Annotated in this window: 35 protein-coding genes; 21 read left to right on the forward strand and 14 right to left on the reverse strand. The window is 45.5% G+C overall.

The genetic code is table 11. The features are described from left to right. Positions 1–72 precede the first annotated feature (72 nt). From C7Y66_RS13255 to C7Y66_RS13265, 3 genes are all read left to right on the forward strand, one after another. Positions 73–1,629 (forward strand): YcjF family protein, encoded by a 1,557-nt coding sequence (locus C7Y66_RS13255; RefSeq protein ID WP_106545940.1) that lies wholly within the window; start codon positions 73–75, stop codon positions 1,627–1,629. A gap of 204 nt (positions 1,630–1,833) precedes the next feature. After that, positions 1,834–2,733 carry a segregation/condensation protein A gene (locus tag C7Y66_RS13260; protein ID WP_106545941.1) on the forward strand — a complete coding sequence of 300 codons (900 nt, stop codon included), beginning with the start codon at positions 1,834–1,836 and terminating at the stop codon, positions 2,731–2,733. A gap of 200 nt (positions 2,734–2,933) precedes the next feature. Continuing rightward, entirely contained in the window at positions 2,934–4,100 is a 1,167-nt protein-coding gene (locus C7Y66_RS13265; RefSeq protein WP_106168333.1) for a sugar phosphate nucleotidyltransferase, read from the forward strand. 218 nt (positions 4,101–4,318) lie between these two features. On the opposite strand, the gene speA is transcribed toward C7Y66_RS13265, so the two are convergent. Next, a complete protein-coding gene (gene speA / locus C7Y66_RS13270; RefSeq protein WP_106168332.1) occupies positions 4,319–6,328 on the reverse strand; it encodes a biosynthetic arginine decarboxylase in 2,010 nt (669 codons plus the stop codon). A gap of 291 nt (positions 6,329–6,619) precedes the next feature. Between speA and ndk the strand changes: the two genes are divergently transcribed. Next, on the forward strand, positions 6,620–7,069 hold the full coding sequence (gene ndk / locus C7Y66_RS13275; RefSeq protein WP_039716236.1) for a nucleoside-diphosphate kinase: 450 nt from the start codon (positions 6,620–6,622) through the stop codon (positions 7,067–7,069). Between the two features lie 43 nt (positions 7,070–7,112). Here the strand turns inward: ndk and C7Y66_RS13280 are convergent, their stop codons facing one another. Then, positions 7,113–7,847, reverse strand: a complete 735-nt coding sequence (locus C7Y66_RS13280) for a TerC family protein (RefSeq protein WP_015154991.1) — start codon at positions 7,845–7,847, stop codon at positions 7,113–7,115. 315 nt (positions 7,848–8,162) lie between these two features. Here C7Y66_RS13280 and acs point away from each other — a divergent pair, with 315 nt between their 5' ends. After that, a complete protein-coding gene (gene acs, locus C7Y66_RS13285; RefSeq protein WP_106545942.1) occupies positions 8,163–10,133 on the forward strand; it encodes an acetate--CoA ligase in 1,971 nt (656 codons plus the stop codon). Positions 10,134–10,171: 38 nt separating this feature from the next. Here acs and C7Y66_RS13290 read toward each other — a convergent pair whose 3' ends face one another. From C7Y66_RS13290 to C7Y66_RS32930, 5 genes are all read right to left on the reverse strand, one after another. Beyond that, positions 10,172–10,912 (reverse strand): ATP-binding cassette domain-containing protein, encoded by a 741-nt coding sequence (locus C7Y66_RS13290; RefSeq protein ID WP_106545943.1) that lies wholly within the window; start codon positions 10,910–10,912, stop codon positions 10,172–10,174. A gap of 98 nt (positions 10,913–11,010) precedes the next feature. Beyond that, positions 11,011–12,183: an ABC transporter permease DevC gene (gene devC, locus C7Y66_RS13295; protein WP_106545944.1), complete on the reverse strand. Its 1,173-nt coding sequence runs from the start codon at positions 12,181–12,183 to the stop codon at positions 11,011–11,013. Between the two features lie 110 nt (positions 12,184–12,293). Next, positions 12,294–13,448: an ABC transporter permease DevC gene (gene devC, locus C7Y66_RS13300; protein WP_106545945.1), complete on the reverse strand. Its 1,155-nt coding sequence runs from the start codon at positions 13,446–13,448 to the stop codon at positions 12,294–12,296. A gap of 77 nt (positions 13,449–13,525) precedes the next feature. After that, positions 13,526–14,689 carry an HlyD family efflux transporter periplasmic adaptor subunit gene (locus C7Y66_RS13305; protein WP_106545946.1) on the reverse strand — a complete coding sequence of 388 codons (1,164 nt, stop codon included), beginning with the start codon at positions 14,687–14,689 and terminating at the stop codon, positions 13,526–13,528. Between the two features lie 72 nt (positions 14,690–14,761). Continuing rightward, positions 14,762–14,887, reverse strand: a complete 126-nt coding sequence (locus C7Y66_RS32930) for a hypothetical protein (protein ID WP_255409978.1) — start codon at positions 14,885–14,887, stop codon at positions 14,762–14,764. A 98-nt stretch (positions 14,888–14,985) separates the two neighbouring features. On the opposite strand from C7Y66_RS32930, the gene C7Y66_RS13310 reads away from it, so the two are divergent. From C7Y66_RS13310 to mnmE, 4 genes are all read left to right on the forward strand, one after another. Continuing rightward, positions 14,986–16,443 carry a cell wall metabolism sensor histidine kinase WalK gene (locus C7Y66_RS13310; protein ID WP_106169197.1) on the forward strand — a complete coding sequence of 486 codons (1,458 nt, stop codon included), beginning with the start codon at positions 14,986–14,988 and terminating at the stop codon, positions 16,441–16,443. A gap of 93 nt (positions 16,444–16,536) precedes the next feature. Then, on the forward strand, positions 16,537–16,713 hold the full coding sequence (locus C7Y66_RS31085; protein ID WP_158265919.1) for a hypothetical protein: 177 nt from the start codon (positions 16,537–16,539) through the stop codon (positions 16,711–16,713). Between the two features lie 784 nt (positions 16,714–17,497). Then, entirely contained in the window at positions 17,498–19,777 is a 2,280-nt protein-coding gene (locus C7Y66_RS13320; RefSeq protein ID WP_106545948.1) for an AAA family ATPase, read from the forward strand. Between the two features lie 306 nt (positions 19,778–20,083). Next, positions 20,084–21,463, forward strand: a complete 1,380-nt coding sequence (gene mnmE / locus C7Y66_RS13325; RefSeq protein WP_106545949.1) for a tRNA uridine-5-carboxymethylaminomethyl(34) synthesis GTPase MnmE — start codon at positions 20,084–20,086, stop codon at positions 21,461–21,463. A gap of 49 nt (positions 21,464–21,512) precedes the next feature. On the opposite strand, the gene C7Y66_RS13330 is transcribed toward mnmE, so the two are convergent. Further along, positions 21,513–23,048 (reverse strand): SagB/ThcOx family dehydrogenase, encoded by a 1,536-nt coding sequence (locus tag C7Y66_RS13330; RefSeq protein ID WP_106545961.1) that lies wholly within the window; start codon positions 23,046–23,048, stop codon positions 21,513–21,515. A 193-nt stretch (positions 23,049–23,241) separates the two neighbouring features. Here C7Y66_RS13330 and surE point away from each other — a divergent pair, with 193 nt between their 5' ends. The 3 genes from surE to cobT all read left to right on the forward strand — a co-directional run bounded on the left by surE (position 23,242) and on the right by cobT (position 25,848). Beyond that, entirely contained in the window at positions 23,242–23,922 is a 681-nt protein-coding gene (surE, locus tag C7Y66_RS13335; RefSeq protein ID WP_015154979.1) for a 5'/3'-nucleotidase SurE, read from the forward strand. A gap of 72 nt (positions 23,923–23,994) precedes the next feature. Beyond that, on the forward strand, positions 23,995–24,693 hold the full coding sequence (locus C7Y66_RS13340; RefSeq protein ID WP_015154978.1) for a DUF2232 domain-containing protein: 699 nt from the start codon (positions 23,995–23,997) through the stop codon (positions 24,691–24,693). A gap of 42 nt (positions 24,694–24,735) precedes the next feature. Further along, the gene (gene cobT / locus C7Y66_RS13345) at positions 24,736–25,848 is read left to right on the forward strand and encodes a nicotinate mononucleotide-dependent phosphoribosyltransferase CobT (protein WP_106545950.1); all 1,113 of its coding nucleotides are present in this window, start codon (positions 24,736–24,738) and stop codon (positions 25,846–25,848) included. 23 nt (positions 25,849–25,871) lie between these two features. Here the strand turns inward: cobT and C7Y66_RS13350 are convergent, their stop codons facing one another. Further along, positions 25,872–26,243, reverse strand: coding sequence for a hypothetical protein (locus tag C7Y66_RS13350; RefSeq protein ID WP_106167918.1), 372 nt, complete (start codon positions 26,241–26,243; stop codon positions 25,872–25,874). A gap of 628 nt (positions 26,244–26,871) precedes the next feature. On the opposite strand from C7Y66_RS13350, the gene C7Y66_RS13355 reads away from it, so the two are divergent. Both C7Y66_RS13355 and C7Y66_RS13360 read left to right on the forward strand, forming a co-directional pair. Then, positions 26,872–27,507, forward strand: coding sequence for a phycobiliprotein lyase (locus C7Y66_RS13355; protein ID WP_106545951.1), 636 nt, complete (start codon positions 26,872–26,874; stop codon positions 27,505–27,507). Positions 27,508–27,511: 4 nt separating this feature from the next. Further along, the gene (locus C7Y66_RS13360) at positions 27,512–28,735 is read left to right on the forward strand and encodes an extracellular solute-binding protein (protein ID WP_106545952.1); all 1,224 of its coding nucleotides are present in this window, start codon (positions 27,512–27,514) and stop codon (positions 28,733–28,735) included. A gap of 40 nt (positions 28,736–28,775) precedes the next feature. Here C7Y66_RS13360 and folP read toward each other — a convergent pair whose 3' ends face one another. The 5 genes from folP to C7Y66_RS13385 form a co-directional block, all read right to left on the reverse strand. After that, positions 28,776–29,630 carry a dihydropteroate synthase gene (gene folP, locus C7Y66_RS13365; protein ID WP_106545953.1) on the reverse strand — a complete coding sequence of 285 codons (855 nt, stop codon included), beginning with the start codon at positions 29,628–29,630 and terminating at the stop codon, positions 28,776–28,778. 238 nt (positions 29,631–29,868) lie between these two features. Then, complete coding sequence (gene tpiA, locus C7Y66_RS13370) at positions 29,869–30,594, reverse strand: triose-phosphate isomerase (RefSeq protein ID WP_071925438.1); 726 nt, start codon at positions 30,592–30,594, stop codon at positions 29,869–29,871. A 243-nt stretch (positions 30,595–30,837) separates the two neighbouring features. Continuing rightward, positions 30,838–32,211, reverse strand: coding sequence for a hypothetical protein (locus tag C7Y66_RS13375; RefSeq protein WP_106545954.1), 1,374 nt, complete (start codon positions 32,209–32,211; stop codon positions 30,838–30,840). Between the two features lie 54 nt (positions 32,212–32,265). Beyond that, positions 32,266–34,563: a glycosyltransferase family 2 protein gene (locus C7Y66_RS13380; protein ID WP_106545955.1), complete on the reverse strand. Its 2,298-nt coding sequence runs from the start codon at positions 34,561–34,563 to the stop codon at positions 32,266–32,268. Further along, positions 34,560–36,575, reverse strand: a complete 2,016-nt coding sequence (locus C7Y66_RS13385; protein ID WP_146149783.1) for a cellulose biosynthesis cyclic di-GMP-binding regulatory protein BcsB — start codon at positions 36,573–36,575, stop codon at positions 34,560–34,562. Before C7Y66_RS13385 ends, C7Y66_RS13380 begins: the two co-directional genes overlap by 4 nt. A 1,127-nt stretch (positions 36,576–37,702) precedes the next feature. Between C7Y66_RS13385 and C7Y66_RS13390 the strand changes: the two genes are divergently transcribed. The 7 genes from C7Y66_RS13390 to C7Y66_RS13425 form a co-directional block, all read left to right on the forward strand. Further along, the gene (locus tag C7Y66_RS13390; RefSeq protein ID WP_106545957.1) at positions 37,703–39,199 is read left to right on the forward strand and encodes a hypothetical protein; all 1,497 of its coding nucleotides are present in this window, start codon (positions 37,703–37,705) and stop codon (positions 39,197–39,199) included. Beyond that, positions 39,196–40,281: a hypothetical protein gene (locus C7Y66_RS13395; RefSeq protein WP_106545958.1), complete on the forward strand. Its 1,086-nt coding sequence runs from the start codon at positions 39,196–39,198 to the stop codon at positions 40,279–40,281. Before C7Y66_RS13390 ends, C7Y66_RS13395 begins: the two co-directional genes overlap by 4 nt. Beyond that, a complete protein-coding gene (locus C7Y66_RS13400; RefSeq protein ID WP_106545959.1) occupies positions 40,266–41,090 on the forward strand; it encodes a hypothetical protein in 825 nt (274 codons plus the stop codon). The genes C7Y66_RS13395 and C7Y66_RS13400 overlap by 16 nt, the downstream gene beginning before the upstream one ends. A gap of 163 nt (positions 41,091–41,253) precedes the next feature. After that, a complete protein-coding gene (locus C7Y66_RS13405) occupies positions 41,254–42,621 on the forward strand; it encodes a cellulase family glycosylhydrolase (RefSeq protein WP_106545960.1) in 1,368 nt (455 codons plus the stop codon). 137 nt (positions 42,622–42,758) lie between these two features. After that, positions 42,759–43,112: an MGMT family protein gene (locus C7Y66_RS13410; RefSeq protein ID WP_015154964.1), complete on the forward strand. Its 354-nt coding sequence runs from the start codon at positions 42,759–42,761 to the stop codon at positions 43,110–43,112. 222 nt (positions 43,113–43,334) lie between these two features. After that, on the forward strand, positions 43,335–44,069 hold the full coding sequence (locus tag C7Y66_RS13415) for a 2-phosphosulfolactate phosphatase family protein (protein ID WP_015154963.1): 735 nt from the start codon (positions 43,335–43,337) through the stop codon (positions 44,067–44,069). Positions 44,070–44,465: 396 nt separating this feature from the next. Then, the coding region (locus C7Y66_RS13425; protein WP_370143940.1) for a tol-pal system YbgF family protein at positions 44,466–44,984 on the forward strand (519 nt) is incomplete at its 3' end.

A 44,984-nucleotide genomic window follows, 5' to 3' on the forward strand; every position in this document is an offset into this window, starting at 1 on the left:
CAACTACCCATTACCCACTACCCATTACCAACAGATTAAGATCGGAGTAATTAATTTTTCTCATCCTAATTGATGAAACGACTGCGCCCGATCGCCATTATTGCTGGCATTGCTATTGCCTTGGGGTTAGTTCTGTGGTTGGTGAGTTCTGTGGCACAGATTGCCCAAGTATGTCAGTATTCTCCGTTTTTATGTAATTCTCTCATCGCCTTAATTATTGGGTTGGTGTTGGCGTTGATCGGGGCAATTGTCTATTACATACTCGTCATTCAACGGGGAGAAAGGCGATCGCAACGGAGAAAACAGCAAAGACAAGCGCAACAGACGCAGATTCCACCACAAAAGACGGAAGCTGCGGCTGAAAATCTCTCAGCAGTAAGACAGCAAGTTGCCCAAATTCAAGATGAGGTGACGCGACAGGCATTAATCGAGCGATCGCAGGAAATTGAAGCAAATCTAGCGCGGGGAAATCTTCAAGTTGTCGTCTTCGGTACGGGTTCGGCTGGTAAAACTTCGCTGGTAAATGCCATTTTCGGGCGCATTGTCGGACAAACCGCCGCACCGATGGGAACGACGACGGTAGGACAAACCTATACTTTGCGTTTAAAAGGCTTAGAACGCAAAATTCTGATTACCGATACTCCAGGGATTCAAGAGGCGGGAGTAGCGGGAACGGAACGAGAACAGGTAGCCCGTCAGTTAGCAACTGAGGCAAATTTATTGTTATTTGTGGTTGATAACGATCTACGACAATCGGAATACGTACCTTTACGGGCGTTGATTGAAATTGGTAAGCGATCGCTACTCGTCCTGAATAAAACAGATTTGTATGCCGATGAGGATCGAGAACAAATTCTTGCCCGGTTGCGCGAACGGGTTAAGGATTTAATTGCAGCCAATGATGTTGTGGCGATCGCGGCTAACCCTCAACCCGTGACATTGCCAGAAGGGGAAATCTTTCAGCCAGATATTGAAGTCACTCCTTTATTACGTCGCATGGCGGCGATTTTGCGGCAAGAGGGAGAAGAATTAATTGCCGATAATATTCTCTTACAATCTCATCGTCTGGGGGAAGAAGCGCGTCAGCTGATCGATACCCAACAGCGACAGCAAGCTGAGAAAGTTGTCGAAAGATATCAATGGATCGTGGCGGGTGTGGTGTTGGTTACGCCGATACCTGTAGCCGATTTACTGGCAACTGCGGCTGTTAACGCCCAAATGGTGGTAGAAATTGGCAGCGTTTACGGTTGTGAGTTAAATATCGAACGGGGAAAAGAACTAGCTTTATCTTTGGGTAAAATTTTGGCAAGTTTGGGTATTGTCAAAGGGGCATTTCAATTGCTCAGTGCTGCTTTACAACTCACCGTACCGACTTTTCTGATTGGCAGGGCAATTCAAGCCGTGACTGCGGCTTATTTAACTCGGATTGCTGGCAGAAGTTTTATTGAATATTTCCGCCGCGATCGCGATTGGGGTGATGGCGGAATTGCTGAAGTCGTACAGCAACAGTTTCAATTAAGTCGCCGCGATGAATTTATTCGCGAGTTCGTTCAGCAGGCGATCGCGCGGGTGATTCAACCTTTAACGAGTCGCTCTCAAGTTACAGAAAATGAGGAAGAGTGGCAATGAGAACTCATTAAGTGCCTAACTCCTTTAATTTTTGTTGAGTTATTTTCCCAATCTCGAATTTCCCCTTCAAGATCTTGCGGTAAGACTGAGGTAAAGTCAAAAGTCAAAAGTCAAAAGTTAAAACTGACTGTTTGTCACTACTCACTTATGACTAATGACCAATGACTAATGACCAACGACCAATGACGTTCTTTTAGGTCAAGCATGAATGCTGCTGAAATTTTTGAAGGAATTGCGCTGTTAATTGAGCTGGCACAGAGAGGAGAAATCGATCCTTGGGATGTCAGAGTCATTGAAGCGATCGATCGCTACTTGAATGCGTTGCTAGCTGCCCAAGAAATAACACCAGGCTCATACGAATCAAATTTATCTCAGTCGGGACAGGCTTTTTTACTGGCATCGCTGCTAGTCTTGTTTAAAGCCAACACCCTCACTGGACTAGATTCTCCCCCTGACGAGTTAGAACTGGATACAGAAGAGTTATTGCTGGTAGGGGAAGGGGAGTTTGCGACGCGGTTACGTTTGCCTCTAGAACAGCAATTACATCGTCGTCCGGTTGCCGTACCTCCCCAAAAACGCCCTGTAACCCTCCAAGATTTGATCGAGCATTTGCAGCTAATTGCGACTCAGTTGCAGTCTGAAGGCACTCTGACAGCCAAAACTAGCCGCAGCCGCCGTTCTGTATCTCAGTCACGCGCAGATGCTCGCAAGCCCTTAGAACTAGCTCACCAGGAAAATCTGACTCAAGTAGCGCGAGAACTGGAAGAGTTTTTATCTCGCTACTCGTCACAATTTTTTACTTTAGAACAAAATTGGCTAAATTTAGAACAGTTAGTAGATTTATGGACGCAAACGAAACAAGTTGCCACATCCATTGCAGCTACTATGTCTCATGGTGAATTACTGAGCGATCGCGGTTGCACCTCATCGCAAAAACACGAAAAAGTCAGCGTCTTTTGGGCGTTGCTGCTACTCTCAGCCCAATCTAAGGTGGAATTATCGCAGGAAGAGTTTTATCAAGAAATTAAAATTAAGACTTTGGGTGGTTCCGAACAATTGGCGATCGGCGATACTGACTCCAAAACCACTGTATGTTCTGTTTAAAAGGGGGGCAATCGCGCTTGGCAAAAAGTATTTAGTATGCTGTACTTGGCTGGCAACTACGCTGTGTAGTTTTCGGGATGATTTCGGTAGAGAATTAAACGAGGATCGAAAATGCAATCAAACGATCGCATTTGTTTTTAATCAAGAGTAGATTTTGCATCAATCGCTTACAGTTGTCTCATGTTGAGGAGTAGCTTCTAATGAAAGCCATGATTCTGGCAGCGGGTAAGGGTACGAGAGTCCGCCCCATTACCTACACCATCCCCAAACCGCTCATTCCCATCCTGCAAAAGCCAGTGATGGAGTTTCTCCTTGAACTATTGCGCCAACACGGTTTTGACCAAATCATGGTCAACGTCAGCCATCTAGCTAACGAAATCGAAAACTACTTCCGCGACGGACAGCGCTTTGGCGTACAGCTTGCCTATTCCTTTGAAGGAAAAATTGTTGATGGCGTTCTCGTTGGAGAAGCGGTAGGATCTGCGGGAGGAATGCGGCGGATTCAGGACTTCGCGCCGTTTTTTGACGATACCTTTGTTGTACTGTGCGGCGACGCGCTAATTGACTTAGACTTAACGGCAGCAGTGAAATGGCATAGAGAGAAAGGCTCTATTGCTACAGTCATCATGAAATCCGTTCCCCGCGAAGAAGTCCCTAGTTACGGGATTGTGGTGACAGACGAAGACGGACGAGTCAGAACCTTCCAAGAAAAGCCAAAAGTTGAAGAAGCTCTGAGTACCAACATTAGTACGGGAATTTATATATTTGAGCCAGAAATATTTAATTACATTCCACCTGGAGAAAATTTTGATATTGGTAGTCAATTATTTCCCAAACTTGTAGAAAAAAATGCACCTTTTTATGGCTTGGTGATGGATTTTGAATGGGTGGATATCGGTAAGGTTCCCGATTACTGGCAAGCCATTCGCGGCGTACTCCAAGGTGAAATTAAAAACGTCCAAATTCCAGGACATGAAGTTCGTCCTGGGATTTACACTGGTCTGAGCGTTGCTGTGAACTGGGACAAAGTAGATATTACGGGTCCCGTGTATATCGGTGGAATGACGCGGATTGAAGATGGGGCGAAAATAGTTGGTCCTACCATGATCGGTCCCAACTGCTATATCTGTGGCGGCGCTACAGTTGACAATAGCGTCATTTTCGAGTATTCGCGTTTAGGTCCGGGAGTCCGCCTCGTAGATAAGCTCGTCTACGGGCGCTATTGCGTCGATAAAACGGGAGCCATGATTGATGTCCAAGCTGCTGCCTTAGACTGGTTGATTACGGATACCCGCGTCGAAACGCCATCCCAGCCTGCAATTGAAAGACAGGCAATCGCTGAACTACTAGGAATTGAGGCTAGTTAATCATGCATGTAGGGGCGCACAGCTGTGCGCCCCTACAGATATTTTTGCGCCCCTACGGATATTTTTGCGCCCCTACGGATATTTTTGCGCCCCTACAGATATTTTTGCGCCCCTACAGATATTTTTGCGCCCCTACAGATATTTTTGCGCCCCTACAAATATTTTTGCGCCCCTACGGATGTTTTTGCGCCCCTACGGATGTTTTTTATCTCTACAACTTACGTTGGCGAAGACAAATACGTATATCGGCTGAGACTCTGTTCATAGGTTTGGAGGAGACGCTGGGATTCTTGCAAGGTAATTTGTTTTTCTAACATGGCTTGTTCGCTGCGCTGGCGGATACTTTCTACCAGATCTTCAGCATCGTACTGTACGTAGCCCAAAACTTCGGTCATGGTGTCGCCTTTAACAACATGTTCGATCTGATAGCCTTTGGGCGTTAGTTGAATGTGGACGGCGTTAGTATCTCCAAACAAGTTGTGTAAATTACCCATGATCTCTTGGTACGCACCATTGAGGAACATGCCCAGATAGTAGGGTTCTCCTGGTTTGTAGGAATGCATTTCTAGCACGGATTTCACATCTCGCAAGTCGATAAAGCGATCGATCTTGCCGTCGCTATCGCAGGTCAAATCTGCTAAGATGCCTCGGCGATCGGGTTCTTCGTCTAAACGGTGGATCGGCATGATCGGGAAAAGCTGATCGATCGCCCAGCAATCCGGCGCTGATTGGAATACGGAAAGATTGACGTAGTAGATGGAAGCCATGATCTTTTCTAACTCTTCCAAATCGTCGGGTACGTATTCCTCGTGGCGGGTTATAGCCATTAGCTTCTCGCAGCAAGCCCAGTAAATCCGCTCTACCCTAGCTCTTTCTGTCAGGCGCATAATTCCCAAGTTAAAGCGGCTGATGGCTTCATCTTTAAACTGCACCGCATCGTGATACGCCTCTTGATAATTTTCGTTAGTAATCGATTGGTAAGTTTCCCAAAGGTGGTGGACGATTGGCGGTTCGTCCTCCTTGGGTGGTTCTGGCGTACCGAAAGGAACATCGGAAGTACTGACGACATCAAAGATCAAAACCGACTGATGGGAAGCAACCGCTCGTCCGCTTTCACTGATCAGGGTCGGAACTGAAACTTGCCGTTCCGCACAGGCATATTTCAACTCTGCCACGATGTCATTGGCATAGTTTTGCATGTTGTAGTTTTTGGAGGCGTAGAAGTTAGTTTGGGAGCCGTCGTAGTCTACACCCAAGCCGCCACCTACATCCAAATACTTCATGTTTGCTCCCAGCATCGCCAACTCTACATAAATGCGGCTGGCTTCTTGAATCGCGTCTTTAATTACGTTGATGGCGGAGATTTGGGAACCGATATGGAAGTGGAGTAATTGCAGCGAACCGAGGAGATTGGCGGCGCGTAACTTTTCTACCGCTTGAATGATTTCGGGGATAGTCAAACCAAATTTAGCGCGATCGCCTGTAGAAGTTCCCCAGCGTCCCATTCCTTGGGTACTGAGTTTTGCCCGCACGCCCAAAATTGGCTGAATTCCCAACTGGCGACTTGCTTCAATTGCCAAATCGACTTCTTCAACTTGCTCTAGGACGACGATTGGTGTTTGTCCTAAACGACTGGCAAGCATGGCGATTTCGATATATTCCTTATCCTTGTAGCCATTACAAACAATCAGCGCCCCCGGAGTATCTAGCAACGCCAAAGCAATCATTAACTCTGGTTTAGAGCCAGCTTCCAAGCCGAACTGGTGCGGTTTGCCAAATCGCACCAAATCTTCAATTAGGTGGCGTTGTTGGTTGCATTTGACCGGAAATACGCCACGATAGACACCAGGATAGTTGTAACGGGCGATCGCCTTGGCAAAACAAGCATTCAACCGCTCGATCCGGTCTTCTAAAATATCGGAAAAGCGAATTAACAGAGGTAGTCCCAAATTTCGCTGTTTTAAAGCATTTACCAACTCGTACAAATCCAACGAACCACCGCGATCGCCTTTGGGAGAAACTGTAATATGACCAGCGGCATTAATCGAAAAATAAGGTTCGCCCCACCCTTGAATTCGGTAGAGCGCTTCGCTGTCCTCAATCGTCCACGAACGCGATAATTTCCCAGGAGCGATGTGTAACGACTTCTTCTTTTCGTTTTTTAGCTCGGTTGTGGTTTGCGCAACCGTTGCTGGCTCCATTTCTTCTACAGTTGGATCTGCTCCCATCTCTATTCTCACCTCGTCTTTCTAACCTCTGTACAGCCCCACGCATAGCCAGTGTAACTTATTCAAATTAAGGTCATTGGTCATTTGTGAGTGGATAGTGGCTGGTGGCTAGTGGCTCGACTCAATTCTTGTCACTAGCCGCTAGTCATTAAGTAACTGACAACTGATAACTGATAACCGATCGCCGATTTAAGATAATCTAATTTTGATATTTGTTACTTGTCACTAGTCATTAGTAAGTTACAAATGACAAATGACCAATGACCAATGACAACTCAAAGGAACATAGCTGTGGAACGCACATTTTTAGCAATTAAGCCTGATGGCGTACAACGAAGTTTAGTCGGTGAAATTATTCGTCGTTTTGAAGCTAAAGGCTTTACCCTGGTTGGGATGAAGTTTATGAAAGTCAGCCGCGAACTTGCCGAGCAGCATTATGGCGTTCACCGAGAAAGACCTTTTTTCCAAGGTTTAGTCGAGTTTATCACTTCGGGTCCCGTCGTAGCGATGGTTTGGGAAGGCGATGGAGTTATTGCTTCAGCGCGGAAGATGATCGGTGCTACTAACCCCCTAACAGCAGAACCAGGAACCATTCGGGGCGACTATGGCGTTAACATCGGGCGTAACATCATTCATGGCTCCGATGCACCGGAGACTGCCCAACAGGAAGTTAGCCTCTGGTTTAAGGAAGAAGAACTAGCGAGTTGGGAACCTAGCTTGACTCCGTGGATTAAGGAGTAGGGAGTTGTAGAGACGTTACATGTAACGTCTCTACATATAGCAACTACTTCGGTACTTCAGCCTTTTCTTTATTTTCTGTAGGTACGATCGCTTCAGGAGAGTCCTCAACATTGCGCTTGGAAAAGCCCCAGAGAAATAACAGCGCGATCGCGGTTATCATTAACCATTCTGGGGGTACTAAAGCATCGTTAGCTACCCGTAGCATCAGCCGCAATCCTACTAAGGCAACGGTAATGTATCCGGCATCTTCTAAGTGGGTGAATTCATCTAACCAGCGAATGAATAAACCTGCCATGAATCGGAGGGTGATAATACCAACAGTAGCCCCCGTCAGTACCAGCCAGCGTTCTTGAGAAACTGCGATCGCTGTAGTGACGCTATCGAGAGAAAATGCTAAATCCGTGAAGGCAATGATGGGGATAGCTTGCCAAAGCGCTTGAAATCGAGGTCCGTGGTGCAGGTGGTCTTCGTCTTCTGCTGAGGTAAAGTGTTGAAATACTAGCCACAGTAGATAAAGCGCACCTAATAGCTCGAACTGCCAGTATTGCTGTACCCAAGTTGCTGTCAAGATTAAGGCAATCCGCAGTACGAAGGCAACTACCAAGCCGAGATTGAGCGCTTGACGTTCGAGTTTTTTATTTTCTAGTCCTTGGGCGATCGCCGCGAGAGCGATCGCATTATCAGCCGAGAGTACCGCCTCTAAAAAGATCAAAATGGTTAAGACTGCGGCGGTTTCAATGCTGGCGTGATATGGGGAATTTAGTATTTCGTCTATCATTAACAGTTTTTAAACCTGAAGACCCTACAGATACAGCTTGTCAAAATATGACTCTTCCATTCAGCTTAACCTGTTGAGCGGGAGAGAGGGAGAGTAGGCTAGGCGTTGCGATTGCTTGAAATCGCGTTCTCAACCGGATAATTCACAGCCAGCTTTGTTCCAGCTACAACTTTCACGATCGCAAATAGTGATGGAGCTATCTGACTACAATTGTCGAATACGGGTAGTCGCCCATCTTAACGAAAATCAAAACAATTTCGGGTAAATCTGCATTCAGAATGGTTTTTAGTAGCAATAACGATTACAGCGATCGCTATGTCACAAATCACGATTGAATCCATCCTGCAAGAAAAGCGTTTATTTCAACCGCCAGCAGAATTTTCACAAAAAGCACACATCAAAAGTTTTGACGAATACGAAGAACTCTATAACAAAGCCAAAGCCAATCCACAGCAATTTTGGGCAGAACTAGCGGAAAAAGAATTGCATTGGTTCCAAAAATGGGACACGGTGTTAGATTGGCAACCGCCTTTTGCGAAATGGTTTGTCGGTGGCAAAATAAATATTTCTTACAATTGTCTCGATCGCCACCTTACCACTTGGCGTAAGAACAAAGCTGCTTTGATCTGGGAAGGCGAACCAGGCGATTCTCGCACCCTCACCTACGCGCAACTACATCGAGAAGTCTGTAAATTTGCCAACGCCCTCAAACAGTTAGGGGTAAAAAAAGGCGATCTTGTCGGAATATATATGCCGATGATACCCGAAGCCGCGATCGCCATGTTAGCCTGTGCCAGAATTGGCGCACCTCACAGCGTCGTGTTTGGCGGTTTTAGCGCCGAAGCCTTGCGCGATCGCCTGAATGACGCTCAAGCTAAGTTAGTCGTGACAGCCGATGGCGGTTGGCGTAAAGATGCGATCGTTCCCCTTAAAGATCAAGTTGATAAAGCTTTAGCTGAGAATGCCGTCCCTACGGTCGAAAACGTCCTCGTTGTCAAGCGTACAGCACAACAAGTTCACATGGAAGCAGGGCGCGATCGTTGGTGGCACGATTTAGAAAAAGGCATATCGGCAGATTGTCCCGCCGAACCGATGGACAGCGAGGATATGCTGTTTGTCCTCTATACTTCCGGTAGTACGGGTAAACCTAAAGGTGTCGTCCATACAACCGCAGGTTACAATCTCTACACCCACATGACGACTAAGTGGATTTTCGACCTGCAAGATACTGATGTCTACTGGTGTACGGCGGATGTAGGTTGGATTACCGGACATAGTTACATCGTCTACGGTCCCCTATCTAACGGTGCAACTACGCTAATGTATGAAGGTGCGCCGCGTTCGTCTAATCCTGGGTGTATGTGGGACGTAATTGAAAAATACGGCGTGAATATTTTCTACACTGCACCTACGGCAATTCGTGCCTTTATTAGAATGGGCGAAGACTTGCCCAAAGCCAGAAATCTCTCTTCCCTACGCTTGCTGGGAACGGTAGGCGAACCGATTAACCCCGAAGCTTGGATGTGGTATCACCGAGTGATTGGCGGCGATCGCTGTCCGATTGTCGATACTTGGTGGCAAACGGAAACTGGGGGTATTATGATTACACCCTTACCAGGGGCAATCCCCACTAAACCTGGTTCGGCAACTCGTCCTTTCCCTGGTATTTTGGCTGATGTCGTAGATTTAGAAGGCAACCCCGTCGGCGATTATAACGGTGGCTATTTAGTCGTGCGTCACCCTTGGCCCGGAATGATGCGGACAGTGTACAACGATCCCGACCGCTTCCGCCGCACCTATTGGGAACACATCCCCCCCAAAGATGGACAGTACGTCTATTTTGCTGGAGACGGGGCGAGACGGGATGAAAATGGTTATTACTGGGTGATGGGTCGTGTCGATGACGTGATCAACGTAGCCGGACACCGTTTGGGGACGATGGAAGTTGAGTCAGCCTTGGTGTCTCATCCAGCGGTAGCTGAAGCCGCTGTCGTGAGTAAGCCAGATGAGGTGAAAGGAGAAGAAATCGTTGCCTTTGTCACCCTAGAAGGGACGATAACACCCAGCGAGGCGTTGAACAAGGAACTCAAGCAGCACGTCGTGAATGAAATTGGGGCGATCGCGCGTCCTGGCGAAATTCGCTTTACCGATTCTTTACCCAAAACCCGTTCGGGGAAAATCATGCGGCGGTTACTCCGTTCTCTAGCCGCAGGTGAAGAAGTTTCTGGGGATACTTCTACTTTGGAAGATCGCAGCGTGTTGGATAAGTTAAGGGAAGGCGCTTAAAAAACGAGTAGAGACGTTACATGTAACGTCTCTACGTATCAACTAAACATCCTCCTGTCAATACTTTTCGGATCGCGAGTAGAGACAAAATTCTCTAGGTTTTCGTCCGATTCTAAACGACCTTCGACTAAGTTGATAATGCGATCGGCTACATCTAAAATACTATTGTCGTGGGTGACAATTAAAATCGTACATCCCTGCTCTTTTGCCAGTTGTTGCATTAATGTCACGACTTCGCGTCCCGACTTTTTATCTAAGGCAGCAGTGGGTTCGTCTGCTAAAATTAGTTGCGGTTGATTGACTAAAGCACGGGCGATCGCGACTCTTTGTTTTTGTCCTCCCGATAGGGCATTGGGTTTATAATCGACGCGGTTAGCTAAACCCAATTGGCTCAACATCTCTACTGCTAATTTGCGTTTTTCTCGCCAGTTATTCGTTAACTCCACAGCCATTTCTACATTTTGCGAGGCAGTCAGAGATTCAAATAAATTGTGTGCTTGGAAGATAAAGCCAATATTCCGTCGTATTTCTACCAATTGAGATTTGTTGAGTCCGACTAATTCTTTTTCTAATACTAATAAATTCCCTTCATGAGCCGATCGCAAGGCTCCAATTAAACTCAAAAGAGTTGTTTTTCCCGAACCCGATGGACCAGTCATAATCACGATTTGTCCCTTGGGTAGATCGAGATTGATGTCGGACAATACCTGGGTACGTAAATCGCCCTGCCCAAAATAATAATTGAGTCGGCGAATTATAACAGCAAATTTATCTGTCATAAGCTGTCACGCAATCGATCGCAGGGAGTAGGGAGCAGGGAAGAGAGTAATTTTAACTTTTAACTTTTGACTTTTAACTTTTGACTTACTTATCTTTCTCACGAACCAAATACCTCCGCCGGATCTGTCGCTTGAACTTTACGCACGGCGATCGCGCCCGAAATTAAACACATAATAAAGGTAGCAATCAGAATATTAATTGCTCGTTCCCAAGTCATTTGCATTAACAAACCTGTAGAACTAGCTGTCAAACTATACAGTCCCAAACTGATAAAAAATCCTGGAACAAAGCCAAAAAATACTAGAATCACCGATTCCTGCAACACGATTCCTAGCAGGTGAAAATTAGAATAACCGATCGCTTTGAGCGTGGCATATTCTGCCCAATGTTCTGCTACATCCGTATACAAAATTTGATAAACCAAAATAATCCCAACGAAAAAACCCATCGTTGTTAGCAAAGAAAACACAAAGCCAATTGCCGTATTTTCTTGCCAGTAGCTTAATTCTTTTTGCACGAACTCGGCTTTCGTCCACACGGCGACATCTTGCGGTAGTTGCTGGCGCAGTGCAGATGCGATCGCATCCACATCAGCATTTTCCGCCACTTTCAATAGTCCGATATCGACAGTATTGAGCGTGCGGCTGTCTTCCTCTGGAGCCAAGTTAGCAAAATAGCGCAAAAAATTTTGGTCGCTAATAACAACATTGCCATTTCCAGAAGCAAAGTCCGTTCCCAAACTAAAAGTACCCACCAACCGAATTTGCTGTTCTGACAACTCGGTGACTGTACCAGGAGCGATCGGTCCTACTTCCGATCGCGATTGGTCGTCAATGAGTGCCGTCCAAGGTAGTTTCAACGCCTCCCGATTTTGTAAAATTCCAGGCAGAGGCAATACAGGGTCATCAGGATTGAAAGCAATGACTCGCAATGGTCTGATGGTTTTCGTTTGAGGATTTTTCCAATCGCCTGTAGTCGTGTAAAAAGGATAGGCAGCGACTACACCCTCAAAAGTCTGTGCTTGATAAAGTCGTCTGCGGGCAAATTGCTCTGGTACGAACATATTGTACTTGAGCCGATTGACGATCAGAATTTCTCCATTGAGTCGTTTTAGCAGTTGTACTTGGCTGTCGTATAAAGCATTTTCAAACCCTTGAAAGATAAACATCAACAACACGGCAAAAGACACCCCTGCAACGGCGGTCAGCAAGCGGCGCTTTTCGTGAGTCAGATTGAACCAAGCCAAAGGAGTGTGACGGGGGGGAAGCATAACTAACTAGGGGCTAGGGAGTTCGGAATTCGGAATTCGGAATTCGGAATTCGGAATTAAATAATCCCACACTACGCTCTTACCAACTACCAACTACCACTGATAACTGATTAAAAGACTTCAGCAGGATCGGCGTTGATGACTTTTTGCAAGGAGACCAAGCCGGAGAGGGTACACATGAGGATCGTTAGTAGCAGCACGAGAATAGCGCGTTCGAGTTCCATTGCAATTGGTAGACCTCCACTAGTGGCTCTGAGGGTGAGATCGTATAGACCGAGGGAGATAGCGAAGCCTGGAATGTAACCTAGAAGGGCAAGAATAATTGCTTCTTGAATGACGATCGCGCATAAAACTCGGCTGCGATAACCCATTGCTTTGAGGGTGGCATATTGCCGTAAGTGGCTGGAAACGTCGGTGTAGAGGATTTGATAGACGATGACGACACCGACAATACAGGAGACAATCACCCCCATACCAAAGATAAAGCCAGTCGAAGTTGCGCCAATCCAGTAGGCGCGATCGCGCTGGATGATTTCTGCTTTCGTAATCACTTCGACATCTTTGGGCAAAATTTGCCGTAATTCCTTGACAACTGTATCGAGTTCTGCATCCGAGCGCAGTTTCACCAGTCCTAAGCTGACGCGGTTGAGTGGAAAGGGATCGAAATAGCGGCGAAAGTTTTGATCGGTCATAATTAACGTTCCATCAGCAGCAAATCCGCCGCCGAAGGTGTATTGACCGCCAATCGTCACCTTTCTACCAATTCCTCTCGATCGCGCTTCGGTTGTCGTGCCAACTTTCTGAGTTCCGTATTCGGGGCGGGAAAGGCGATCGTACAGAACGGTATCTGGACGTAGAAGCGCGGCTCGATTTGCCGGAGAATCCAATTCTGGAATTAAAAATACAGGATCGCTGGGGTTGATTCCAAAGGCAAAGATCGCTCGGCTGAGGCGAGTTTCGGGGTTGCGCCACTGGAGATAACCTAAATAGAGTGGCATAGCTCTTTCTACACCGTTAACTCCGCGTGCTTGATAGATCCGCTCGATCGCAAAGGGTTTGGTACTGCTAATTTCTAAAGCTAAAGGCGATCGCAAATAGATATCAGCATTAATTTGCTCGTACATTTGGCTGGCAGATTTTGCCAGAGAACCCAAAAAACCCAAGTTCATAAATACGAGAATGACCGCAAAAGCAACTCCGGCGATCGCGACAACTAACCGCGTCTTTTCGTGTACCAAATTCAACCAGGCGATCGGAGTCTTCATGTTCAGTGACCAGTGACCAGTGACCAGTGACCAGTTTTTTTTGATTTTTGCATTTGCGTGAAAGACACCAACTGCTGTTATTTCACGTCTATTTTCACGTCTACCTGTAAATTGGTTAGAGCTGCTACTGTTTGGCGATCGTCCAAAAGCACTCTCACTTCTACCACCCGTGCATCGGCATTAGCCGCCGGATCGTCATCGAGAACGTTATTTTTAAAGATCTGCCAGCCAATTTCCGAAACTTTTCCAGTTATTGGTTTAGCAAAAGCACCATTACGACTGGTAATAGTCGCCTTCTGCCCGACTTTTACCAACCCCACATCAGATTCATACACCTCAGCCACGGCATACATCCGGCGCGTATCTCCCATTTCCACGATGCCGTCATCGGCGATCGCCTCCCCAGGATAGGCAAAAACCCGTAGAATTCTTCCAGTTCTGGGAGCGCGAATAATTGTCCGCTGCAACCGCGCTTCGGCTAATTCCAGATTTTGTGCTGCCGATCGCGCTGCAACTTGCACTTGCGTTAATGGTAGATTTGCTTGCTCTGACTTCAGTTGAGCTTCTGCATTGCCCAAATTCGCTTTCACGGCATTTTCCAGCCGAATCAAGGAGGCTTTGGCGTTGTTGAGCTGTTCCTGCAAGCTGCGTGTCTGACTGACTTGCCGATCTAATTCTTGCTTGGCGATCGCGCCTTCTTGATAAAGGTTTTGGTTGCGTTGTAAGTCAGTTTGTGCTAGAGCTAACTCTGCTTCTAACTGCCGGACAGTTGCTCTTTGTGCCTCTACTTCAAAAGTTCCGGGGCGATCGACCTGTTGAATTCGCGTTTGAGCTTCTTGGATTTGGGCTTGAGCGTATGCAGTTGATGCTTTTAGCCTCTCCTGCGCTTCAGCTAATTGACTAGCAGCATAATTTCTTTCCGCCAGCCTCTCATCGTAACTTTCTAAATAAGCAATAACCGCCCCTACCTTGACAAAGTCGCCCCGCGAGACTAGTAATTTGCCAATTCGTTCGCCATTAGGACCACTGACGCGAATTGCTTCCCCTTCCGGTTCTAGTCGTCCGAGCGCAACAACTGTTACCTTTTGAGGTAGAGGTGCAGGAGTCTGAGATGCTGTTGGTTTATTTTGCTCGGAATTTCTCAATTGAGTGACTCCGATACCAATTAAACCAAGCGCGATCGCCCCCGCAGTCACACCTATAATCCAACCCCGTCTGGGCTTTAACTCCTTGAAAATCATAATCTCGACATCCGCCGATGTAATTTGTTTTAGCGTTCCCTCTCTTTACCTCAGCAGTGACAACAACCTCTCTTATCGAGCTAATCGCCATGCTACTACCGAAATATTTTGCAGTCCATTATTTCTGACTCGTAGTTTATAATTTGTCATTTGTATGAGTTGTTGGTAATGGGTAATCGGTAATCGGTAATAGGTCATTTATCGTTTGCGATTTTCTCCGTTTGTCCCCTTGTCTCCCTTGTCTCCCTTGTCTCCCTTGTCCCCTCTTTCTTCTCCTTACCCCTTATCCCTATTTAATGTTCCAAACCACTCGTCGCCGATTAGCACTTTGGTATACAGCCGTTACTGCTATCCTACTGCTCCTATTTGCCAGTGGGATGTATTGGTACGTCCGCAATACCCTGATCGAACGGATTGACGATACCTTAAATCATGTCGTAGAAGTTGTTGGGCGATCGCTGGTCATCGAACCAATTTCCCCAGAAAGCGGACAACGGTTGAATATTGAAGCTTCTTTTCGAGATAATGCCGATACAGTTGATGACGATCGCATCGATTTAGAATGGTTTAGCCCCACTGGAGAACTACTCTGGTCAACTTTTACCGCACCTTTAGATATTCCCCTCCACCCTAATCGCACGGGTGAAACCGTTCAAATTAGTCACCATCAAGACACAGAAAACACTCCCTCACTCCTCACTCCTCACTCCTCACTCCTCCTCAGACAAGTCACCGAAAGAATCCAAATTGGAAGACAAGTTTTAGGATATTTGCGCGTCAGTCATCCTTGGTTTGAAGTCACTAAACCAAGTCAGCAACTCGCTTTCGATTTAATTTTGGGTATTGGATTGATGCTCGTTTCCGTAGCACTTTGCGGTTGGTTTCTTTCGGGCAAAGCAATGGAACCCGTCAAAGATTCTTATCAACGTTTGAAACAATTTACTGCTGATGCTTCCCATGAATTGAGAAGCCCGATCGCTTTAATTCAAACTAACGTTCAAGTCGCTTTAGCAGAATTAGATTCAGCCGGGGGACAAGGCGCAGGCTCGTTAAAATACGGACAACAATTAAAAGTAGTAGAACGATTAACTAAACGCCTCGGTCGTCTTGTGGATGACTTATTATTTCTAGCACGTCAAGATAGCGGGATCGTTCAACCACAATTTTCTACCTGTCCTTTAGATGCACTATTAATAGAAGTAGTAGAAGAACAGCAATTCGCCGCAGCAGAAAAGAAGATCAAAATTTTCCTAGATTTAACCGCACCAACGGAGACAGAAACCGAAGACGATTGGTTTACCCTCCAGGGAGACTGGAATCAACTAGCACGATTATTTACAAACTTGATTGGTAATGCTATACATTACACTCCAGAAGGTGGTGAAATTCGGGTCGAGCTACAACATATCTCTACTAACAAAGAACTTTTTTCTCCGCCCCTTCTGTACGGGCGCACTGCTGCGCGCCCCTACCATTCGCTCCTCTCTTCTCGCCTTCAAGTCAAAGTTAAAGACACGGGTATTGGTATTCCCGAAACTGCTTTACCTCACTTATTCGATCGCTTTTATCGCGTCGATCCTGCTCGGACTCACGCGACAGGCTCGCAAGCAGTACAAGCATCAACAGGTTCGGGATTGGGTTTAGCAATTGCGGCTGCGATTGTTGCCAACCACCAAGGACAAATTACTGCCGAAAGTACTCTCGGACAAGGTACGATTTTTACCGTCACTCTACCCGCGAGTGGTGATGCGTAAATCAAGCGTGAGAAAAATTTTATCTCCCGACTTCACAGCTTATTCACTTTCTCGTCCTATTTTGGAGACAAGAACAGATGGGAGGATAGATTCATGAGCGACATAGAGCAGAACGTCTTCAACGTACTCCAACGCCATCCTTTCTGTAGTGCTGTACTAGTTGCTTATAAGCTTGAGTTACCTATAGCTAAAGTTCAAGCTACCATGAACCAACTCATAGATCGTGGCATTCTCATTCCACAGTGCAGCAACTATAGCAATCCTATTTGATTCATGAACGTGGAGCAGGCTTCTAGCCTGCGGCAGGCTAGAAGCCTACTTTACAAATCATTTAGAACTACTATACAACTCGTTTCGATAATCTTGTCTCGATCGCATAGCAGCGATCGCTTCCGTATTTTTGCGATCGGTGAAAGTACGTGCAGATCATTTCCTAACTGTGAAAGTCGTAAAAATTTGGCATGACATCGATCGCTTTTATAATTTTTTCGATCGAATTTAAGTCATGCTTTTTTAAGCTCCTGTACCTTTGGCTTATATTTACGAGTTATTCGGCTCGCCTCATTATTTTTTTAATTACTTTCGCTCCACTTGCTTGCTAGATAAAACTACGATTCATGCAAGAAACCAGTAAGAAATTCAATATGCATATCCGAAATTTTACTTAATGTTTATAATTGAGCGACAAAATATAAAAGTTCCGTAAATCCTCAATAAATGTGTAGTATAAAAGAAGACTAGCTAATATAGGTTGGTTTGCTACATAGTCGTTTTAACAAGTGATTTTCGGCAAAGGTCAGAGTGAACTGCGATCGCGCAGTATATTTTTATAGCCGTGTATTCGGTTAACTAGAAACTAAACTCTGACTTTTCAGAGCTGAAACATAGGTAAGCTAATAGCACAAAGTAAGTCAAACCATTAAGCAATTAACTATTAGTTAAATTTCCATAGAATAAGTATCTATATGCCTCCCTATACGCCCTCATAGGATAAAGTTTATTCAAACTTAAAACTACGAGTGCATTATGAGTAAACAATAAGTGGAAACCCAGAATGGAGACTAAAAACCATCTTCAGAAATTTTTAACTGAGAGCAATAGTCCTCAAAGTCAGGCTTTACCTTTGGCATCTAAAGCACAGCTAGAAGAAGGTGATGAAGGTGGTTTAAACATAGGAAAGCTAATTGCCGCAGTTCAAAGAAGAATGCTTGTAGTTGCGAGTGTAGCAACCACAGTTGCAGCCGCGGCAGTAGTTTATGGTTTACTAAGTAAACCAGTCTATGAAGGCAAGTTTGATTTACTGCTCGAACCGATAACTGCTGAGAATAAGCTATCGATATCTCCTCTCAACGAAATCAAAACCGAACAAAGAACTATTAATGAAACTGAAATTAAGGTATTACAGAGTCCAAAAATCATGACTCCTGTTGCCCAGCAAGTATTAACGCAGTATCCAAATACCGATCTGACCAAGCTCAAGTTTGAACGACTGCCAAATACTAATATTATTTCAGTGACTTACCGAGATCCAAATCCAGAAAAGATTAAGTACGTAATGGATCTTCTTTCTAAAGCTTATCTAGTTTATAGCTTAGAAGAGCGTCGGTCTGACGTACGAATGGGACTTCAATTTATCGAGGAACAGTTACCAAAATTACGGCAGCAAGTTGAATCTTTACAAGAAAGACTCCAAACATTTCGGCAAAAATATGACTTAATCGATACTGAAGGGCAAGGTAGACAGCTGACCGACCGACTGAATCAAATTACGCAACAACGGCGAGAAACGCAGACCCAATTAGCCAGAACTCGCGCCCTCTACAATGCATTACAGCAGCAGTTACAAATGCGATCGCCAGAAGCAGCAGTCGTCACAGCCTTGAGTGAAGCACCTCGCTATCAAGCATTGTTAAACCAATTGCAACAGATCCAAACCAGGATTGCCGTTACAGCAGCGCAATATCGGGAAGATAGTCCTACAGTTCAGGCACTGCGATCGCAGGAACAAAATTTACTCCCCTTGGTAGAACAGGAAAGAAGAGCCATCTTAGGCAAGAATATACAAGTATCAAGACAGCTGCCAGCCTTTGCCTCTACCAATACTATTCGCCAGCAACAAACACAGCAACTTTTAGAGGCGGCTAACCAGATTCAAACCTTAGAGGCAGAAAATAAAGCGCTGACTCAAGCCGATATTGTATTAAGACAGCAGGTCAAGCAATTTCCCGCCTTGGCACGCCAGAATGACGATCTCGTAGGGCAATTGAAAATTGCTTCCGAAAACTTAAATCAGTTTTTAACTAAGCGCGAAGCATTACGCATCGATTTGGCACAGAAACAAGTGCCTTGGCAACTGATCACTCCTCCTACTGACCCTGAAACTTCTTCGTTGAGCCTGAAACGTAATTTAATGTTGGGGGCAGTCATGGGTTTATTGACGGGTATTGCAGTGGCATTGCTGATCGAAAAATTCAGCAATGTGATTCATACGCCTGAAGATGTGAAAGATTTAACCCGATTGCCACTACTCGGAGAAATTCCGCTGAAGAAAGACGCTAGTTCGGTTAAGGCTGGTGTTACCGAACTCGTAAAATCTATCAATCCGATCGCAAAATCGAGCCAACAAAAGCCACAAACTCAACAGCAAACTATGGCTCAGTTTTGGGAATCTTTGCGCTCTTTGTACACGAATATTCGCTTTCTAGGTTTCGATAAGCCGATCCGCTCTTTGGCTGTCATTTCTGCTGCTGCGGAAGAAGGGAAATCTACCGTGGCACTCCATTTAGCTCAAACAGCCGCCATGATGGGGCAGAGAGTGCTACTAGTAGATGCAGATTTACGAAATCCTAACATTCACAAACGCTTGGGTTTAAGTAACACCGTTGGCTTAAGTAATGTAATCGTGAATGACATCAATTTTCAAGATGTGTTGCATCGAGTCAATTGCGAACCAGTTGCAATCAAGAATAGCGATCGCGCCGAACTTTCTGTCAGCAAGACATCGTTAGAAGTCGAGAGTTTGTATGTTTTGACAGCCGGACAAATCCCACCCAATCCTGCCCATTTGCTCTCATCTCACAAGATGCAAAGCTTAGCAAAACAATTTGAATCTGCTTTCGATCTGATCGTATACGATACGTCGCCACTATTAGGACTAGCAGATAGCAATCTCCTCTCTGCCCATATAGATGCGAGTATTTTAGTCGTAGGTATGGGTAAAGCTCATCGTTCGGCGCTGGCAAAGGCATTAGAAAGCTTAAAAATTGTCGGTAGCCCTGTCATTGGTGCAGTTGCTAACGGAGTGACGACAAGCTATAAGAGCGCTTACTATTAGTGTGAGAAGGCAGAAGTCGTAGGGGCGGGTTTTTTGTCCATGTCTGTAATAGAGCAAATAATGTTGCAATTAAACCCGTTTGTTCAGTTGTAGGGGCGGGTTTGTTAGCGATAGCCCGTACTAGAATACATAATTTGGCAATTAAACCCGCCCGTACAAAAGTCAGGAGGGTGTTAAGCCAGCCAATAGCACCGAGCTGGTTGTTGAGACAAAAATGTAGTGGTTCTGATTTGATTACAATAAATTTGTAGGGGCGCACAACCATGCGCCCCTGTATGTGTTGTCTGTTGCGTGTTACGGCGATAAATGTCTGATTCGATCGCGTCGTCTACTATTGCTGCCATTGCCACTGCGGTAGTACCGCAACAAGGTAGTGTAGGCATTGTCAGGGTCTCGGGAAATGAAGCGATCGCGATCGCTCATCATCTATTTTACGCCCCTGGAAAACAAGCCTGGGAAAGCCACCGCATTCTCTATGGCTACATTCGCCATCCCCAAACACAGCAACTCGTGGATGAGGCGTTATTGCTAATCATGCAGGCTCCACGTTCCTATACCCGAGAGGATGTCGTCGAGTTTCACTGTCATGGTGGAATTATGGCAGTACAGCAGGTATTGCAGTTGTGTTTGGCAGGAGGAGCCAAACTAGCGCAGCCAGGGGAATTTACACTTAGAGCATTTTTAAACGGACGCTTAGACTTAACCCAAGCCGAAAGTATAGCCGATTTGGTCGGGGCGCGATCGCCGCAAGCAGCGCAGACAGCTTTAGCAGGTATACAGGGAAAATTAGCTCACCCAATTCGTCAATTACGAACGAAATGTTTGGATGTCTTAGCAGAAATTGAGGCAAGAATTGACTTTGAGGAGGATTTACCACCATTAGATGAAACACTAGTTCGAGCAGAACTAGCCCAAATTGAGGTAGAAGTCAGCAAAATTCTGGCTACAGCCCATCAAGGCGAATTATTACGCACGGGATTAAAAGTGGCGATTGTCGGTCGTCCGAATGTGGGAAAATCGAGTTTGTTGAATGCTTGGAGTCGTAGCGATCGCGCTATTGTCACCGATTTACCCGGTACGACTCGCGATGTGGTCGAGTCTCAACTCGTCGTGGGAGGAATTCCGATTCAGGTATTAGATACAGCAGGAATTCGCGCCACGGAAGATCGAGTCGAGAAAATGGGAGTCGAGCGATCGCTTTCTAGCGCTCAAGCCGCCGATTTAGTTTTATTGACAATTGATGCGGCGGCGGGATGGACTCAGGCGGATGAGGAAATTTACCTTCAGGTAAAACACCGTCCGTTAATTTTGGTTATTAACAAAATCGATCTGGCGGCGGTTGAAACAGTGAATTATCCAGCCGAAATTAGTCAGGTAGTGACAACGGCTGCTGCTTGCGATCGCGGTATAGATGCTTTAGAGCAAGCGATTTTGGCAAAGGTGCGATCGGGAAAGGTAGATTCTGCCAATCTAGATTTAGCCATTAACCAGCGCCAAGCCGCCGCGCTAATCAGAGCGCAAACTTGCTTAGAACAAGTACGAGAGGCGATCGAACAGCAGTTACCTTTAGATTTTTGGACGATTGACTTACGCGGCGCAATTCAAGCACTAGGAGAAATTACTGGGGAAGAAGTCACGGAGTCAGTGTTAGATCGAATTTTCAGCCAGTTTTGTATTGGAAAATGAATGTAAGAATTCTTCATTTTTGACTTTTAACTTTTAACTTTTGACTTTTTCATCTCGGTCTTCCCAGCGTAGTGATATAAAGTACGGCTTCGTCAGTCGGAATCCCAAGAACTTCGTTAACGCGATCGTCAAAAAAGCCACCGATACCACTTACACCTAAGTTGAGACGAATAGCGGCTAAATTCAGTTTTTGTCCTAAATGTCCTGCATCCATATGTAGATAGCGATAAACGCGATCGCCATAGCGTGCTACAGCTTTTTTCAGATCTGCGGTGTGAAAGAGGACGGCGGCTGCATCCCGACCGAGTTCTTGTCCTAAGCAGAGGAAGTGCAATTCGCGTCGAAAGTTTTTAAATCGAATTTGCCGCAATTCTTGGGCTTTTGGTGCGTAGTAGTAGCAACCTTCTTCTAAGCCCGTGACTCCAGATACGGCAATAAATGTTTCAATTAAGCTTAAGTCGAAATAGTCTGGATCGCCATCAAATCCTCGATCGACGTAATGCTGAGGTTGATAGGTGAAATCTAACAAGACCCTTAACTCATCTATTGTGAGTTCAGCACCAGTATAAGCACGAGTGGAGCGACGTTCGAGTATTGTCGTCTCCAACCCGACTAAATTTATTCCCCAATCTATCGGGTTAGTTCTAGTTGAAACTTTCAAACAAAAAGGAAAGTTATATTTATCTTCTAAATGAGCAACTTCCTGTTGCTCCTGGCTTTTGACGACTGGTGCTTCGTCTATTTGCGTTGCTCGATGGCAGTAAGCCAGTAATTCGCCGTCGGGAACTTCGGGATACTCAACTTGGGTAGCAGATGGTAAGGCTGTGCAACTGAGAGGTAATTTGAGAGGTAATTGTTGTACTGCCAAATCTATTAATGGAACGACTGCGATCGCTCCTTCTTGTTCTGGGTCTAGATACAATATTTGGTTGACAGATGCATCAATAAATCCACCAATGAAGTAGGGACGGAAGTTAGTCAAACCACCAGCCAGTTCAATATTACCTAGCAGGTGTCCTGTATCTAAAAATATGCGACGATAGGCGCGGTCTTGGTAGCGCCAAGCCGAACGGTAGAATATAGCGGTCGCGATCAGTGCAATTTCGCTACTTTCTAGAGCTGGATGTTGAAAACAGGCTGCTTGCAGGTCGCTCCAAACATCACTTTCCCAAAACTGAGTGAGAGAATGAGCCAGCGGGTTATAGCTGTAAAGTCCGGCTGGAATGAGTGGCGTACCGCGAGAAATTAGATAAACTTCGGCTGGATATAACCCCCCAGCAGAGGGAGCAGAGCGGAGATAGAGCGGCTGCCCCACCATAGTTGGAACTTTGGCGGTGATCCCGTAACTATATAGTAAAAGATGAGACAATCGCTGCCACCAAGCAATTCCTGGAATGACTGCTGAAGCCTCTGCATCTGCTTGTAGATAGGGCTTGAGATCGAAAACCGTACCGATCTTATACTCTTTAAATGGCGACGGTTGCTTCGACCAATCTAACCCCTGACCTTTAGCAGCAATCGTCTCAGGGTCGTATTTCGTGCGTTCGTGGTAGTATTGGGCGATCGATCCGTACTGTTCTGGCATAGCCATCTGGCAGAAGTTTTCCTTTCTTCAATCTTTGCACTCCAAGGGGCGATCGCATTCATTCCGGCATATTAGTTTAGTGACTGCTCAAAATTGTGGCGATCGCTTTCATCTAACATAGCTATGATGCAGCTATACTAGGCGATCGCTGGCTATTATTCGCAAAAATAAGTATAAATTATAACTTTAGGCTATGACTTTAATTTTAACTAACGACGATGGAATTGACGCGCCAGGAATTCGGGCATTGCAAAAAGCCGTGGCTGGGTACAAAGTCATCGTCGCTGCACCCAGAGATCATTTATCTGGCTGCGGACATCAAGTCACCACAACTCAAGCAATCCACGTTCATCGTCGCAGCGAAAACGAGTATGCGATCGCCGGAACTCCAGCCGATTGTACCCGCATAGCTACAACATATATCTGTCAAGATGTCAAATTCGTGCTTTCCGGGATCAATGCTGGAGGTAACATGGGGGCTGATGTCTACATTTCAGGAACTGTTGCAGCCGTCAGAGAAGCAGCATTTCAAGGAATTCCTGGGGTGGCAGTTTCCCACTACCGCAAAGGCAAACGCAATGTAGATTGGGATACTGCGGCAAGGTGGACGGCGAAAGTCTTAGCCGATCTACTCGATCGTCCGCCAGAACCAGGCACGTTTTGGAACGTAAATTTGCCGCACTTACTACCAGGAGATCCCGATCCAGAAGTGGTGTTTTGCGAACCTTCAACTCAACCGCTCCCAGTCAATTATCGGATTGAAGGCGATCGCTTTTATTATGCCGGGGAATATGCCCAACGCGATCGCGCTCCAGGTACGGATGTCGATGTCTGTTTTTCTGGCAAAATCGCCGTAACCCTATTGAGGCTTTAAGAGTTTTATCCACTTAAGACAGAACCCATTACAATTCGACCGATTAGACTGGAAGAAGTTTCAGACACGTACATGAGCGATCCCCATTCATTTCAGGAAAACCCATCTAGCGATCTTACGACTTCACAGCAATCGGAGCGATCGCCTGGGAAATCTGCCCCACCACTGGCAATGGTGGAAACAGCTTTTCTTGCGAGTACAGCCAGCTTGATCTATTTCATTAATTTTTATTTTCCCCTCGGTCCCCTGCTGCGGATTTTCTTTGCGATCCCTGTAGCAATCGTCTATTTACGATGGAGTGCGAGGGCGGGATGGATGGCGGCTGGAGTTTCTGGGTTGCTGCTAGCAGTGTTGATGGGTCCAATTCCCAGTTTGCTGTATGTTATGCCCTATGGGGTGATGGGAGTATTATTAGGCGCTGCTTGGCGGCGGCGATCGCCCTGGATCGTCTCAGTTGCTTTAGGAACTCTTTTAGGCGCGATCGGTTTCTTCTTTCGCTTTTGGTTAATGTCGATTTGGTCTGGTCGCGATCTCTGGGTTTATCTAATTGTAGAAGTCACGGAGTTGGCAGAGTGGATTTTTGACAAGCTAGGACTGTTGCTACAACCGAGTATGCTGGTGATTCAAGTCTTAGCGCTAGCACTGGTTTTAGTCAGCAATTTAGTTTATTTATTTGTCGTTCACCTCGTTGCTTGGTTACTCCTCGATCGCCTTGGCAATCCAATTCCTCGTCCGCCCCGTTGGGTACAGGTTTTAATGGACTATGAGTAATCGATAATGTGGAGACGTGTCATAGAACGTCTCTACATATGCATGGAAAAGAATGTGACAATCCGAATTTACACCCAATTAAAACAAGGGCAAGCTTGGATAGAACGGTATCGAGGTGGTTCTCCCGCCTTTGCTTGTGTTTTGGGGTTTACAGAAACAGGCTTAATTCCTGGGATCTCGGCAGCTGGGCTGACTCCTGAAGATCGACTATATACGGCGATCGCGGATGCTGAATTTTTAGTTCGAGGTCCTCAGCCTCAGCCGCAGAATGCCTTACCTCCTTTGCCTGCGGGGGCTTCTCCTGTGGCGATCTCTCGTGCTGTTGTGGAGGCGTTAAATATTCCTCTCTATTTATTTAATGCTGGGTTGCCCCAACCGCCAACCGTACCGACAATCGATTTGGGCGGGACTCCTGCTCGGTGTTTGAGTCAAGGGGAGGCATTGCCATTAGCAACGGTAAAATATTTACTGGAGCAAGGTTTAGCTTGGGGAGAACGTCTTGGTAAGAGTTCCCATGACTACCTAATTATTGGCGAGTGTGTCGTGGGTGGAACCACAACGGCACTCGCGATCTTAACTGGTTTGGGTATTGATGCTGCTGGTAAGGTAAACAGCAGTCATCCGATTTGCAACCATACCCAAAAATGGGAGTTAGTCCAAGCAGGGTTGCAGCGTGCTGGACTGTGGGAACGGATACCTGTAGAAGATCCCGGGTTACTCGTAGCAGCGGTGGGCGATCCGATGCAAATTGTCGTCGCTGGAATGGCGATCGCTGCTAGTCGCACCAAAGGAGTTATCTTAGCTGGTGGTACGCAAATGCTAGCTGTTTATGCCTTAATGCAATCTGTAGTCAAGGCATATCATCTCGAGTGGCATTCTGAAGCTGTTGTTGTAGGAACTACTCGCTGGGTAGCGGAAGATCCGACGGGGAAAACAGTTGAACTTGCTGCCAGTATAGATACTGTAACGCTTTTGTCAACTGAGCTGAGTTTTGTAACTTCCAGATATACTCAACTTCGCGCTTACGAGCAAGGTTACGTAAAAGAGGGTATGGGCGCGGGTGGTTGCGCGATCGCCTCCTCTCTCACAGCTGGCTGGAGTCAGACTCAACTCCTACAAGCGATCGAAGCATTGATGGCAAGAATGAATTACTAAGTCGTAAGTCACTGCTCACTCAATTAGTGAATTCTCCGTGCTAGCAATTGTTCTTCTAAGGCAGCTATCCGATTGTAGGCTGCGGTTAATTGTGCGGTGAGCCGCTGAATTTGAATTTCGGGCGCTAACTCCTTTTCACCACTGTGGAGATGGGTATCTAACTCGTTGCTATCTAATAGCACGTCTTTGTGTTCCATAGCTAATTTGGAAGCGCTATAGCTGTTATTTCCATAGCGTCCATTAGCTTCTCCCATCACATCTGTTGGCGCTGATGCTGGAGTTAAACGACACTCTGTAAGAGCGGAAGAGACTTGACTGTTGAGTCGATCGACTACCTGATAAAGGGTATCGACTTTATTACTCAAGATCAGGACTTGTTTTTGAAGTGGTTCCATTGAATACCCTCTATGCCTGCCTTTACTGATTCTTATATGCTATGCAACAATTGGGCAAAGTTTACTCTACTTATCAATCATTTAACTTTTGACAAAATTGCTTTTAAAGCGATAACTTTCTCAGAATATTTACACAAAAATAAATACTAATTTGTAGTGTTATTCTCGCTAATATGTATTTAGTTTAAGCATAAAAGAGGATTTAAGGAGGGCGATCGCTGTCATGTTACATTTTTCTCAATTTCAGCCTCAAATTGTCAATATTCCAGAGAGCTAAAAGTTCGAGGTTTTTTCTGGGTAGAAAGATTAGTGCAGCGCGATCGAAGTAAATCTACAGTTAACGTAAGTATTTTTTCCTTCTACCTCTACTTCCTGCCCGCTTGAACTAGATTGGCGATCGCATTATCTTAACCGCTCCACTCAGTAACATTACTTATAAACTACAATAATTCAGGCTTTTGTTGGCGTAGCGATCTATATAATCGACCAAGAAAAAATTCACAATTCATCTAGAGCCAGCACTCACTGTACTCAATGTATTAACTTAGAAGCAATAGTTTAGCCACAAGTATAAATCTTCTATCTAAGGGAAGAGATTGAGAACGTAACGCATTATACTGAGAAAAAAATGCTAAATTTTCAAGAGTTTTTTACTGTTTGCGTGGGTAAATGGAAAATTGAACGGACTTATCATTATCTACTAGCAGGGCAGGTAGAAAAGTCGTATACCGAATATGATGTGACTACCTTAGAATTAGCGCAAAAACAGCAAATTCTCTCCATTTCTGCCTTGAATGGCATTAAAGTCGATCTATCAAGAATTGACGCAAATAATGCATTGCCAGGATTTGCGATCGCCTTTAACACTCGTTCGGAAACTGGGGAAACTCTATCAATGAGCCTACAAGCTTTATTCGTACCCGATACCTGCGTTACTTCAGATACGGTAGTTCGGGAAATTCCTCCACCAACAGCCGCCGCAGTTGATTCCACAGCAGAAACGATTCGGGGTTTTTATTTACGAGATGAAGGCTATTCCGAAGCAGGGGCGATCGCCGGACGTTTCACTTACCAACCCACGCGCCAAACTCTAGAAATGACAACCTACTACAAGCGTTCTGTAGCAGTGGATCAGATGCGTATTGTCACCCCCGATTTACGCTTGCGTACCATCATTACCTACCAACGCCCTGCCAATATAGAAGAACCACCTAGTATTATCGATTTGGTTGGTTTCGGGGTGGAACGGAAGCAACCAGCTTAAGGAAATGGATCGTAGGTCGTTTTTATTCGGTACGGGAACGCTATTACTCGGTCAGTTACTCGCAGGGTGTAACACCCAGGAACGAGCCAAACTGCGCGTGCAATTACTCAAAGGTTCGCTCCCCAATCAAGTTTTGCAAAAATTTCGGACAAAGATGCAGCAGACTGCTAGTCTAGAATTCGCCTCAGTGGAACAACTGAGTAGCTTATTCGATCGCTTGCAATCTTGGCAGCAAAACAATCAAAAGCCAATAGAGGAAGATTGGCGATCGCAACTTCCCCTACCTTCATGGCTTAAACCTCAAAATCCCAACCCTGCTAACTTAGTAACTGTGGGCGACTACTGGCTTGCAGCAGCAATTAGGCAAAATCTAATTCAACCCTTAGATCCGACACAACTATCTCAATGGTCGCAGTTACCGAATCGATGGCAAGAATTAGTTAGGCGTAACCAAGCAGGACAATTTGACGCAAAAGGCAATGTTTGGGCTGCTCCCTACCGTTGGGGTTACACCGTTATTGCTTACAATCGGGATAAATTTAAGTCTTTAAACTGGAAACCGCAAGACTGGGGAGACTTATGGCGAGAAGAACTGCGCGATCGCATTTCCCTACCAAATCATCCCCGCGAGGTTATCGGCTTAACCCTGAAATACCTTGGCAAATCGTATAACACGGAAAACCCGAGCCAAGTCCCAGATTTAACCGTCCAGTTGAATCGCCTCCAGCCGCAGGTCAAACTTTACAGTTCGGATACTTATTTGCAGCCATTAATTTTGGGAGATACGTGGTTAGCTGTAGGCTGGTCAAACGACATCATCCCTGTGATGCAACGCCACCGTCAGATTGCGGCGATAATTCCGCAGTCTGGAACTTCACTGTGGGCAGATCTCTGGGCAAATCCGATACAGGCAAACAGCGATCGCGCTTTAGAATACCAATGGATTGATTTTTGCTGGCAACCCCAGATCGCTCGACAAATTCTGCTCTTTGGTAGAACGAATTCACCAATTCCCTTCCAGATCGATCCCGACAACATTCAAGCAGAACTACGCCCTCTCCTAGTACCCAATGATAATATTCTGGACAAGAGCGAATTTTTGCGCCCCCTAGATCCAGATGCAATTCAGCAGTATCAAGCTTTGTGGAAGGGAATGAGAGAAAAATCGTCAAGTCAAAAATCAAAAGTCAAAAGTCAAAAGCCGGAAGTCGAGAGCGATAAACGGTAAATGCTCCCTCAGCCCTCTTTTCTCCCTCGCTCCTCGCTCCTCACACCTCACTCCTAAATAAAGCATCAGCCACACGACAAACATCATGCATTTCTTTGACATCGTGGACGCGTACAATATCTGCACCATGAGCGATCGCCCCGCAACAAGCCGCTGCCGTCCCCCAGACTCGTGCTTTCGGGTCGGGTTGCTCTAAAATATGACCGATAAAACTTTTCCGCGATGCTCCAACTAATATGGGACAATTCAGAGCGCGAAATTCTGACAAACGACGCAGAATTTCGATACTTTGATGGTATTTCTTGGCAAAACCAATCCCGGGATCGATAATAATTCGAGCAGGATCGATCCCAGAAGCGATCGCATTTGCAACGCGACTTTCAAGAAACTGATAGATTTCCCCAATTAAATCCTCGTAATCCGTCAGTTGTTGCATTGTTTGCGGCGTACCGCGCATATGCATGAGGACAATTGGTACACCCAATTTTGCCACCGTAGCCAGCATTTCTGGGTCAAACACTCCCCCAGAAATATCGTTAACTATATCCGCTCCCGAGGCGATCGCCGCCCTAGCTACAGCCGCTCTAGTCGTATCTACAGAGATCGGCACGGAAATTGCAGGACGCAACAATTGCACCACCGATAGTACCCGCTCTAATTCTTCTGCTACAGAAACTTCTATCGCCCCTGGACGAGTTGACTGCCCGCCAATATCAATAATATCTGCACCCGCTGCTACGAGACGCTGCGCTTGCTCCAAAGCCGCGCTAGGGCGATCGAACTCACCACCATCGCTAAAACTGTCAGGCGTGACATTCAGCACCCCCATAATATAGGTACGCTTACCCCACTCAAAAGAGCGATCGCGAATAACCAAAGAACTTTGGACAACCATTTTCACTTAAAAATTTTTGAGAAGGATCCCCCCTACAAACCACGGAAACCCTTCCTATCTTCGCGCCTTCGCTACGCCAGTCACCTCAACGGCGGGAAACCCCGCACGTTGCTGGCTCGTCTTTGCGTGACATTAATCTGGTCAATTACAACCCAAACGTTAGGTCAGGGCGGGTTTAACCGCAAAAATGTTTGTATGGTACAGTCATCCTCAAAAAACCCGCCCCTAAGGTACGACACTATTTGTAATTGACAATCCGCGCAAAACCATCAGGTTCCAGACTCGCACCCCCAACCAACGCACCATCAATTTCTGGCTGTGCCATAATTTCGTCAATGTTGTTGGGTTTCACAGAACCACCGTATTGAATCGGTACATCAGGATTGCTCAACTGACTGCGAATTAAACCGATAACGCGATTGGCTTCCTTGGCTTCACAAGTATCTCCCGTACCAATTGCCCAAATTGGTTCGTAGGCAACGATCAAGTTGTGCTGGTCGATATCCACTAAATCTTTTTGCAACTGCATAGAAATCAGGGATTCAGTTTCGCCCGCATCCCGTTGTTGCTTCGATTCACCTACACATAAAATTGGGGTCAGACCGAAACTTTGAGCTGCCTTCAGCCGTAAATTTACCGTTTCATCAGTTTCACCAAAAAATTGCCGTCGTTCGCTATGTCCAATAACAACATAACGTACGCCAACTTCTAGCAGCATGGGAGCAGAGATTTCACCCGTATAAGCCCCTGACGCTTCCCAATGGACGTTTTGCGCTCCTAGCTGTACTCTCGTACCGTGCATATTCTTCGACATGATGCTTAAGTCCGTAAAAGGAACGCACAACACCACTTCTCTTTCTGGAGGAGTTTCCACCAGGTACGGCAAAAATCCTAGTAAAAACTCTTGGGATTCTGCCTGGGTCTTGAACATTTTCCAGTTGCCAGCAATAACTATTTTCCGCACGGGCGATCGATCTTTCCTAATGACACTACAAATCGTTTACACCAGTTTACAGTTATCAGTTACCAGTTACCAGTTATCAGCGGACAGGGTGTGGGGTGTGGGGAATTGGTAGTTGGTAATGGGTAATAGGTAATTGGTAGTGGTGCGTGAAGAAGGGGTGTGGGGTGTAAATTTTGAATTTTGAATTTTGAATTTTGAATTCTCCCTTGTCCCCCTTGTCTCCCTTGTCCTCCTTGTCCTTCCCTATACCCTATCTCTCATAGAAACGCTCGAACTTTGGAGCCGATCGCGACTTCCAGGTGGATTAAACTGAGAGACTGACTGGAGAGCCAATAGCGCTTCACCTACGGTGTAAAGGCTAAACTGGTTGATGTTTTGTGCCATAAACTCTGCATGGTTGACAAAGGGATTGAGGAAGGCATACATGGCTTTTTCTTCCTTCAATTTTGCCGATAACCTAACCAAGCAAGCATATGTAGGAATTTCTGCTTTTTGTGGAATAACTGGTTCTCCATCGCGCCCGTAATAATATGTATTGAGATTGGGCATTCGTGCTAAGGCAAAGCGGATGACTCGCTGTCCGACTTCCGGCGCTTCCTCCACGGCTCTCTCTGCTACAGTACAGGTATTAGCTAGCTTCACGACATCATTGGGAGAGAAAATTGCTAGTTGTTTGAGTTCTGGTACTAGGGTCAATACTTCTGGTTGAATGATGTCATACAACAATCCTGAAGGGGTTGCTGCTTCGCGAATTGTGGCGTAAGATTTTTGCGCCACTGACTTTAACTCGCGATCGCCCGTCACTTGAGCGACAATTTTCAATAAATCTGGGTCGTAGCCGACGAGAAAGGAGTTATTGGCAAAGGCGCGGGTTTGCAAGTTAAAATAGTTGCGGATTAACCATTTATCGTGGTCTATTTGAGCGTGACGGGTATATCCTTGCAAAATCGACATTGCCAGTTGGCGATCTGTTTCATCTCCTAATGTTTGGCTACCCAGCCACAAACTTTCTGCCAGGCGTAAAGCTTCTGTCGTTCCCGATGCATCAGCAGGCGCACCATCGCGATAACGCCAAAGCACAAATCCTTTCGTGTAAGGGTCTGATTTTTTATCGATTATCAAGTTACGAGTTGCAAAATCTCGCAAGGGAAGATACAGTCTAGAGTCTTTTTTTCCAGCTGCATAGTAGAGGATTTGGCTCAAGTCTACTGTATAGACATAGCCATCAGGTCTTGCTCCTTGTGCTTTTGCCATCAGCACTTGCAACTGTTGGTAAAGTCGCCCTTCTAGCTGTTGGAGTACTTGCCTATCTACTGGAGTTGTCTTTACCGTTCTGGGGATCGCAGCAGTGGTTGACGTAGCAGTTTGAGTGATGTCTTCTACTGTTTTTGTATTGTTGATAACGACTTCAGGCGACTGGAAAGCACAACCTGAAAGTATTGTTAGCAAAGATCCAATTATCCCCGTCAAGAGGGGACGATAAGGAGACAATGCGGAGAAGAGAGTTGAGGAGGCTGAGGCGGAAAAATTATTTTCGACTCCCGACTCCCGACTTCCAACTCCCGATTTCCAAACCTTATTTAAACCAATTTTATTAACCTTTTTATGTTTTATCATAGTCAGCTAGCGCGATCGCCTTCCTCTGATTTTGGCAAAGATTGGGCGAGCCGATCACTCGGAGAATTGTAAATATGTTTTGGTAAATTTACTAAGTCCATGAATAGTTTTTTCCCAATAATAAGGTTTGGCGAACAATTGCCATAAAGCCAGATAAGCGGCTATGGAATGGAACTGCCAATATAAAGGATTGAGCAACGCATACAATAAAAGTTTATAGTAGCGTCGCCGAAATACTGCAATCATATTCAAATATATACCTAAAGCATTGCTAATACTAAGATTAAATAAAGAAATATATAAAACCCACCCAGGAATTAAATTTTCTAACCAATAAGCACGGGTGGCAAGCCAGTAAATCAACAATACCCACAAGATCGGACTAATTAGAAAAATCAGCACCGTGCCTCCAATTAAAAATTGGTAGGCAAGCCAGCTTTTTAAGCCTAGTTTCCGTAGCGATTTAAGGGGGGCGCGATTGTGGACTAACCATGTTTGCATGTAGCCTTTAATCCAGCGCGATCGCTGCCGAATCCAATTTTTAAACTCGCAGTTAGCTTCCTCATAAGTCGTGGAGTTAATCACCCCTACCGTATATCCCCGCTTGCTGGCACGAATTCCGAGATCTGCATCTTCGGTGACGTTAAAAGGGTCCCAACCGCCTAATTCTCGCAGGCGATCGGTACGAAAATGATTGCTCGTTCCCCCCAGGGGGATCGGTAGCCCTAAAGTTTCTAATCCTGGTAATAGATAGTCAAACCAATAGGAATATTCTAAGGTAAACATCCGCGTCAAAAAATTTTCATCGCGGTTATAGTAATTGAGCGCAGCTTGGACGCAAACTAAATCCGGCGAGCCATTTCTAAAGGCATAAATTGCTTTTTTGAGTTGGTCGGGATCGGGAATATCTTCAGCATCGTAAATAGTTAAATATTCTCCTCTGGCGAAGGAAAGACCGTAGTTACAAGCTTTCGGCTTGGTTTTTGGATGGCTATCGGGAATGTAAATAAACCGAATATAGCGTGGCGGATTAGCAGCTTGGGCGGCGTTAATTGTGGCTAAATCCTTTTCTTCTAACAAGAGTAGAACATCGAGCTTTTCATGCGGATAGTCGAGTTTACTGAGGGCATCAATTAAAATTGGTGTCACCTCTGGTTCGTTATAAACTGGGACTAAAACAGTATAGGTTGGCAAAGTTTGCTCGTCGATCGAATTCACTTCTACTTTAGTAATTTGGTGAGTGCGATCGGCGGCTCCAATTAAACTCAAAATCAATTTGAACATCACCGCACCACCAAAGAAAATATTCAAGGCGGCGATTAAAAATGCTAGCGTATGCCACCAGTCAAACGCCAAACCCCATAAAACTATGGCAAATAAAATATAGCCAACAGCAATTTGAGCGGGGGTAAAAACCCTTGCCGCAGAGTCTTTAGGCGATCGCGCCATGAGTTGGTAAATGGCACGGCGGCTGAATTCTTGACGATAACAGGTATCGAGCATTCGCGTAATGTCATTCTCCGTCCCCAACACTTTAACCAGTTCCACCCCAGGAAATTGAGCGTAGATCGCAGCTTCTACAACTAAATCGAAGGGGTCATGCACCAAAACCATGAGGGCGTGCGGCTTAACCCAAGCCAAGGGGATGAAGCGATCGCCCATCATCACTTGCGGGTCAAAGCGGTGCATGAGTTTTAAGTCGATTTGCCTAATTCCCGCCCCGGCTAAGCGAGAAAAAATGCTCAAACCTGTTAGCAGAGAAAGGACTTCTACATAGTCAATCGGTCGCAAATAATTCAAGCGCGGCAGAATTTCCCCCAATGGCGATCCGGTACGCTGTTGAATCGCTTGGGCTTCCTGCCATTGTGCTACCGTCAATCTACCCTTGTCGAGTAGTTCCGCAGCCAGGTTTTCCTCAAATACCAAGCTGAAAATTTGGTTTTCGGTAGCGAGAACTTCGTAAATTTTGACCTGCGACCAATGGCTGCGGATCGCTTGCCTAATCGCAATATTATTCGGTTCTTCTACGGCTACAACCAGGGTATTGCTGTCTTGCCAAGCGCAGGGAAAAAAACCTAACTCCCGCAAGTACGCTGGCTCAAAAGTTTTGGCAATGCTAAAGTCTAGGACGCTGCCAGAGACGACTAACCAATCTGTGAGTAAGATGTGTCCGCTAATAGTGCCGATCAGGTGCAAAAACTCTGCCTGTGTCAGAAAATTCAAGCTCCATAAGGCTTTACCTAAAGAACAAGAAATTTTTGCTTGTAAATCGATCGCCTTTTGTAATTGTTCCGAGGTCAGACAACCCGACTCTAGAAGTTTAGCCTCAATTTGGGGTTGAAAATCCCTCATAGTTTTTTAGCTTTTTCAACTGGATTAGCGGCTGTAGCTGTAGCACCAGGCGATCGCCCGACGCGCTGATAAATTCGCCAAGCAACGAATCCCCCCAAGATCAAACCGACTACAATTAAAGGGTTGACGTAACGCTGCCAGAAAATTTGCCAGCTTCTCGCCCCTGGGTAGTTAACTTGCAGAGTGCGATCGCCCAAATCCCAAATTTGGACTCGTCGCGAGTCGGTGGCGGTGACGACGTTACCATCTAACTGGCTGGCTAACAAAGTGCGCGGGTCGCCCAAAGCTTGTCCTAACTGTTCTGCCATTGCTGGTTCTAGCCCCCACCAACTCAGCCACAGGGTAGGTGTGTTTTGATAGTTAAAATATTGGAGAATTCCAAACGGATCTGTAGGTTGAGCTTGCAGTAACAGCTTTTGATTAACGGGGTTGAAAATTTCAAACGTGCCTTCATTCAGCCGTACTGGTGCTGGGAGAGCGTGAGTTTGAGGCGCGATCGCCATGAGTCTCCACGTTGGGGGTCGGTCGAGTTGATCTTTGGGTAAATTCGACCAATCTCGAACTGATGCCGCATCTACCAGTTGAGGAAACACGGGTTGCTGCCCCAAGCGACTAATCGCTCCTAATAGATAAGCTGTTGCGGCTAGTAATGAGGGTCTAGAAGTATCGATAACTAACTGTCCCGGTTGCAAAAACACATGGGGTAAATCGCTCAAAGTTCCCGTCGGACCTTGGTAGCCGCTCCAACTCAAAAACGATTCCCGATCGAGTTGAACGATCACTTCGCCCGTGGGTTTGTTTGCTCCACCGCCTTCGTTGGGAGCGTATGCAAACATCACCTCTAGATTATTCGTCCGCTGTAGTAGGTTAGTCGGCAAAGCTAGTGTTGTTTTTAGAACGGTCTTATCTTGAAGATTGTAAGACTGGATTAAGGTATTGTTAAGGTAAACTTGCGCGGTGAGGCGCTCTCCCTGCTGTCCGTAGGTAGGGGTAAAAGTGGCATTCAGGACGAGATCTAGGTTTTGCGGTCTTCCCCCCAGTTGAGCTAAGTCGAATTGTAGGGGCAATGATTGCGTTCCCGCAGACATGCGGATGACGCTGTTGCGAACGCCAAGTTCTTGAAACGAACGGCTTTGGATATTGGTTCTCGGTCTAAACGTATCGACGCTCTCTAGGGTCAATCCCCGCCCTACTAAAGCTGGCTGATAAAAGTCTGCGGCTAGAGACTGTACGGCTCTGGGATTTGCCCGCACCCGCAATACAGAACCCCGCCGCTCGACATCAGGACCGTTCGGGTCGTTGTGTAGCACGACTTGCGCTGAACCAGGCGTAGCAGGAGCTGTACCCCAACGCCAAAAGATCGGAATTTGATATTCGCGAAACTGGTAGGCTAAAACGCTGTACAGCCACAAGGCAACTTCGGCGCGATCGCGATTCAGCTGGTTGGGAACGACGAGATCGATTTGCTTGTAGAAAGACTTGAAGAAGCCATCAATACTATTATCGGTATACTGTGGCGTAATTTGGAAAAAACTATCTTTATTGACTTTTAAAAATAGATTACCTGTAGGTATATCTCGGCGAGTATCGTTGGTGATGAATAAGTAAGGCTGGATCGATACATTAATATACGATTCTCCCGGAGGCAGAGACGGTATAGGTAGTTTAACAACTGGATTTGCTAGCAGCGATTTGACAGAAACGACCTTCATCGGTTCGCCATAGACGAGCAACCGCACGGAAGAATTCTCATTGAGTACCGATGAGGGTTCCAGCTTTAGCTCCATGAAACTCTTACTAGGGTCAAGTCCACCTCTGGGCGCGGGAACGCTAATTTCAACTTCTGGATTTACTCCGCTCAGGACGATTGAACGATTATAACCGAGCGTTTTTAGGGAAATGACTTCTGCTGATTGGGCTAGCACGGCAGGAGAAACTCCCAGACATAAGCACAAAGGCGCGATCGCGCTTAGCCCTAATTCGATCGCAGTGCGGCTATTTTTCCTATTCAAGACTTTTCTCCTATCGGTCGCACAATCTCTCACAAAATTTTTAATCTTCGCTAATTTTCGATCGGTTGGCACGATCGCCTGTTGATTTTTTGTATGTTTTACCAGTCAAGAAACACTACTCATAATGGCTTGTCTCAATCGACATAAAGTTATATAAAAATAATTCTAATAAGTTGGACAAGTGGCTTATAATATGGGTCTGCAACAGATTAACAAGCAATTCAGCTATTAAATAATAAATAGGCAGTCAAAGCAACTACCCAAATATAACAATCTCACTGCGTTTGTCTCGACCGAGCGATCGCCTTCCTTGAATCTGTACGACAGGGTACGCATAATAGTCTGAGCGTAGGCTATGGGTCTGCATAAATCTGGGTTTGCCTATCTGTGGGTTTGTCTAACAAGGTCTTCAATTAATTCTTCTGACTCCTGACTCCTGGTTGTCAAAATCTAACAGGCAACATAGATTGAGATAACAAGGTAGATTGCTATATAACTTTTAATTGGTTGATTGTAAAAACATCACTGACAATTATAGTTCCGATTTTGTTTCCAGTTTTCCAGTTTTAAGACCGAGCGACCGCTTCACCTTTAGCCTATATCAAGCTACAAATATTCGCTCAATAGAGTATAAATAACTACTCAAGGTATGGTATAAATAAAAACAGTGACTCAAAGATATGGGCAACAAATTATGTCACATTTCTAGTTAGGAGCTTTGCCTGAGTCCATATATACGTAGAGTATATGCATGAACGTGCAGCATATGAAAAAACATAACTACTTAATACATGCAGGCTGGAGCAAATGGCAACAGTTAGATCGAGTATATCGAGAAAAAAGTAGGTGGCAAGTCAATAGCAGATGGATCGATCCTGCTGCCTCCTGCACGAACAGAGGAATCATGAGAAGGGAAGGTCTGAGTCTTGCCATCAGAAATTCCAATCCGATCTCTGGGAATTCAAGGTAAGTAGAAGCCCGCTCCGATTGTATTCTCCCTGCTCTGCGCTTGCTGCACGAGTTGCAACAAGAACCAATAGTTTCATTAGCACGGTCAAATGAATTGGACGCGAGATAGCCGCGACCGATTAACGTAAATAAATGAACTATCTTTGGTCAATTCCGACATGCCTAATCTTTTGAAAGGGCTAAGTGCAGGGGCAATCGCTCTGATCGGGCTGGGTCTGATTTTGGCTTGGCTAGATATGAGTGGCTTTTCTAACTACGATACGGAGTTTCTGGGAGCAAAAGCACTGCAAGCCCTCAATGGAGCTGAACCCCGATATCGGGCGATCGTGTCCATTTTTCCGCCACTAATGGTCTATTCCACGTTGATTGTTGGCTCGGCGATTACCTTGCAAGCCTTGCTAGGGGCGATCGCAGTCGGGTTAATTGTCTGGCAGATGGGCAATATTGCCGTTCCTGCGATTTGGCGTAGCGTTTGGACTGTCTTAATTGTCTTGAACCCCGCTTTTAGCTTAATGCTACTGCGAAGTCCAGTTTGGGTTGCCGTGACGATTTTCTTGATGCTGCTGATGGCAGTGCTATGGATGTTGGCGAAAGGGCAAGAAATACCATCGCTACCGACTACCTTACTCTTAGTTCTATTAGGACTGGGATTAGCGCCCCTAATGCTACTGCGTTACGAAGCTTGGCTAATTTTACCCGCAGTCGCCTTAATCGTTCTGCTGTTATTTCCTACCGAAGCTTGGGATTTTAAAGTAACGGCAATCTTAGTCACCCTATTCATGAGCCTCGTCCTGATTGCGACGTGGTTGTATATGAACTGGATGTTTACTGGAGATGCCTACTATTTTCTCAACAGCCATTACAGCGGGATGAGATTAGCAGAGACTAAAATCTTCTTGCAACAAGAGGATTTTTTGAATAGTTGGTGGCAGAGCTTCGCTTGGCTAGTACAAGTCGTGCCTGTATATTTAGCGATCGCGGGTTGGACGATCTGGAAATCGAAACAAAAGCTGTTATTTACGGCAATTTTGCTATTGCCAGTCATGCTTTTAGTAGCTGGATTTTTTCAGGGAGCCTTTATGGCAGAGGTCAGCCGCTTTGGAGTTTTCTTAGGAATTCTACCAGCGATCGTCCAAATCCAAACTCCAACTCAACTCTGGCAGCGTTCCTTGCTGACAGCAGCTTTAGTCGCCAATTTGGCGATCGGTGCGTCTTTCTTACAACAAGATCGGGTCATACCAGAAGAAGCTATTTTCTGGCGACAGATCTCTGGTCAAGAACATTTGACCACAATTCCAGTACAACAATGGCTGCAACAAAAACAGGCACAAAGACAAATTGCTCAGGTGTTGCACGAAAAACTTTTACCAGGTCAAAAAGTATTGCTTGACGATGCAGTTAACTTTCCAGTGATTTACATGCTCAATGATGCTAGCTACTTTATTTTGCCCTATCAAAACGAGTTTTTCTTGGCTTTACAACAACCAGATTTGCTGACAGATTATATTTTGATTCCAGGGGCGCAGACTCGCGGTAGCGAGCAAGACCGAATTTTATCTTATTGGCCTCAACTAACTGAAAGCACACTGCCAGGTTTTCAGGAGGTATTTGGCAACCCACACTATAAGCTTCTGCAACGCCTTAGCCCACCATGAACCGCTATTCTCGTCGTCAATATTTGCAAGGTTTGTTTGCCACTTCGATGCTGCTCACATTTTGCGATCGCCGTTTTGCTGGCAAAGAGCCAGTATTGCAAGCAGGCAACGCTACCCGTTGGCATCTTGGTGTTGGAGCAGATCCGGCTCAACTCATAGGAGAGATTAAAGCAAACCCCGCCGTGCGAGAATTAGTTCAAGCTTGGTCGCCCGATTTTCTCACTGGGTGGCTCAACTGCGTGAATGGCAAACAAGGCGATTTGAGTTTCTGGCGAATTTGGCATCGACAAGGGTTGCTATCAGCTTGGTTTTCAGCTGGTTACAGCTTACAAGTCATTACCTGGGAAGATGATACTAAATTACCCACGGGAGACTATCACATCTCCCAGCAATACTTAGAAGACTTGGAAGAATTAGCTGGATACATTCGCAAAGCCAATCCTAAAGGCAGACAAACCTACTGGACGCTAGCAACTGAATTTTCCTACTGGCGCGTACCCGCAGATACGTATAACGCCCAAACCGAAAAATACTACGAAAAACTGATGCAAAATCTTTTGCAGGCGAGGGCAGTTATTAAGCGTCAGTTACCGAGTGCTTGGGTAGCTCCCAGTTGGGGTGGATGGATTGTGACGTTTGATTTTCCCGCTAAGGGTAGCGGTAGAAGCATGATTCCCCCTTTTGCCCAGATGATGCAGCAAATGGATGGTGTTGCTTTTCAATCGATGCGACCCAGACCAGCAGGGGAATTTAACCCAGAAATTCAGCGTCCCGACCCAGGCAACCCCGAACAAATTCGCCAGTGTTGCGAAATTTTTTCCAAATACCGCAAATCCTTGATGGTGTCGCACTACGAGCCTTCAATTAAAGAATTTCATCCCAATGGGGGTCGTGCCGATACGGTGACGCGAGACTTTGCGATCATGGCACAACCGAGTTGGTTAAAAATAGTTTCTGACATGGGACTAGATAAGTTTTCTTTAATGCACTACGGTTTGTACAAGAATAATCCCTATAATGCCCTAGATGCCGCAAAGACTTTTAAAGGGGTTATACAGGAGGGAGAATGGGCTTTAGGGTAAAGCACCTCAAAAGAGCGATCGCTATAGTGTTACTCAGCGGAGTATGCGCGATCGCAGAATCATTGCCAAGTTTAGCAGGGGGATTTACTCAACCAAAAAACTTCAACTTCACTTCCCTCAGCTATAGCAATTTCGATACCGACACTTTTCACAAACAAGAAATTCAGTTTTATCTAGAACATGGTTTACAAGACAATTTGACCTTTATTTTCAAATCACCCTTTGCTTGGTCGAAAAATGACGACAGAGGCGGAGATGAAAATTCAGGCTTTGCACCTCAAGAAACTGGTATTCGCTGGCGCTTCAACCGCGATCCCTACTGGGCAACAGCCTTACAAGCTAATATCATCGTGCCTTTAGGTTATGATGCTGACGACGATCCTTCCGGTGCGGGGAATCAAGATGTTGGCTTAGAAGTGAGTTTACCCGTCAGCCGAGGCTTTCAAGTGGGCAAACAGCGTTTTGGTTATGGAACTGTAGAAGTCGGCTATCGCGATTATTTTGGCTCGTCTAGCGATGAGTTGCGTCTCACTGGAGAACTCAGCGTCGATATATTGCGTCGGTTCGCCCTCGCAACCCAATTTTACGGGATTTATCGCTTGCGAGAATCAGATAACGAAGATTTTTCCAAAATCGGCGGACAGATGCGTTGGGGTGCAAATGACAATTTAACTTTGTCTGTAGGTGGTTTTAAAAACTTAACTGAATTTGGTGGCAGTTTTGAAGCTCAAATTTGGTATACATTCGGAGCTGGGAAAAAGGCAGAATCAGAAACACCTGCGCCCCCTACAGAACCAAAATCACCGTGAAGAAAGTCAAAAGTTGAAAGTCAAAAGTCAAAACGTTATCGTATTGATGCAACAAACGGTTAAATTAATTTTGGTGGAGCGATCGCTTATGAAATTAAGCTAGTTAACCCGATACTCTAACTCAGTTTATTTTAACTTTTAGCTTTTGACTTTTAACTTTCATATGAATCTAACTAGAAGGCAATTAATTCGAGCTGGATCGTATGCAGCGATGGGAGCGATCGCCACTCATTTACTACCTGCTAATAGTGCAGCTTCCGAACCTTTTTATGGAATTAATGCTTTCTATCTTTTGACAGAAAGCTATCGGAAAGCAAAGGAAAATCCTCAAGCTAATCTACGTCAAACTATCCGTAAATACCTGCAAGACGAACTGGGATTAGCTAGATTACGCGATCGCAGTAAAATTAATGCAATTCGGTTTCTGGCTGGTAATAACTATCCCTCAGACAAAAGACAAACTGTAAAAAAGGGAGTCAATCGACCGTTTCATTTTGATGCCATGCTGTGGACGACGGCTCAACAAATGGATCGTCGAGTGCTAGATGTTTTAGACGCAATGATGCAGTCATTAGCCGAAATGGAATTTTATCTCGTCCCTGTTTTGGCTAACTATTGGATCGAGTACGGTGGTATTCTTAGATATTTAGAATGGGTAAACAAAATCGATCGAGAAGAATGGTTTGACGCTTATTGCAACCGCAAAGATGAAGAATATTATTTGAAATACAGTCTTGATTTTTATACAAATCCAGCAATTGAAAAATTATTTCAAACTCACATTCAACCCGTACTTCAAGTTTGTCGAAAATATTCTCAAGTGGCAATTCTCGATATTATGAACGAACCACGGGGTAAGAATCGCTACAGTATGGAGAATCAAAAGATTGAAAACAATTTATATTCTCATCAAATAGTGGCTCAGTGGTTAAATCGTCAAGCTAGTTTTGTGAAAAGGAGTTTGCCAAAAGTTAATATTACTACAGGTGAAGAGGGTTGGTTAAATTCTCCTATAGACTTGCAATTAAATTATCTCAAAAACGAAAGCCAGTATTATGAAGGAATCGATCTAAAAACTAATCTGTTTGCGCCAAATAGTACTTTGACAATGGGAAGCATCCACATGTATACCCATGAAGCAGTAGAATTTAACAAGCCTAACGAGTGTGGTAGACAATTCCGCGATCGCCGTGGTTGGGATTATTTACTACAATCAGATCGCCCCCAGACTCCCGAAAGTTACGTAAAAATGGGAGAAGAATGGATAAAATCTCGCGCTACTGTATTTGGTAATAAACCTTGGTATTTAGGAGAAATGGGCTGGTGTCGCTGTCAGTCAGAAACAGATCGTTCTCCTCTCCCAGCTACCGCATTACAAAAAGAACGAATTCCAATTTATCGAAACTGGGCAGAACAGGCTTTTCAATTGGGAGCAAAAGGCGTATTTTTGTGGGAATTAGCAGGGATAACACACCGCGATGAATTTTACGCCATGAACCTGAATCAAATTATTGACGTATTTCCACGATGAAACAGTGACTGGTGGCTAGTGGCTAGTGGCTGGAGATCAGGGGAAAAAGAGAGCTGAGGGAGCAAGAAAATTCAAAATTCACCACTCACTACACCCCACACCCCACACCCTGATAACTGGTAACTGATAACTGCCAAATGTCTACCTACAATACCATCTACAACATAGTGCGCCAAATTCCTAGAGGAAAAGTAGCCACCTACGGACAAATAGCAGACTTAGCAAATCTCTATGGTAAAGCTCGTCTAGTCGGCTATGCTCTTTATCGCGTGGATAAAAACTCTGATATTCCCTGGCAGCGAGTGATTAATGCAAAAGGCGAAATCTCCTATTCACCTCTGCGACATGGTGCAGACTACTTACAAAAAACGTTGCTAGAGCAAGAAGGAATAAAATTCAACTCAGCCGGAAAAATCAATCTTAAAGAATATCTGTGGCATCCTTCTAGAGACATGCTGCATGGAACTATCTTAAGTTCTCTCGATCTATAGAAATTTATAATCGTAAGTATTTGAATTTCTGAATAGTACAAAAGACACCACGTATTGCAATTGAAAGGAAAAGCTAGAAATAGTACTTGCACAGCATAAACCGTTCGCGATCGCCTTTCTCATTCAAACTTAGCAAGCACCAAAATCAAAGATAATTGTTAAACAATCTTTGGTAAGATTGCGGAAGTTTGAATTAAATTTAAAATTATAGGGCGCTCCCCCGTGAAGCTATACGTCTATCACACTCCAGAACTAGTACCTGGAGACTGCAACCCAGATTGTGCGATCGCCGTAGACGTACTCAGAGCCACGTCTACTATAGCAACTGTCCTAGCCGCTGGTGGCGAAGCCGTTCAAGTATTTAGCGATCTAGAACAACTCATGCACGTCAGCGATAAATGGTCGCCAGAAAAACGACTGCGGGCAGGAGAACGAGGCGGGGGAAAAGTTGCAGGCTTTGACATGGGCAATTCTCCCCTCGACTGCACCCCAGAAAGAGTTGAAGGTAGACGATTATTTATTAGTACAACAAATGGGACTCGCGCCCTACAAAAGATCGAGAATGCTCCAACTGTAATGGCAGCAGCTTTGATCAATCGGGCAGCAGTAGTAAAGTACGTATTAGAAAAACAACCAGAAACAGTCTGGATTGTCGGTTCGGGTTGGGAAGGCAGTTTTTCATTAGAGGATACAGTTTGTGCGGGAGCGATCGCCCATAGTTTATGGGAGAAGACTAGCTTACCAATCGAAGAAATAGCGGGTAACGATGAAGTCATCTGCGCGACTGCGCTATTTACCCAATGGCAAGATAAGTTATTAGAGCTAATGCACCAAGCCAGTCACGGTAAGCGGTTGTTACGCCTAGACTGTCACGAAGATCTAAAATACTGCTCTCAGACCGATATATTAAACGTGGTTCCGATCCAAAAAGAACCTGGGGTTTTAGTCAAGCTGTAATTGATGCCAACACTGATTCTAACTCCACGTCACACAGCAGACACACAGGAGCGAGTAGTAAGTAGTGCATGAAGAAGGGGTGTGGGGGAGCCAGTGCGGTGCGGGGGGTTCCGCGCCCTGAAGCAACTAGCGTTGTAGGGTGTAGGGTGCGGGGAATTTTGAATGCGTGAATTTTGAATTGCTCCCTTGTCCTCCTTGTCCCCCTTCGCCCCCTAATCCCCACTCCCTTCGGTCGCGGGGAAGAGCGAGTTCCCCCTTGTCCTACTCCCTGCTCCCGACTCCCGACTTCCTGTTTTTCAGAAAAATTAAAAGCGATCGCAGCAGCCAGTTGCCAATTGGGAATGCTAGATTGGCAGAGATTTAATCTAAAGTTCAGGTTAACTAAACTTAATCTTTATGTTGCAGCGACGATCTTATGCTTTTGCCGCTGGGGTATGCTTATTTATTGCTCTACTGGGTGTACCGCTGATAGTTGCTAACTACAATAACTATCGAGAGAACGGAATTGCTCTGCTGAGACCGCAAGGAAAAAACGGCTTAGATATTCCAAAATCAGGAGTTTTATCCCTAGTTTCTCTTTCTCCCAACGAGAGAGCAGGACGATTACAAGCGATCGCCCAACAATCTAGCTCTCGCGAGCGCAGCCGCGCCCGTTACCTTATAGCGAGCGACCTTATCATACAACGGCAAGGCGACAAAGCGATCGCGGTTTTGCAAGATTTAGAAAAAGATTATCCCGAACTAGCGGCTCATATCGCCCTCAAACGCGCCCAAGCGTATTCTTTGACGGGAGATAAGGTAAGAACTCAAGCCGCTTGGCAAGACTTACTCCAGCGCCATTCTAAAAGTCCGGTAGCGGCAGAAGCCTTGTTCGTGCTGGGGAAAAACGAACCGCAATATTGGCAAGAAGCGATC

The sequence above is a fragment of the Chroococcidiopsis sp. CCALA 051 genome, assembly GCF_003015105.1.
GTDB classification, from domain to species: Bacteria; Cyanobacteriota; Cyanobacteriia; order Cyanobacteriales; family Chroococcidiopsidaceae; genus Chroococcidiopsis; species Chroococcidiopsis thermalis.

Bases quoted from the DNA above. Each gene is read 5' to 3' on its own strand.
- mnmE (WP_106545949.1), top strand. From the start codon at position 20,084: ATGTCTGATTCGATCGCGTCGTCTACTATTGCTGCCATTGCCACTGCG.
- surE (WP_015154979.1), top strand. From the start codon at position 23,242: ATGACTTTAATTTTAACTAACGACGATGGAATTGACGCGCCAGGAATT.
- devC (WP_106545945.1), bottom strand. From the start codon at position 13,448: ATGAAGACTCCGATCGCCTGGTTGAATTTGGTACACGAAAAGACGCGG.
- C7Y66_RS13395 (WP_106545958.1), top strand. From the start codon at position 39,196: ATGAACCGCTATTCTCGTCGTCAATATTTGCAAGGTTTGTTTGCCACT.
- C7Y66_RS13360 (WP_106545952.1), top strand. From the start codon at position 27,512: ATGGATCGTAGGTCGTTTTTATTCGGTACGGGAACGCTATTACTCGGT.
- C7Y66_RS13290 (WP_106545943.1), bottom strand. From the start codon at position 10,912: ATGACAGATAAATTTGCTGTTATAATTCGCCGACTCAATTATTATTTT.
- C7Y66_RS13255 (WP_106545940.1), top strand. From the start codon at position 73: ATGAAACGACTGCGCCCGATCGCCATTATTGCTGGCATTGCTATTGCC.
- C7Y66_RS13310 (WP_106169197.1), top strand. From the start codon at position 14,986: ATGTTCCAAACCACTCGTCGCCGATTAGCACTTTGGTATACAGCCGTT.
- C7Y66_RS13305 (WP_106545946.1), bottom strand. From the start codon at position 14,689: ATGATTTTCAAGGAGTTAAAGCCCAGACGGGGTTGGATTATAGGTGTG.
- C7Y66_RS13400 (WP_106545959.1), top strand. From the start codon at position 40,266: ATGGGCTTTAGGGTAAAGCACCTCAAAAGAGCGATCGCTATAGTGTTA.
- C7Y66_RS13355 (WP_106545951.1), top strand. From the start codon at position 26,872: ATGCTAAATTTTCAAGAGTTTTTTACTGTTTGCGTGGGTAAATGGAAA.
- C7Y66_RS13410 (WP_015154964.1), top strand. From the start codon at position 42,759: ATGTCTACCTACAATACCATCTACAACATAGTGCGCCAAATTCCTAGA.
- C7Y66_RS13375 (WP_106545954.1), bottom strand. From the start codon at position 32,211: ATGATAAAACATAAAAAGGTTAATAAAATTGGTTTAAATAAGGTTTGG.
- cobT (WP_106545950.1), top strand. From the start codon at position 24,736: ATGGAAAAGAATGTGACAATCCGAATTTACACCCAATTAAAACAAGGG.
- C7Y66_RS13380 (WP_106545955.1), bottom strand. From the start codon at position 34,563: ATGAGGGATTTTCAACCCCAAATTGAGGCTAAACTTCTAGAGTCGGGT.
- devC (WP_106545944.1), bottom strand. From the start codon at position 12,183: ATGCTTCCCCCCCGTCACACTCCTTTGGCTTGGTTCAATCTGACTCAC.
- folP (WP_106545953.1), bottom strand. From the start codon at position 29,630: ATGGTTGTCCAAAGTTCTTTGGTTATTCGCGATCGCTCTTTTGAGTGG.
- speA (WP_106168332.1), bottom strand. From the start codon at position 6,328: ATGGGAGCAGATCCAACTGTAGAAGAAATGGAGCCAGCAACGGTTGCG.
- C7Y66_RS13350 (WP_106167918.1), bottom strand. From the start codon at position 26,243: ATGGAACCACTTCAAAAACAAGTCCTGATCTTGAGTAATAAAGTCGAT.
- C7Y66_RS13330 (WP_106545961.1), bottom strand. From the start codon at position 23,048: ATGCCAGAACAGTACGGATCGATCGCCCAATACTACCACGAACGCACG.
- C7Y66_RS13320 (WP_106545948.1), top strand. From the start codon at position 17,498: ATGGAGACTAAAAACCATCTTCAGAAATTTTTAACTGAGAGCAATAGT.
- acs (WP_106545942.1), top strand. From the start codon at position 8,163: ATGTCACAAATCACGATTGAATCCATCCTGCAAGAAAAGCGTTTATTT.
- C7Y66_RS13340 (WP_015154978.1), top strand. From the start codon at position 23,995: ATGAGCGATCCCCATTCATTTCAGGAAAACCCATCTAGCGATCTTACG.
- C7Y66_RS13405 (WP_106545960.1), top strand. From the start codon at position 41,254: ATGAATCTAACTAGAAGGCAATTAATTCGAGCTGGATCGTATGCAGCG.
- C7Y66_RS13280 (WP_015154991.1), bottom strand. From the start codon at position 7,847: ATGATAGACGAAATACTAAATTCCCCATATCACGCCAGCATTGAAACC.
- C7Y66_RS13260 (WP_106545941.1), top strand. From the start codon at position 1,834: ATGAATGCTGCTGAAATTTTTGAAGGAATTGCGCTGTTAATTGAGCTG.
- C7Y66_RS13265 (WP_106168333.1), top strand. From the start codon at position 2,934: ATGAAAGCCATGATTCTGGCAGCGGGTAAGGGTACGAGAGTCCGCCCC.
- C7Y66_RS13390 (WP_106545957.1), top strand. From the start codon at position 37,703: ATGCCTAATCTTTTGAAAGGGCTAAGTGCAGGGGCAATCGCTCTGATC.
- C7Y66_RS31085 (WP_158265919.1), top strand. From the start codon at position 16,537: ATGAGCGACATAGAGCAGAACGTCTTCAACGTACTCCAACGCCATCCT.
- C7Y66_RS32930 (WP_255409978.1), bottom strand. From the start codon at position 14,887: ATGACCTATTACCGATTACCGATTACCCATTACCAACAACTCATACAA.